Source organism: Citricoccus sp. CH26A, assembly GCF_000224415.1.
GTDB lineage: Bacteria > Actinomycetota > Actinomycetes > Actinomycetales > Micrococcaceae > Citricoccus.
Map to the genome: position 1 here is coordinate 1 of NZ_AFXQ01000001.1, position 56,597 is coordinate 56,597.

The 56,597-nt window shown below is 71.7% G+C and carries 50 protein-coding genes, 4 tRNA genes, 2 pseudogenes and 1 riboswitch (1 of these 57 running past the window's edge); of the genes and pseudogenes, 42 read left to right on the forward strand and 14 right to left on the reverse strand.

The features are described 5' to 3' along the window. The first annotated feature begins 66 nt into the window (after positions 1–66). Together CITRI_RS0100005 and CITRI_RS0100010 are read left to right on the forward strand one after the other, a co-directional pair. The gene (locus tag CITRI_RS0100005) at positions 67–933 is read left to right on the forward strand and encodes a thioesterase family protein (protein ID WP_010142462.1); all 867 of its coding nucleotides are present in this window, start codon (positions 67–69) and stop codon (positions 931–933) included. Beyond that, on the forward strand, positions 926–1,729 hold the full coding sequence (locus CITRI_RS0100010) for a hypothetical protein (RefSeq protein ID WP_010142463.1): 804 nt from the start codon (positions 926–928) through the stop codon (positions 1,727–1,729). Before CITRI_RS0100005 ends, CITRI_RS0100010 begins: the two co-directional genes overlap by 8 nt. Positions 1,730–1,745: 16 nt before the next feature. On the opposite strand, the gene CITRI_RS0100015 is transcribed toward CITRI_RS0100010, so the two are convergent. Genes CITRI_RS0100015 through CITRI_RS0100025 form a run of 3 tightly spaced genes read right to left on the reverse strand, consistent with a single transcriptional unit; the run spans position 1,746 to position 4,139 of the window. Next, positions 1,746–2,396 carry a uridine kinase gene (locus tag CITRI_RS0100015; RefSeq protein WP_010142464.1) on the reverse strand — a complete coding sequence of 217 codons (651 nt, stop codon included), beginning with the start codon at positions 2,394–2,396 and terminating at the stop codon, positions 1,746–1,748. 4 nt (positions 2,397–2,400) lie between these two features. Then, positions 2,401–3,048: an MBL fold metallo-hydrolase gene (locus CITRI_RS0100020; protein WP_010142466.1), complete on the reverse strand. Its 648-nt coding sequence runs from the start codon at positions 3,046–3,048 to the stop codon at positions 2,401–2,403. Beyond that, the gene (locus CITRI_RS0100025; RefSeq protein WP_010142467.1) at positions 3,048–4,139 is read right to left on the reverse strand and encodes an S-(hydroxymethyl)mycothiol dehydrogenase; all 1,092 of its coding nucleotides are present in this window, start codon (positions 4,137–4,139) and stop codon (positions 3,048–3,050) included. Before CITRI_RS0100025 ends, CITRI_RS0100020 begins: the two co-directional genes overlap by 1 nt. Positions 4,140–4,258: 119 nt before the next feature. Between CITRI_RS0100025 and CITRI_RS0100030 the strand changes: the two genes are divergently transcribed. Next, the gene (locus CITRI_RS0100030) at positions 4,259–5,077 is read left to right on the forward strand and encodes an SOS response-associated peptidase (RefSeq protein ID WP_029138890.1); all 819 of its coding nucleotides are present in this window, start codon (positions 4,259–4,261) and stop codon (positions 5,075–5,077) included. 169 nt (positions 5,078–5,246) lie between these two features. Continuing rightward, positions 5,247–6,458 (forward strand): metallophosphoesterase family protein, encoded by a 1,212-nt coding sequence (locus CITRI_RS0100035; RefSeq protein ID WP_010142469.1) that lies wholly within the window; start codon positions 5,247–5,249, stop codon positions 6,456–6,458. Here the strand turns inward: CITRI_RS0100035 and CITRI_RS0100040 are convergent. Next, positions 6,443–7,357 carry a helix-turn-helix transcriptional regulator gene (locus tag CITRI_RS0100040; RefSeq protein ID WP_010142470.1) on the reverse strand — a complete coding sequence of 305 codons (915 nt, stop codon included), beginning with the start codon at positions 7,355–7,357 and terminating at the stop codon, positions 6,443–6,445. The two genes, CITRI_RS0100035 and CITRI_RS0100040, sit on opposite strands and share 16 nt — an antisense overlap. A gap of 241 nt (positions 7,358–7,598) precedes the next feature. Here CITRI_RS0100040 and CITRI_RS0100045 point away from each other — a divergent pair, with 241 nt between their 5' ends. From CITRI_RS0100045 to CITRI_RS0100070, 6 genes are all read left to right on the forward strand, one after another. Continuing rightward, on the forward strand, positions 7,599–8,867 hold the full coding sequence (locus CITRI_RS0100045) for a benzoate/H(+) symporter BenE family transporter (protein WP_010142471.1): 1,269 nt from the start codon (positions 7,599–7,601) through the stop codon (positions 8,865–8,867). Between the two features lie 394 nt (positions 8,868–9,261). Then, positions 9,262–10,635, forward strand: coding sequence for a benzoate 1,2-dioxygenase large subunit (gene benA, locus CITRI_RS0100050; protein WP_010142472.1), 1,374 nt, complete (start codon positions 9,262–9,264; stop codon positions 10,633–10,635). A 34-nt stretch (positions 10,636–10,669) separates the two neighbouring features. Further along, the gene (benB, locus tag CITRI_RS0100055) at positions 10,670–11,206 is read left to right on the forward strand and encodes a benzoate 1,2-dioxygenase small subunit (RefSeq protein WP_010142473.1); all 537 of its coding nucleotides are present in this window, start codon (positions 10,670–10,672) and stop codon (positions 11,204–11,206) included. 94 nt (positions 11,207–11,300) lie between these two features. Then, positions 11,301–12,875 carry a benzoate 1,2-dioxygenase electron transfer component BenC gene (gene benC / locus CITRI_RS0100060; RefSeq protein WP_010142474.1) on the forward strand — a complete coding sequence of 525 codons (1,575 nt, stop codon included), beginning with the start codon at positions 11,301–11,303 and terminating at the stop codon, positions 12,873–12,875. Further along, the gene (locus CITRI_RS0100065) at positions 12,875–13,702 is read left to right on the forward strand and encodes a 1,6-dihydroxycyclohexa-2,4-diene-1-carboxylate dehydrogenase (RefSeq protein WP_010142476.1); all 828 of its coding nucleotides are present in this window, start codon (positions 12,875–12,877) and stop codon (positions 13,700–13,702) included. Before benC ends, CITRI_RS0100065 begins: the two co-directional genes overlap by 1 nt. A 65-nt stretch (positions 13,703–13,767) precedes the next feature. Beyond that, positions 13,768–16,608, forward strand: coding sequence for a LuxR family transcriptional regulator (locus tag CITRI_RS0100070; protein ID WP_010142477.1), 2,841 nt, complete (start codon positions 13,768–13,770; stop codon positions 16,606–16,608). 28 nt (positions 16,609–16,636) lie between these two features. On the opposite strand, the gene CITRI_RS0100075 is transcribed toward CITRI_RS0100070, so the two are convergent. Continuing rightward, positions 16,637–18,061: an aromatic acid/H+ symport family MFS transporter gene (locus CITRI_RS0100075; RefSeq protein ID WP_010142478.1), complete on the reverse strand. Its 1,425-nt coding sequence runs from the start codon at positions 18,059–18,061 to the stop codon at positions 16,637–16,639. Positions 18,062–18,301: 240 nt separating this feature from the next. On the opposite strand from CITRI_RS0100075, the gene CITRI_RS0100080 reads away from it, so the two are divergent. The 3 genes from CITRI_RS0100080 (at position 18,302) to CITRI_RS0100090 (ending at position 23,479) form a co-directional block, all read left to right on the forward strand. Then, entirely contained in the window at positions 18,302–19,000 is a 699-nt protein-coding gene (locus CITRI_RS0100080; RefSeq protein WP_029138893.1) for a maleylpyruvate isomerase family mycothiol-dependent enzyme, read from the forward strand. A 358-nt stretch (positions 19,001–19,358) separates the two neighbouring features. Continuing rightward, on the forward strand, positions 19,359–19,688 hold the full coding sequence (locus CITRI_RS0100085; RefSeq protein ID WP_010142480.1) for a DUF6504 family protein: 330 nt from the start codon (positions 19,359–19,361) through the stop codon (positions 19,686–19,688). Beyond that, the gene (locus CITRI_RS0100090) at positions 19,688–23,479 is read left to right on the forward strand and encodes a DNA polymerase III subunit alpha (RefSeq protein ID WP_010142481.1); all 3,792 of its coding nucleotides are present in this window, start codon (positions 19,688–19,690) and stop codon (positions 23,477–23,479) included. Before CITRI_RS0100085 ends, CITRI_RS0100090 begins: the two co-directional genes overlap by 1 nt. 11 nt (positions 23,480–23,490) lie before the next feature. Here the strand turns inward: CITRI_RS0100090 and CITRI_RS0100095 are convergent, their stop codons facing one another. Further along, positions 23,491–24,153 carry a dihydrofolate reductase family protein gene (locus tag CITRI_RS0100095; RefSeq protein WP_010142482.1) on the reverse strand — a complete coding sequence of 221 codons (663 nt, stop codon included), beginning with the start codon at positions 24,151–24,153 and terminating at the stop codon, positions 23,491–23,493. Positions 24,154–24,502: 349 nt separating this feature from the next. Between CITRI_RS0100095 and CITRI_RS18210 the strand changes: the two genes are divergently transcribed. The 5 genes from CITRI_RS18210 to CITRI_RS0100120 all read left to right on the forward strand — a co-directional run bounded on the left by CITRI_RS18210 (position 24,503) and on the right by CITRI_RS0100120 (position 31,047). Beyond that, positions 24,503–26,689: an HNH endonuclease gene (locus CITRI_RS18210; protein ID WP_010142483.1), complete on the forward strand. Its 2,187-nt coding sequence runs from the start codon at positions 24,503–24,505 to the stop codon at positions 26,687–26,689. Between the two features lie 291 nt (positions 26,690–26,980). Further along, positions 26,981–29,005 (forward strand): threonine--tRNA ligase, encoded by a 2,025-nt coding sequence (gene thrS, locus CITRI_RS0100105; RefSeq protein ID WP_010142484.1) that lies wholly within the window; start codon positions 26,981–26,983, stop codon positions 29,003–29,005. 29 nt (positions 29,006–29,034) lie between these two features. Continuing rightward, positions 29,035–29,655 carry an HIT domain-containing protein gene (locus tag CITRI_RS0100110; protein ID WP_029138894.1) on the forward strand — a complete coding sequence of 207 codons (621 nt, stop codon included), beginning with the start codon at positions 29,035–29,037 and terminating at the stop codon, positions 29,653–29,655. Next, positions 29,655–30,299: a phosphatidylinositol phosphate synthase gene (gene pgsA / locus CITRI_RS0100115; RefSeq protein WP_010142487.1), complete on the forward strand. Its 645-nt coding sequence runs from the start codon at positions 29,655–29,657 to the stop codon at positions 30,297–30,299. The genes CITRI_RS0100110 and pgsA overlap by 1 nt, the downstream gene beginning before the upstream one ends. Further along, a complete protein-coding gene (locus CITRI_RS0100120) occupies positions 30,292–31,047 on the forward strand; it encodes a GPP34 family phosphoprotein (RefSeq protein ID WP_010142488.1) in 756 nt (251 codons plus the stop codon). Before pgsA ends, CITRI_RS0100120 begins: the two co-directional genes overlap by 8 nt. A 19-nt stretch (positions 31,048–31,066) precedes the next feature. Here the strand turns inward: CITRI_RS0100120 and ybaK are convergent, their stop codons facing one another. Genes ybaK through CITRI_RS0100135 form a run of 3 tightly spaced genes read right to left on the reverse strand, consistent with a single transcriptional unit; the run spans position 31,067 to position 32,966 of the window. Beyond that, positions 31,067–31,570, reverse strand: a complete 504-nt coding sequence (ybaK, locus tag CITRI_RS0100125; RefSeq protein WP_010142489.1) for a Cys-tRNA(Pro) deacylase — start codon at positions 31,568–31,570, stop codon at positions 31,067–31,069. After that, a complete protein-coding gene (locus CITRI_RS0100130) occupies positions 31,567–32,067 on the reverse strand; it encodes a SufE family protein (RefSeq protein ID WP_010142490.1) in 501 nt (166 codons plus the stop codon). Before CITRI_RS0100130 ends, ybaK begins: the two co-directional genes overlap by 4 nt. After that, positions 32,064–32,966 (reverse strand): sulfurtransferase, encoded by a 903-nt coding sequence (locus CITRI_RS0100135; RefSeq protein ID WP_010142491.1) that lies wholly within the window; start codon positions 32,964–32,966, stop codon positions 32,064–32,066. The genes CITRI_RS0100130 and CITRI_RS0100135 overlap by 4 nt, the downstream gene beginning before the upstream one ends. Positions 32,967–33,243: 277 nt before the next feature. Between CITRI_RS0100135 and zapE the strand changes: the two genes are divergently transcribed. After that, on the forward strand, positions 33,244–34,344 hold the full coding sequence (zapE, locus tag CITRI_RS0100140) for a cell division protein ZapE (RefSeq protein ID WP_010142492.1): 1,101 nt from the start codon (positions 33,244–33,246) through the stop codon (positions 34,342–34,344). A gap of 84 nt (positions 34,345–34,428) precedes the next feature. On the opposite strand, the gene CITRI_RS0100145 is transcribed toward zapE, so the two are convergent. The 4 genes from CITRI_RS0100145 to CITRI_RS0100160 form a co-directional block, all read right to left on the reverse strand. Further along, positions 34,429–34,502 (reverse strand) — tRNA-Gly (locus CITRI_RS0100145). 34 nt (positions 34,503–34,536) lie between these two features. After that, positions 34,537–34,608: transfer RNA gene (locus CITRI_RS0100150), tRNA-Val, on the reverse strand. Between the two features lie 68 nt (positions 34,609–34,676). Next, a tRNA-Cys gene (locus CITRI_RS0100155) sits at positions 34,677–34,747 on the reverse strand. A gap of 18 nt (positions 34,748–34,765) precedes the next feature. Further along, positions 34,766–34,839, reverse strand: a tRNA-Gly gene (locus CITRI_RS0100160). 162 nt (positions 34,840–35,001) lie between these two features. Between CITRI_RS0100160 and CITRI_RS0100165 the strand changes: the two genes are divergently transcribed. The 14 genes and pseudogenes from CITRI_RS0100165 to CITRI_RS0100230 all read left to right on the forward strand — a co-directional run bounded on the left by CITRI_RS0100165 (position 35,002) and on the right by CITRI_RS0100230 (position 47,213). Beyond that, positions 35,002–35,904 carry a hypothetical protein gene (locus CITRI_RS0100165; RefSeq protein WP_010142493.1) on the forward strand — a complete coding sequence of 301 codons (903 nt, stop codon included), beginning with the start codon at positions 35,002–35,004 and terminating at the stop codon, positions 35,902–35,904. Continuing rightward, entirely contained in the window at positions 35,901–36,458 is a 558-nt protein-coding gene (gene def, locus CITRI_RS0100170; protein WP_010142494.1) for a peptide deformylase, read from the forward strand. The genes CITRI_RS0100165 and def overlap by 4 nt, the downstream gene beginning before the upstream one ends. Beyond that, a complete protein-coding gene (locus CITRI_RS0100175; RefSeq protein ID WP_010142495.1) occupies positions 36,455–37,468 on the forward strand; it encodes a methionyl-tRNA formyltransferase in 1,014 nt (337 codons plus the stop codon). Before def ends, CITRI_RS0100175 begins: the two co-directional genes overlap by 4 nt. Beyond that, positions 37,465–39,012: an RsmB/NOP family class I SAM-dependent RNA methyltransferase gene (locus CITRI_RS0100180; protein WP_010142496.1), complete on the forward strand. Its 1,548-nt coding sequence runs from the start codon at positions 37,465–37,467 to the stop codon at positions 39,010–39,012. Before CITRI_RS0100175 ends, CITRI_RS0100180 begins: the two co-directional genes overlap by 4 nt. Beyond that, entirely contained in the window at positions 39,012–39,701 is a 690-nt protein-coding gene (gene rpe / locus CITRI_RS0100185) for a ribulose-phosphate 3-epimerase (RefSeq protein ID WP_010142497.1), read from the forward strand. The genes CITRI_RS0100180 and rpe overlap by 1 nt, the downstream gene beginning before the upstream one ends. Before the next feature lie 93 nt (positions 39,702–39,794). After that, a riboswitch (FMN riboswitch) is annotated at positions 39,795–39,938 on the forward strand. Positions 39,939–40,046: 108 nt separating this feature from the next. After that, positions 40,047–40,804: pseudogene (gene pnuC, locus CITRI_RS15600) on the forward strand (nicotinamide riboside transporter PnuC). Beyond that, on the forward strand, positions 40,801–41,841 hold the full coding sequence (gene ribD, locus CITRI_RS0100195) for a bifunctional diaminohydroxyphosphoribosylaminopyrimidine deaminase/5-amino-6-(5-phosphoribosylamino)uracil reductase RibD (RefSeq protein WP_040385258.1): 1,041 nt from the start codon (positions 40,801–40,803) through the stop codon (positions 41,839–41,841). Before pnuC ends, ribD begins: the two are co-directional and overlap by 4 nt. 19 nt (positions 41,842–41,860) lie before the next feature. After that, positions 41,861–42,508 (forward strand): riboflavin synthase, encoded by a 648-nt coding sequence (locus CITRI_RS0100200; RefSeq protein WP_010142499.1) that lies wholly within the window; start codon positions 41,861–41,863, stop codon positions 42,506–42,508. Beyond that, entirely contained in the window at positions 42,505–43,836 is a 1,332-nt protein-coding gene (gene ribB / locus CITRI_RS0100205) for a 3,4-dihydroxy-2-butanone-4-phosphate synthase (protein ID WP_010142500.1), read from the forward strand. Before CITRI_RS0100200 ends, ribB begins: the two co-directional genes overlap by 4 nt. Next, complete coding sequence (gene ribH / locus CITRI_RS0100210; protein WP_010142501.1) at positions 43,833–44,300, forward strand: 6,7-dimethyl-8-ribityllumazine synthase; 468 nt, start codon at positions 43,833–43,835, stop codon at positions 44,298–44,300. Before ribB ends, ribH begins: the two co-directional genes overlap by 4 nt. A gap of 68 nt (positions 44,301–44,368) precedes the next feature. Further along, entirely contained in the window at positions 44,369–44,632 is a 264-nt protein-coding gene (locus CITRI_RS0100215; protein WP_010142503.1) for a phosphoribosyl-ATP diphosphatase, read from the forward strand. 72 nt (positions 44,633–44,704) lie between these two features. Next, positions 44,705–45,556: an ATP phosphoribosyltransferase gene (gene hisG / locus CITRI_RS0100220; protein WP_010142504.1), complete on the forward strand. Its 852-nt coding sequence runs from the start codon at positions 44,705–44,707 to the stop codon at positions 45,554–45,556. A gap of 12 nt (positions 45,557–45,568) precedes the next feature. Then, positions 45,569–46,339 (forward strand): imidazole glycerol phosphate synthase subunit HisF, encoded by a 771-nt coding sequence (gene hisF, locus CITRI_RS0100225; protein WP_010142505.1) that lies wholly within the window; start codon positions 45,569–45,571, stop codon positions 46,337–46,339. A 106-nt stretch (positions 46,340–46,445) separates the two neighbouring features. After that, a complete protein-coding gene (locus CITRI_RS0100230) occupies positions 46,446–47,213 on the forward strand; it encodes a GNAT family N-acetyltransferase (RefSeq protein WP_010142506.1) in 768 nt (255 codons plus the stop codon). 7 nt (positions 47,214–47,220) lie between these two features. Here CITRI_RS0100230 and CITRI_RS15605 read toward each other — a convergent pair whose 3' ends face one another. Beyond that, positions 47,221–47,877, reverse strand: a complete 657-nt coding sequence (locus tag CITRI_RS15605; RefSeq protein ID WP_010142507.1) for a TIGR03085 family metal-binding protein — start codon at positions 47,875–47,877, stop codon at positions 47,221–47,223. A gap of 39 nt (positions 47,878–47,916) precedes the next feature. Between CITRI_RS15605 and hisI the strand changes: the two genes are divergently transcribed. The 9 genes and pseudogenes from hisI to gltB all read left to right on the forward strand — a co-directional run. Further along, on the forward strand, positions 47,917–48,324 hold the full coding sequence (gene hisI, locus CITRI_RS0100240) for a phosphoribosyl-AMP cyclohydrolase (RefSeq protein WP_010142508.1): 408 nt from the start codon (positions 47,917–47,919) through the stop codon (positions 48,322–48,324). Further along, a complete protein-coding gene (locus CITRI_RS15610; RefSeq protein ID WP_010142509.1) occupies positions 48,317–49,933 on the forward strand; it encodes an anthranilate synthase component I in 1,617 nt (538 codons plus the stop codon). Before hisI ends, CITRI_RS15610 begins: the two co-directional genes overlap by 8 nt. Beyond that, positions 49,930–50,547, forward strand: a complete 618-nt coding sequence (locus CITRI_RS0100250) for a Trp biosynthesis-associated membrane protein (RefSeq protein ID WP_010142510.1) — start codon at positions 49,930–49,932, stop codon at positions 50,545–50,547. The genes CITRI_RS15610 and CITRI_RS0100250 overlap by 4 nt, the downstream gene beginning before the upstream one ends. Positions 50,548–50,653: 106 nt before the next feature. Next, positions 50,654–50,926, forward strand: coding sequence for an HGxxPAAW family protein (locus tag CITRI_RS15615; protein ID WP_010142511.1), 273 nt, complete (start codon positions 50,654–50,656; stop codon positions 50,924–50,926). Then, complete coding sequence (gene trpC / locus CITRI_RS0100260) at positions 50,926–51,750, forward strand: indole-3-glycerol phosphate synthase TrpC (protein ID WP_010142512.1); 825 nt, start codon at positions 50,926–50,928, stop codon at positions 51,748–51,750. Before CITRI_RS15615 ends, trpC begins: the two co-directional genes overlap by 1 nt. 44 nt (positions 51,751–51,794) lie before the next feature. Further along, positions 51,795–53,105 (forward strand): tryptophan synthase subunit beta, encoded by a 1,311-nt coding sequence (trpB, locus tag CITRI_RS0100265; RefSeq protein WP_010142513.1) that lies wholly within the window; start codon positions 51,795–51,797, stop codon positions 53,103–53,105. After that, positions 53,105–53,926 carry a tryptophan synthase subunit alpha gene (gene trpA, locus CITRI_RS0100270; RefSeq protein ID WP_010142514.1) on the forward strand — a complete coding sequence of 274 codons (822 nt, stop codon included), beginning with the start codon at positions 53,105–53,107 and terminating at the stop codon, positions 53,924–53,926. The genes trpB and trpA overlap by 1 nt, the downstream gene beginning before the upstream one ends. Further along, on the forward strand, positions 53,923–54,957 hold the full coding sequence (gene lgt, locus CITRI_RS0100275; protein ID WP_010142515.1) for a prolipoprotein diacylglyceryl transferase: 1,035 nt from the start codon (positions 53,923–53,925) through the stop codon (positions 54,955–54,957). Before trpA ends, lgt begins: the two co-directional genes overlap by 4 nt. Before the next feature lie 220 nt (positions 54,958–55,177). Next, positions 55,178–56,597: pseudogene (gltB, locus tag CITRI_RS15620) on the forward strand (glutamate synthase large subunit); it runs 3,169 nt beyond the window's last position.

Sequence of the window (56,597 nt, forward strand, 5' to 3'; positions counted from 1 at the left end):
CGTCGCCACCCATACTCGGTTGGCACGCTGAGCGGCTGGCCGCCCGGCGGTGGCAGGATGGAGCCCATGACTTCCACCACTGCCGCCGGGCAGCCCGGCACCGAGGAGCACGACGTCGACGCGAACTTCCAGCGCACCTCGCCCCCGCGCGTCGAGGGTGGTGTCCGCGTCTCGGACTTCGATTCGGTCATCCACGCCCAAGGTGCGTGGCGCGACGACGAACTGCACATGGCCCCGGTCTCCGGACTGCTCACCGCGGAGATCCTGGCGCACGAGCCTCGGGAGGGACTGCGGCTGGCGCGGTTGTCCTTCGAGATCCTGGGGACGTTGCATTACGGCCCGCTCACCGTCACCACGCGGACGGTCCGCCCGGGCCGGACGATCGAGCTCGTGGAGTCGACCCTCGAGGCCCAGGGGCGGACCGCCCTCGTGGCCCGCGCCTGGCGGCTGGTCACCTCGGACACGTCCCCGGTCGGCGTCGTGAACGATGCCGGCCTCACCCCGCGCCAGGACTGCAGCCCGTTCCGGACCATGGCGGAGCGCTGGCCCGGCGGGTACATCCGGTCCCTGCAGATCCTCGCCGCCGACGACCACGCCGACGGCCGCGGCCGGTGCTGGCTCACCTCCTCCGTGGAGATGATCGCGGGGGAGCCGACCTCCGACCTCGTGCGGCTCATGGGCATGGTGGACACCGCCAACGGGGTCGCGCCGGTGGTCCCGAACGGGCCGGGTGGTTACGGCTACCCGAACGTCGACCTGCAGGTGCACCTGTACCGCGAGCCCGTCGGCCCGTGGCTCGGACTGGCGACCACGTCCAACCTCGGCACGGACGGGATCGGCCTGACCTCGGCCGTGTTGCACGACGAGCTGGGGCCGTTCGGACACTCCGAACAGATCCAGACGGTGCGCCGGGTCCCCGCCGCAGATGACTGATCCCGCGTCGGACGGTTCCCTGCACCAGGCCCTGGACTGGGTCCGGCAGGAGAGCTCACTGGGCGCCGCCGAGGACCTCGACTACGCGGTCACGCTGTTGCGGGCCGCCCAGGCCGGCCGGCTGACGGACCCGGTGGTGCGGCTCTACCGGCCCGAGCCCACCGTGGCCTTCGGCCAGCGCGACGCGCGGCTGCCCGGCTTCGACCGGGCCCGGCAGGCCTGCCGGGACCACGGCTTCGCCCCGGTCGTCCGACGCGCAGGCGGGCGCGCGGCCGCCTACCACGGGGGAAGCCTGGTGGTGGACCACGTCCAGCGGGACACCGACGCGATGCAGGGCTTCCGGGACCGCTTCTCCGGTTTCGGCGAGCTGTTCGTCGACGTGTTCCGCGCCCGGGGCGTGCCGGCCGCCGTCGGGGAGGTCCCGGGGGAGTACTGCGCCGGGGAGTTCTCGGTGCACACCTCCCTGCCCCCGGGCCCGGACGGTGCCGCGCGCGGTCCGGTGAAGCTCGCCGGGACCGCCCAGAGGGTGGTCAAGGGCGCGTGGCTGTTCTCCTCGTCGCTCGTCGTCGAGGACCCCGCGCCGGTGCGGGCCGTGCTGACGGACGTCTACGCGGCACTGGGGCTGGACTGGGACCCCGCGACGGCCGGCGCCGCCAGTGACGCCGACCCCGGGATCACCGTGGAGGCCGTCGCCGCGTCCCTGCGCGAGGCCTATGCCGGGACGCGGGCCGGCGTGCGGACCAGGATCACCGACCGGTCGTGGGCGGGCCTGCTGGCACGCGTCCCGGCCGGCTGACCGGTCGTGGGCGGGCCTACTCCCCGGTGGCCAGCCGGCGGTGCAGCTCGGCCTTGGGCACGGGGGTGAATCCGGCCTCGAGGTAGCGGGCGCGCAGTGCGGCCTCGGTGCGCAGCAGGGACCAGCCTCGCTGGACGAGGAAGGGCACCGGCTTCCGACGCTCGGCGAGGTCGCGGGCCAGCCGACGCGCCGCCGTCGGGAGCCGGTGCTGGTCGATGTACCACGCGTGGAAGTCGGTCCCCGGTCTGAGGCCGAGCCGGGTCAGCACGCGGGGGAGTTCCGCGGCGAAGATGCCCTCGGCGACGACGGGACCGCCGGCCAGTTCGAGCGTGGCGTGGCCGACGACGGCCGACTCCGTGATCGAGTACTCGGGCACGCGCGTCCGGCCGGTCTCCAGCAGCTCGACCATGGCATCCACCGCGGCCCGGCCGTTCCAGGTGACCGGATCGTCCCAGTCGACCTGGCCGTACTCGGTGCGCGGGAACAGCGGTCCCGCGCCCCCGGCGGCGGCATCCTCGGCGGCCTCCCGGTAGAAGGCGTCCAGTTGCAGGTGCGGCCGTCCGTAGGTGCGGGCCAGGTAGGACTTGCCGGCGCCGGAGGCCCCGCCCAGCAGGACGAGGTTCCCGGTGCCGGCCGATCCGGTGTCGTTCGGTGTGGATGCGTCCACCGGATCAGTGCCCGCGGTCGATCCATTCCTGTAGGTGCGGGGCCTCGGCGCCGATGGTGGTGGAGTCGCCGTGGCCGGTGTGCACGGTGGTCTGCTCCGGCAGGGTGAGCAGGCGGGACTTGATGGAGGCGATGATGGTGTCGAAGTCCGAGTAGGACCGGCCGGTCGCGCCCGGCCCGCCCTGGAACAGGGTGTCGCCGGTGAAGACCACGCCCCGGGCACCGTCCGGGCCGGTCAGTTCCGGGGCGTGGAAGCAGACCGAGCCGGGGGAGTGGCCCGGGGTGTGCAGTGCCGTCAGGGTGGTCCCTCCCACCGTGAAGGTGTCCCCGTCGGTGATGGTCCCGTCCGGGGCCTGGTCCGGGTAGACGGCGTCCCAGAGCATCCGGTCCTGGGGGTGCAGCAGCACCGGGGCGTCCACGAGGGAGCGGAACGCCTGGACCGCGCGGATGTGGTCGTCGTGGCCGTGGGTGAGCAGGATGGCCAGCACCCGGCGCCCGTTCACGGCCCGGGCGACGGCCTGGGCGTCGTGGGCCGGGTCGATCACGACGCAGCTCTCGTCGTCGCCGACGATCCACACGTTGTTGTCCACCTCCCAGGTGCCCCCGTCCAGGGAGAACGTCCCGGAGGTGACCAGCTTGTTGACACGTGCCATCAGAGCACCACCACCGAGCGCAGCACGTCCCCGCGGTGCATCTTGGCGAAGGCGGCGTCGACGTCCTCCAGGGTGATGGTCTCGGTGACGAAGGCGTCCAGGTCCAGCCGGCCCAGGTGGTACTGGTCGATGAGCATCTGGAAGTCCCGGCTGGGCAGGGTGTCCCCGTACCAGGAGGACTTCAGCGACCCGCCGCGGCCGAACACGTCGGCCAGCGGCAGCTGAAGGGTCATCTCCGGGGTCGGCACGCCCACCAGCACCACGCGGCCGGCCAGGTCGCGGGCGTAGAAGGCCTGGGTGTAGGTCTCCGGGCGCCCGACCGCGTCGATCACCACGTCCGCGCCGAAGCCGCCGGTGAGCTCCTGGATGGCCTCCACCGCGTCGCGCTCGGTGGAGTTCACGGTGTGGGTGGCGCCGAGCTCCCGGGCCTTGGCGAGCTTGCGGTCGTCGAGGTCGACCGCGATGATCGTGGTCGCCCCGGCCAGGGCGGCCCCGGCGATCGCCGCGGTGCCCACGCCGCCGCAGCCGATGACGGCCACGGACTCCCCGCGGGCGACCGCGCCGGTGTTGATGGCCGCGCCGATGCCGGCCATGATGCCGCAGCCCAGCAGGCCGGCGGCGGCGTTCTGCTCATCGGTGACGCCGGAGACCTTGGTGCACTGTCCGGCGGCCACCAGGGTCTTCTCGGCGAACGCGCCGATGCCCAGCGCGGGGTCCAGCTCGGTGCCGTCCTCCAATGTCATCTTCTGGGTGGCGTTGTGGGTGTTGAAGCAGTACTGGGCCTGGCCCTTCTTGCAGGCCCGGCACTCACCGCAGACCGCACGCCAGTTCAGGATGACCTTGTCCCCGACCGCCACGTCGGTGACCCCGGCGCCGACCGCGGAGACGGTCCCGGTGGCCTCGTGGCCGAGCAGGTACGGGTAGTTGTCCCCGATCCCGCCCTGGACGTAGTGCAGGTCGGTGTGGCACACCCCGCAGGTGAGGATGTCCACCACGGCCTCGCCCGGGCCCGGATCCGGGATGACGATCGTCTCGATACTGACCGGGGCGTCCTTGGCCATCGCGACGACGGCCTTGACCTTCTGCGGCATGATGCTCCTTCTCTGGCGACAGGGTTCGGCACCATCCCACCACAAACGCCGGGACAGTTCACCTGGCGTCCCCTCCGGTGACCCATTGCGTCGTCCTGCCCGTGCGGCAGACTTATCCCATGTGCGGACGGTATGTGATGGCCCGGGCCATCGGTGACCTGGTGGCCGAATCCGGTGCGGTCGAGCCCGAGGAGGACCTCGAGCTGCGCCCGAACTGGAACGTCGCGCCCACCACGGACGTGGCCGTGGTGCTGGAACGCGCGGTGCCGGCATCGGGTGAGGCGGAGACGGACGGGACGCGCCGGGAGGTCCACGTGGCCCGCTGGGGCCTCGTCCCGCCCTGGGCGAAGGACGTCTCGGTGGGCGCGCGGGCGTTCAACGCGCGGTCCGAGACCGTGACGGAGAAACCCACGTTCCGTGCCGCGGTGCGCGCCCGGCGCTGCGCCGTCCCGGCGGAGGGGTACTACGAGTGGCTCAAGCCCGCCGCGGGGACCGCGAAGGGGGCCGGCAAGAGACCGTTCTACGTGCACCCCGCCGACGGTTCGCTGATCTACTTCGCCGGTCTCTACGAGTGGTGGAAGGACGAGGCGCTGCCAGAGGACGACCCGCACCGGTGGCTGCTCAGCTGCACCATCCTCACCGGGCCCTCGCCGGAGGCCGGGACCGGGGACGAGACCCTCGAGCGGTTGCACGGCCTGCACGACCGGCTCCCGCTGCCGATGGATGCAGAGACGATGGACGCGTGGCTCGAGCCGGACAAGCTGCCCAGCGCCGAGGCCGCCGGCCAGTTGGTGGACCGGGTGCGCGAGCAGGCCTACCGGACCGCCGCGGCCTGGACGCTCGACGAGGTCGGCCCGGCCGTGGGCAACGTGCGCAACAACGGTCCCGAGCTGATCGAGCCGCTCGGCCGGGCCGGGCAGCAGGACACGCTGGTCTGACCGGCCCCGGCGATGGGTGCCCGCCGCCGTGGGGACGGGGTGTTTCCCCTGGCGTCACCCGCAGGACACCTGACGGCCGGTTGACGGTCTCCGGTCCGTCCCGTGGGTCTCCTACGGTCGCTGGGCCCGCCCGCCGGGGCGGACACCATCGACCCTGAGGAGCCCATCCATGACCGCACAGACCCCGTCCTTCCACCGCCGCGGCCTGCTCGCCGGCGGTGGCGCCCTGGCCGCCGCCGGGCTGCTGTCCGCGCTGCCCTCCGCGGCCCACGCCGCACCCGGCCGCCGCTCCACCGCGGCCGGGCGGATGCCGCTGTCCTTCGGCCGGGACGGGACGTTCACGGTGGTGCAGTTCAACGACACCCAGGACGGCCCCCTCACCGACCGCCGCACCATCGAGCTCATGGAGGGCGTGCTCGAGCGGGAGAAGCCGGGTTTCGTGGTGATCAACGGGGATGTCATCAACGGCTCGCCGCGCACGGACCGCGAGGTCAAGCAGGCCTACAACAACGTCGTCATGCCGATGGAGTCGCGGGGCATCCCGTGGGCCATCACCTTCGGCAACCACGACGAGGACTCGGTCGAGGAGAACGGCACCTCCATGGTCGAGGCGAAGATCGTCGACTTCCTGCGCCAGTACGAGCACAACCTCAACCCGGCCGTGGACGAGGGCGGGAGGGGCGTCCCCGGTGAGTCGAACGCACACCTGCTCATCCGCTCCTCGAAGGGCAACCGCGCGGCCTTCGGCCTGTGGCTGCTGGACTCCGGCCGCTACGCGCCGGATACCGTCGGCGGCCAGGGGCACGACGGGCTGATGGCCTACGACTGGATCCGACCGGAGCAGATCGACTGGTACCAGCGGCTCTCGCGGGACACCGAGAAGCGGTATGGCAAGGTCCCGTCGTTGATGTTCTTCCACATCCCCGTCTGGGAGTTCCACCACATGTGGCACGGCCAGCAGTTCACCTCGGACGACGCCGGCCACGCGGCGGCCGTGGAACGCCACGGCATCGAGGGGGTCAAGAACGAGGGCATCTACACCGGCCTGGTGAACTCGGGCATGTACGCGGCCGCGCTGGAACGCGGGGACGTGCTGGGCATGTACTGCGGGCACGACCACATCAACACGTTCATCGGTGACTACTTCGGCATCGAGCTCGGCTACGGCCCGGGCACCGGATTCGGCACCTACGGCCTGAACGACGGGACCGCGGACACGCACACCCTGCGCGGGGCCCGGGTGTTCACCCTCGACGAGAACGCGGAGAAGGTCTACACCGGCAGCCACACCGTGTTCGCCCGGGACCTGGGCATCGACATGGCCCCGGCGAAGAAGCCGCTGGCGGAGCCCGCCGCCTTCCCGGACTACGTCTCCGCCTGACCGGCGCGCGGTGACACCACGGGGGCCCGGTCTGCGGCGACCAGCCCGGCCAGCCGGTGCAGGGCGGCGCGGGAGTCGCTGCCGGGGTCCGTGGTGTAGACGAACATCGTCTGGTCCTCCACGCCCGTGACCTCCAGGGCCTCGTAGCGCACGTCCACCCGGCCCACCACCGGGTGGTTCAGTCGCTTGGTCCCGTCGCGCCGCTCCGCGATGCGGTGGTCCGCCCACCAGTCGCGGAACTCGGCGCTGCCGGCGGTGAGCTCCGCCACGAGGCGGTCCAGGAGGGGATCGCCCGGGTGACGACCGGCGTCGAGCCTCAGGGTGCCGACCATGGAGGAGGCAACCGCCTCCCAGTCCACGTACCGTTGCCGGGCCTGCGGGTCCAGGAAGGCCCAGCGGACCAGGGCGCGCTCCCGCGCGGGACGGGCGGGCAGGTCCGCGAGCAGCGCGGCGGCGAGCCGGTTCATGGCGAGCACCTCCGTGCGGCGGCCGCGGATGAAGGCGGGGTGCTCCGTGAACGACTCGAGCAGCAGGTGCAGGGAGGGCCGGACCCGTTGGACCGGTTCCGGCACCGCCCCCCTGGCGGACACGGGCACGGACCGGGCCAGGTCGAAGAGGTGCCGGGTGGCCAGGTCGTCGAGCTCGAGCGCCCCGGCGAGCGCGGCCAGCACTGAATCCGAGGGGCGGCGGTGCCGGCCCTGCTCCAGACGGGTGTAGTAGTCCGTACTGACCCGGGCCAGTGCCGCGACCTCCTCCCGGCGCAGTCCCGGGACCCGACGCCGGCCCCCGCCGTGCCGGGGCGGGTCCACCAGCGCGCGGCGCGCCCGGAGGAAGTCCCCGAGCCGGGCCCCCGGTTCCACGTCCTCCGCGTCCGCTCGCCTGTCCGATCCTGCCGTCATCCCTGCCTCCCGTCCCTGCCGCCTCGCGGTCCCACTGTCGTCATCCCGTGGTCGTCCTGTCGTCCAGTCCTCGTGTGGTCCCGTCGTGGACGGGTGGCCCGGGGTCGTCGCCGCCGGGGCCGACGCCACCCCGGCCCAGCCTGGGCATGCCATACCCAGGTTGGGCTGGGCACCCCTGGTGGCGTCCCCTGAGGTCCCGGTCATGATGGACTGGCACGGCCGACGACGAGGAGGAGCGGAGATGACGACCACGGAGAACCCACCGCAGGCGGCGGCACCGGGGCGCGAACCGTTGTTCGAACGCCCCGGTGGACGTCCGGCGGGGCCGCGCCGGGCGTGGCGCGACCTCGGCCCCGAGTATGCGGCCAACGGACTGGTCGGCGTGGTGTTCTCCGCCTCCGGGCCGATCGCCGTCACGCTCGCGGTGGGCCTGGCCGGGGGACTGACCCAGGCCGAACTGGCCTCGTGGGTCTTCGGCATCTTCCTCTCCGCGGGGCTGGCCACGATCGTCATGTCCCTCGTGTACCGCCAGCCGCTGGGCTTCGCCTGGTCGATCCCCGGCACCGTGCTGCTGGGGCCCTCGCTGCAGCACCTGTCCTTCGCGGAGGTGGTGGGGGCGTTCTTCGGCTGCGGGGTGCTCGTGCTCGCCCTCGGCATGACCGGACTCGTGCGCCGCGTCATGACGGCCATCCCCATGCCGATCATCATGGCCATGGTCGCGGCGGTCTTCCTGCGCTTCGGCACGGACATCGTGGACGCCACGCGGGGCAACGCGGCCGTGGCCGCGCCCATGGTCATCGCGTACCTCGTCCTGTCCGCGGTGCCGGTGCTCGGGCGGGTCCTGCCACCGGTCCTGGGCACGCTCCTCGTGGGTGTCGCGGCCGTGGTGCTCAGCGGCCAGTTCGACCTGCGGGGTGACGGCCCCGTGCTGGCCGCCCCGGTGATCACCGTCCCGGAGTTCACGTGGGCCGCCCAGCTCGAGCTCGTGGTGCCGCTGGCCATCACGGTGCTGTTCGTGCAGAACGGCCAGGGCATCGCCGTCCTGCGCGCCGCCGGGCACCGTCCGCCGATCACCTCGTTCGCGGTCGCCTCGGGGGTGTTCTCGCTCGTCAATGCGGTCTTCGGGGCGGTGTCCGCCTGCGTCACCGGTCCCACGAACGCCCTGCTGACCGCCTCCGGGCAGCGGCACCGCCAGTACACCGCCGCCCTCGTCTACGCGGTGCTCTCCCTGGCCTGCGCCCTGCTCGCCCCCGGGCTGGTGCGGTTCATGCTGGCCACGCCGGAGGCGTTCGTGCTCGCCCTCGGCGGGATCGCCATGCTGCGGGCGCTGCTCCAGGCGTTCGTCACCGCCTTCTCGACCACGTTCACGATGGGTGCCCTCGTGACCTTCGTGGTGACCATCTCCGGACTCGACCTGTTCAACCTCCACTCGGCGTTCTGGGGCATCGTGACCGGCTTCGCGGTCTCCCGGCTGCTCGAACGCGGGGACCACGCCGCGTTGCGGGCGTGAGCCGGGCCGGGGGCCGGCAGGGCACGACGGCGCGGTGCGGCGCTGCTCGGGCATCGGCGCCTCCGTCCTGGGGGTGCGCGCCAGGCGCTGGACTGTCGTGACGGGCCGGGACGGACCCTGGGCGAACGCCCGGGCCCGGGCCACGGCGTGACGAGGGCAACAACCCCTGGTCCCGCGGGCCAGCATAGGCCCCGTGGCGGGCGGAGATCCAAGAGCCTGCCGCCACGGATTGAGTAGCAGCAGCATATGGATCACCCCCTTGGTCAGCCCTAGGGGTTCCCCTGATGTGAGCGCAGTCACCGTTCGGCAGACTGGCAGGCGTACTTTCCGCCATCGCGCCGGAAACGGGCCTGTCGGCCTGGGAGCGCGGTGTCACTGCCAGAAGGAGAACGCCATGACCGAGAACCTGTCCCATGTCCGGGAAGTCCTCACCGACGCCGTGGTCGACGACCGTGAGAAGGGCATCATCCGGGCCAAGCGCGAGATCTTCACCGACGAGGAGATCTTCGAACTCGAGATGAAGCACATCTTCGAGGGCAACTGGGTCTACCTGGCGCACGAGTCCCAGATCCCCAACGTCGGGGACTACTTCACCACCCACATCGGCCGCACCCCGGTGGTCATCACCCGGGACAAGGAGGAGAAGCTCAACTGCATCGTCAACGCGTGCTCCCACCGCGGCGCGATGCTGTGCCGTCGCAAGACCGACAACCGCACGACCTTCACCTGCCCGTTCCACGGCTGGACGTTCAAGAACTCCGGTGAGCTGCTCAAGGTCAAGGACGGCCGCAACGGCGGCTACCCGGAGGGCTTCAACACCAACGGCTCCCACGACCTGACCAAGGTCGCCCGCTTCGACTCCTACCGCGGTTTCCTCTTCGGCTCCCTCAACGCGGACGTGCTGCCGCTCAAGGAGCACCTGGGGGACGCCACCAAGGTCATCGACTCGATCGTGGACCAGTCCCCGGAGGGCCTCGAGGTCCTGCGCGGCGCCTCCACCTACACGTACGACGGCAACTGGAAGGTCCAGGCCGAGAACGGCGCCGACGGCTACCACGTCACCTCGGTGCACTGGAACTACGCCGCCACCACCGCCCGCCGGACCGCCGGCGACTCCGCCAACACCACCAAGGCCATGGACGCCGGCAAGTGGGGCAAGGTCAAGGGCGGGTTCTACTCGTACCCGCACGGCCACCTGCTGCTGTGGCAGGAGTGGACCAACCCCCAGGACCGCCCGCTGTGGGACCGCCGCGACGAACTGGTGGAGAAGTACGGGGAGGAGATGGCCAACTTCATGATCAACATCTCGCGCAACCTGTGCCTCTACCCGAACGTCTACATCATGGACCAGTTCTCCTCGCAGATCCGCCACTTCCGGCCGATCTCCGCGGACCAGACTGAGGTGACCATCTACTGCATCGCTCCCAAGGGTGAGTCGGCCGAGAACCGCGCCAAGCGCATCCGCCAGTACGAGGACTTCTTCAACGCCACCGGCATGGCCACCCCGGACGACCTGGAGGAGTTCCGCTCCTGCAACAAGACCTACTGGGCCAAGACCGCCCAGTGGAACGACATGTCCCGCGGTTCCACCCACCAGGTCGACGGCCCGGACGAGCAGGCCGCCGCCCTGGGCATGAACGACGTCATCGCCTCCGGCGTGCGCACCGAGGACGAGGGCCTGTACCCGATCCAGCACATGTACTGGCACGAGGTCATGGAACAGGCGGTCGCCGCGGAGGAATCCGCAGCCGAGCCGGCCCTGGCCTGACCGAGACCGACACGAACTGCGAGGAGCTGCTCCCATGACCACCACTGCCACCGCGGTGCCCACCGTCAAGACCACCGAGGACATCGTGACCCTCGAGACCGTCCGCGCCTTCCTGTACAAGGAGGCCCGACTGCTCGACGACCGCAACTTCGACGAGTGGCTCGAGTGCTACCACCCGGACTCCGAGTTCTGGATGCCGGCGTGGGACGACAACGACGAGCTGACCGAGGACCCGCAGTCCGAGATCTCCCTGATCTACTACGACAACCGGGGCGGGATCGAGGACCGCGTCTTCCGCATCAAGACCGACCGGTCCTCCGCGACCTCCCTGCCGGATCCGCGCACCGGTCACAACATCACCGACGTCGAGGTGCTCGAGCGCGACGGCGACCAGGTCAAGGTCCGATTCAACTGGTTCACCCTGTACTACCGGTACCAGTCCACGGACACGTACTTCGGCACCAGCTTCTACACCATCGACCTCTCGGGGGCCGAGCCGGTCATCCGCAGCAAGAAGGTCGTGCTGAAGAACGACTACATCCACCACGTGGTGGACATCTACATGATCTGAGGTCCCCCGGGACCTTCCGGCCGCCGACGCGCGCGGCCGGCCACCACCCACGATTCAGCGGGCCGCGGGATGCGGCCCGGACCAAGGAGGACCCATGGGACACAAGGTAGCCCTGAGCTTCGAGGACGGCGTGACGAAGGTCGTCAAGGTCGGCGACTTCGAGACCATCATGGACGCCGCCTACAAGGCGCGCATCAACATCCCGGCCGACTGCCGCGACGGTGCCTGCGGCACGTGCAAGTCGTTCTGCGACTCCGGTTCGTTCGACCCGGGCGACTTCATCGACGACGCGCTGACCGAGGAGGAGCTGGAGAAGGGCTACCTGCTCACCTGCCAGGCCGTGCCCGAGTCGGACATGAGCATCCAGGTACCGGCCACCGCCGAGTCGGCCAAGACCTCGGCGGCCGCGTTCACCTCCACGCTGACCCAGCTGGACAAGCACTCCGAGTCCACCATCTCCTTCACGCTGACCCCGGAGAACCGCGGGGACCTCGCCTTCCTGCCGGGCCAGTACGTCAACATCAAGGTGCCGGGCACCGACGCCGAGCGGTCCTACTCCTTCAGCACCGGTCCCGAGGTGGACGAGACCTCCTTCATGGTGCGCATCTCCCCGCAGGGGGCCATGTCCGAGTACCTGCGCGACCGCGCCCAGGTCGGGGACACCGTGGAGTTCACCGGGCCCTACGGCTCGTTCTTCCTGCGCGAGCCCAAGCGGCCGCTGCTGCTGCTGGCCGGCGGCACCGGCCTGGCCCCGCTGCTGTCCATCCTGGAGAAGCTGTGCGAGGGCCCCACGCAGTACCCCGTCCACCTCGTCTACGGCGTCACCCGCGAGGCGGACATCGTGGGCCTGGACTGGCTGCGCGCCTACGAGGAGCGACTGCCGAACTTCACGTGGGACTACATCGCCTCCGAGCCGGGCACCTCCGCCCCGCACACCGGCTACGTCACCCAGGTCATCGAGCCCACCCATGTCAACGAGGGCGACGTGGACATCTACCTGTGCGGTCCGCCGCCCATGGTCAATGCCGTCTCGAAGTGGCTGGACTCCGAGGGCATCGAGCCCGCCAACCTCTACTTCGAGCGCTTCGCCCCGAAGGAGACCACGGGTGGGGACGCCGAGACCGGCGCGCCCGTCCCGCCCGAGCAGGTGGCCGCCGAGGGTGACACCCTCACCGCCGCCGAGGCGATCTCCTCGCTGGAGACCGGCCGGCTGGACTTCCGCAAGGAGGACAGCTTCGCCCACCTGGACGCCCGGATGGGCCTGGAACTGGCGATCACCGAGCTCATGATGGGCCGGCTCAGCGACGAGCAGATGGCCCAGTTCCGCCGACTGGCGGAGGCCACGGTCGACTTCGTCGACGGCGACCGTGTCGGTGACCCGGAGGAGTACGTGCGGACCAACGAGGAGTTCCACGAGTACCTCTTCACCATCTCCGGCAACCCCACCCTGCTGGAGTCCTACCGGCGCCTGGACATCCACGCCCAGATGGCCGCGACCTTCGAGAAGGGCACGGAGATCTTCTCGCGCGTGGCCCAGGACCACCTCGACGTCGTCTCGGCCTTCGAGGCGCAGGACCGGGACCGGGCACGGGAGGTCATCATGAACCACGCCCGTGATGCCAAGGGCACCATGGACACCGCGATCGACGCGAAGGTGGCCGGGGCCTGATGGTGCAGACCTACGCCGGTCAGTTCCTGACCCCGGGACGATTCGCGGACCAGGTCGCCGTCGTGACCGGCTCCGCCCAGGGGATCGGGCAGAAGGTGGCCGAGCGCATCGCGGCCGAGGGCGGCGCCGTCGTGCTCGTGGACCGCGCCGACCTCGTCCACGAGGTGGCCCGGGGGATCAACGACGACGCCGGCCGCACCGGTTCGGGCGGTTCGGCCACCTCGGTCACCGCGGACCTGGAGACGTTCGCGGGTGCCGCCGAGGCCGTGGAGGCCGCGGTGGCCGCCCACGGCCGCGTGGACGTGCTGGTGAACAACGTCGGCGGCACCATCTGGGCCCGGCCCTACGAGGAGTACGACGAGGAACGGATCGAACGCGAGATCCGCCGGTCCCTGTTCCCCACGCTGTGGAGCTGCCGCGCCGTGCTGCCCACGATGCTGTCGCAGGGTTCGGGCGTGATCGTCAACGTCTCCTCGGTCGCCACGCGCGGCATGAACCGGGTGCCCTACGCGGCGGCCAAGGGCGGCGTCAACGCGCTCACCCAGTCCCTGGCCATGGAGGTCGCCGGACGGGGGATCAGGGTCGTCGCCACCGCTCCCGGTGGCACGGAGGCGCCGCCGCGGAAGGTGAAGCGGGGCCCCGAGGCGGAGTCCGAGCAGGAGAGGCAGTGGTACCAGGCCATCGTCGACCAGACGGTGGAGTCCTCGTTCATGAAGCGCTACGGGACGCTGGACGAGCAGGCGGCGCCCATCGTGTTCCTCGCCTCCGCCGAGGCCTCGTACCTGACCGGGAGCGTGCTGCCGGTCGCCGGGGGGGACCTGGGCTGAGCGCGGCTGCCGGTGGCGTCCGCCCCGTGACGGGCGCCACCCACACGTCGGCTAGTCTCGTCCGCATGCAGTACACGGTGCCCGACGGCGAGACAGCACCGGACCGGGTGCTGGTCGGCCGCGCGGGGGTCCTGGCCGAGCTGGACGAGGCCCTGCGCCAGGCCCGCCGCGGGACGGTGGGCACCGTGGTGCTCAGCGGCCCCTCGGGATCGGGCCGGACGGCGGTGCTCGAGTCCTTCCTCGAGCACTGCCGTTCTGCCGGCCGCGGCATCCGGGTCCTCAAGGCCGTGGGGGACGCCTGGGAGTCCCAGCTGGCCCTGGCCGGGTACTCCCAGCTCATGGACACCGCACCGTTGCGGTCGGCCAAGGGCTACGACGCCACGCCCATGCCGCCCGCCATGCCGGTGCCCGAACTGAGCGTCGCCCAGGCGGCGAACTACGCCGCCACCCTCACCACCCACCTGGAGACACTGCAGCTGCGGGGGCCCGTGGTGGTCGCCGTGGACGACGTCCACCATCTCGACGAGGCCAGCGTGCGCATCCTGGTGTTCGTGATGCGGCGGCTGAAGTCCTCGAAGGTGCTCTTCCTGTTCACCCTCGACCCGTCATACTCCCACGCCCTGCCCCCCGGCCTGCGCGACCTCCTGGGCCAGTACCGGGTCCGCCAGTTGCGCCTGGACCCCCTGGACGCCGAGGACGTCCGCCGGCTCGCTCGGTCCCGGTTCGGGCTGGACCTGGGGGACACGGCGGCGCAGGGCCTCGTCCGGCACACCCGGGGACTGCCGCGACCGATCCTGGAACTGCTGCAGGAGATGCCGCCGGAGACCTGGCAGAGCTGGTTCCCGTCGCTGCCGGCGAGTGCCCGGATGCAGTCCCGGGTGCGGGGACTGATGGCCGATGCCACGCCGGGACTGGTCGAGGTCGCCGAGGCCCTGGCCGTGCTGGGCTCTCCGGCCGGGCTCGCCGAGATCCAGGCGGTCAGCGGTCTCAGCGGGCCGGAGGCCGTGATCGAGGCCCTGGACGAGGGCCATCGCGCCGGACTGCTGCGGTGGACCGTGGACCACGACGGCTCGGCGGTCTCCTTCGTCGAGCCGGGGGCCGCCGAGGCGATCTACGAACAGGCCCTGCCGAGCAGGCGACTGGCCCGGCACCGGCGCGCGGCCGCCGTCGTGCCCCTGGAGGCCGATCGGCTGGCCCACCGGGTGGCCGCCGCGGCCGGACCGGACGCGGACCTGGCCGCCGAGCTCGAGGACTTCGCCGCCCGGCAGGGCGAACGGGGCGCGTGGCAGGACGTCTCGTCCGCCCTGTTCTCCGCGGCCCGTCTCACCACGGACCCGCAACGGCACGACCACCGGTTGCTGCGGGCGGTGGACGCCTCGGTCGGCGCCGGGGACATCGCCCGGGCCCAGACCTGGACCTCGGCCGTGGAGGCCATGCCGTCCTCCTCCCTGCGCTCCTCGGTCCTGGGCTACCTCTCGACCGTCTCGGGCCAGAGCCGCAGCGCCCGTCACCATCTCGAGGAGGCGTGGCGGACCAGTGACGCCGACCGGGACCCGGCGGCGGCCGCCCAGGCGGCCCAGCGTTTCGTCCTGCACGGCCTGGCGTCGTGGGACGGGCCGCTGATGACCGAGTGGGGCGAGACGGCGATGTCCCTGACCGAGGCAGGCAGCCCGGCACACATCGAGTCGGAGGCCATCTACGGGCTCGGCCTGTATGCCCGCGGGCGCCTGCAGGAGGCCGAGGCCGCCTACGAGCGGGCCACCGCCCGCGCCGGGGAGAACGCCCAGAAGCAGCGGATCCAGATGGGTGCCGCCTGGCTGGCCCTGCGGGCCGACCAGGTCGAGTCGGCGCTGGTGGGCTTCGAGGCGGCCACCCCCACGGAACATCGCGGCGGTTCGCTGCGCATCTCCCTGTGGGCGGAGGCCTGGCTGGCGCGGACCCAACTGGTGCTGGGGGACTGGGACGCCGCAGCGGCCACGGTGTCCCGGGCCTCGGTCCGGCTGGAATCGGCCCGGATGCCCCTGATCGGACCCCTGCTGTACTGGACGGCCGCCGAGCTGTGGTCCATGCGGGGGGACTGGGAACGGGCGCGTCACTACGTCTCCAGGGCCGCCGTCCACCCGGGCACCTACCGGGCCATGCTCGTGCCCGCCCACCTGGCCAGGGCACGGTTCCACGAGGCCCGGTCCGACTACGAGAGCGCCCTGGAGGCGCTCGAGCCATTGACGGAGATCGACCCCTGGACGGCCGGTCGCGTCTCCTTCTGGCCGTGGCAGGACACCTATGTCAACGCCCTGGTGATGACGAACCGGCTGGAGCGCGCCGAGGAGTTCCTCACCGCGTTCGAGGGACTGTGCCGGGAGCGGGCGATTCCCTCCGACCAGGCCCGGATGTCCTGGTCCCGGGGCCGGTTGCTCGCCGCGCAGGGCGACCCGGACGCCGCGCGCGACCACTTCGAGTCCGCACTGGGGCAACTGCGGGGACTGCACCGGCCCTACCTGCAGGCCAGGATCAGCTTCGCCTTCGGCCAGAGCATGCGCCGGGCGGGGAAGCGCCGGCTGGCCTCCTCGGTGCTCCAGGTGGCGAAGGACCTCTACGACTCCCTGGGAGCGGTGACCTACGTCGAGCGCTGTGACCGCGAGCTCAAGGCCACCGGGATGGACGTCGGCCCCGTCGACGCCCCCGCGGACCCCGTGCTCGTGGCCGCGGGCCGGGCCGACGTCGACCTCACGGCGCAGGAACAGGCCGTGGTGGAGCTCGTGGCGCACGGGGCCACCAACAAGGAGACGGCGCGCTCGCTGTTCCTGGCGGAGAAGACGGTCCAGTACCACCTGACGCGCATCTACCGGAAGCTCGGCGTCCGGTCCCGCAGCGAGCTGGCGGCCCGCTACCGTCCCGAGGACTGAGGGACGGCGGCGGGCCGCACGGAGGCGTTCAGGCTCGCGACGCCGGGACCGCGCTCGCCGGCTCGCCGGCCTCGACGCCATGGTGCCCGGTGGCGCCGGCGATGCCGGGGACGTCCGCCGTGGCCGCGGTGTCCGTGGCCCGTTCCAGCCGGGACTGCCGCGGCACGGCCAGGGTGACCAGAGCCCCGAAGAGGGCCACGCCGCCGAAGATGTAGAAGGCGGTGCTGCCGCCCACGCCGGCCGCGGTCAGCCAGCCCCCGATGAGGGGCCCGAGCACGCCACCGATGCGCCCGAAGCCGGCGACCCAGGAGACCCCGGCGGCGCGGGCGTTGGTCGTGTAGTAGTTCGAGCTGAACCCGTAGATCAGCACCTGGGTGCCCAGGGTGCCGACCCCGGCCACGGCGATGTAGAGGAACAGGACCGGCGCCGGGAACTGGAAGGTCATCAGCGCCAGGGTGATCCCGGCCAGGACGAAGGTGGTGGCCACGATCCGTTGCGCACCGAGCCGGTCGGCGGCCAGCGAGGCGACGATCCCGCCCAGCACGGCCCCGCTGTTGAGGATCAGCAGGAAGGACAGGGAGTAACCCTTGTCGAAGCCGTAGCCCTCCATGATGCGCGGCAGCCAGGTGTTCAGGCCGTAGGTGAGCAACAGGCCGGAGAAGGACATGAAGCCCAGCAGGACGGTCGGCAGGAAGAACTGGCGGGAGAAGGCCGCTGCGAATCCCCGCTTGGCCGGCGCCGCGCCGGCCTGCTGGACCACGATCTCCTCCAGGAGGGGCACCCCGGTCCGCGCGGAGGCGGCACGGGCCTCCTCGATGCGGCCGCGGGCGTGCAGCCAGCGGGGTGACTCGGGGAGCTTGAACCAGGCCAGCGGCAGCAGGAACAGGATCGGCGTGGCGCCGATCATGAACAGTCCGCGCCAGCCCAGCGGTTCGAGCAGGACGATGCCCAGCAGCGCGGCCAGGACGCCGCCGGCGGGGATCCCGGAGTACACGAGGGCGTTGTAGAAGTTGCGCTGGCCCGCCGGGGCGAACTCGGCGATCGTGGCCCCGGCCGTGGCCAGGATCACCCCGAGCCCCAGTCCGGTGAGCAGGCGCATCACGCCGAACGCCGCCACCGAGGTGGTCAGCGCGGTGATGAACATCCCGATGGAGAACCAGGCGATGCCGCCGAGGATGAGCCGGCGGCGGCCGAAGTGGTCGCCCAGGAATCCGCAGGTGAGGGAGCCGACGAGGACCCCGATCAGGGCGTAGGAGCCCAGGGCGCCGGCCGCGGCGCCGTCCAGCGGCCCGATCTGGCTCGGATCATCGAGCAGGGTGGACAGCACGGTGCCGTAGATGGTCAGGTCGAAGCCGTCGAAGACGAGTGCGCAGCAGACGATCGCCGCGACCCAGTTGGCCGTGCGTGCCTCCTGGCGCGGATCGTGGGCGAGGGGGGTGGGAGGGTGTGACATGGACTGTCGGTCCTCTCGGATCGGTTCGTGGTGGGCCGGCCGGCTGCCGGTCCCCGGGCTGCGTTCCAGAGTCCCAGAGGAGTGACCTGCATCATATGAGGGGTTTACCCAGTCCTCCGCCGGGGGGTGCGGCACCGGCGGGCCGTTGAGATCCGCAACCTCCTGATGCCGTCCGGACCCGTCTGGATGGACCCGTCCGGACGGTGGAACGCCCCCCGGCGCGTGGATAGGGTGGCCTTCATGATCAATCCAGCGCGACTGCACTCCGACCTGTCCCGCCTCGGCCGGGAGACCGCCATGTTCGAGGCCACCGCCGCCTCCCTGTCCGAGGAGGAGTTGCGTGCCCCGTCGCTGTGCGAGGGATGGACCAGGGCCCACGTGCTGGCCCACCTCGCCTCCAACGGCCGGGCACTCGTGCGGCTCATCGACTGGGCCACCACCGGTGAGGAGCAGCAGCTCTACCCCTCCCGTGAGGCGCGGGACCGGGAGATCGACGAACTGGCCGCCCTGCCCCGCGAGGAGCTGCTCCGCCGCCTTCGCGAGTCGTCCGCGTTCTTCGCGGAGCAGTGCGAGCGGCTCAGCGGCGAACTGGCCGTCGAGTCCGTGGACCTGCACGGCAAGGAGATCCCGGTGACCTCGATCGTCGCGCTGCGCATCTCCGAGGTCGTCGTGCACCACCACGACCTGGACACGGCGTGGACCATCGAGGAGGCCGACCCGGACTCGCTGCTCAACGCCGTCGAGGCCGCGGTGCGGACCATGCGCGCGAAGGGCGCCCCCGGCATGACCCTGGTGACCGAGGAGCGCGACGAGTGGGTCGTGGGCGACGGCGCCCTGAGGGTCGAGTCCGACCGCGAGGGCCTGCTGGCCTGGCTGGCCCGTGGTGACGGCGAGAACGTCGAGGCCGACGGCCCGCTTCCGGCGCTGCCGTCCTGGTGACCCCGACGCCGCGGTGACCCTGCCTCGGCGGTGAGCCCGTTGTCCGTCTGGCTCCGCTTTCTCGTCCCACCCCCGGGTCTGCCCCGTGCCTGAGGGGTGACGTATGCGCCCGTGACCTGCGCGCTTATCGTGTCCGGCGTCCTCCCTAGCCTGACGTGTGGTGTTCGAACATGCGTTCGAATACCATGGTGGGAGTACGGCCGGACCTTCCCCTCGGACCGCTACCTCCCACCGCCAGGCCGGGTCATCCCCGGTTCCGGTTCGCCGTTCCTTCCCAGACGGCCGGACCGGAGCCACCGTGGACCCCGGCACCGACGGCACTGAGAAGGCACGACGAGAAGGACGGGTATCAGGTCCCATGGGAATCTTCACGCAATCGGTCACGGTCGCATGCACGACCGCGGGGGTGCCGCTGCACCTGGGGTGGAACGGCCGCGACTACGTACTGGCCGCCGAACCGGTGCGCTGGTACGAACGACGGCGCTGGTGGACCGAGGAACACCGGGCCGAGCGAGGCCGCGGCGCGGGGCTGGTGGACCACGAGGTCTGGCGGGTGCAGGTGCGCCTGGAACGGGCCCGCAACTCACCGCTGCTCACCCTGGACATCTCCCACCACCTGGACTCGGGCCGGTGGCGGCTGGTCCGCATCCATGACGGCGCTGCCGTGCGCCTGAGGGAGAGCGCCTGATGGGCGGTGCCCCCGGGTTCCCCCATCTGCACGTCGCCAGCGCCTTCAGCGCCCACTATGGGGTGTCCTGGCCCGGTGAACTGGCCGCGGCGGCCGCCGCGGACGGCGCCGATCTCCTGGCCTGCACCGACCGGGACGGCCTGTACGGCACCGCCAAGCACGTCGGGGCCTGCCTGGAGCACGGCCTGGACCCGGTGGTCGGTGTGGACCTGACCGTGCACTGGGGGCCCGACCACACCGGCACGGGGGTGCTGGACAGCGCCGGCCGGGTGGTCGTGCTGGCCCGCGGGGGGACCGGGGGCAGCGGTTACCGTGCCCTCGTCCGGCTGGTCTCGGCGGCCCACGCCCACACCACGGGCGGGTCCGCCGGGGGGACGCCGTACGTGACGATGGCCGAGCTGGCCGGCTGGGCCGCCGGCCCCCACCACGGTGCTCCCCCGGAACTGTTCGTGCTGCTGGGACCGGGATCCGACGTCGGGCAGCTGATGGCCGCGCGCCGGTACACCGCCGGCCGGACGCTGCTGCGCCGCTGGAAGGCCGCCCTGCCGGCCGGGTCACTGCGGGTGGAGGTGGTCTGCCACCTGTCTCCGCCCGGGGAGAAGCTCTCGGCCGCGCACGCCGTGAAGATGCTCCGCGCGGCCCGGGACACCCGGGTGCCGGCGGTGCTGACCAACGCGGTGCGGTATGCCACCCCGGACGGTGCCGCCACCGCCGACGTCCTCGATGCCGCCCGGGCGCTGAGCTCCCTGGAGGCCCTGGCCGACCTCCAGCCCAACGGGCAGGGTTGGCTGAAGCAGGCCGGGCCCATGCACCAGGTGGCCCGCGAGGTCTGCCACGCCGCAGGGGCAGGGGGCGCCGGCGCGTTGCTGGAGGCCACCCACGCCCTGGCCGACGCCTGCCGGATGGACCCCGGCCCGGACCTGGGCTGGGGGCGGCCCACGGTACCGGAGGCCTCGGTGATCGGGATCGACGGCGACCCGGTCACCGCCCTGCGCCAGCGCACCCTGACCGGGGCCCACGCCCGCTTCCCGCAGCTGTACAGCGGCAGCCGGTTCTCGTCGTCGCGGGCCGGCCGGGACCTGGAGGACCGGTTGGAACACGAACTGGGGATCATCACCCGGCTCGGCTTCGCCAGCTACTTCCTCACCGTGGCCGAGGTGGTCCGGATGATCGAGGAGATGGGGGTCCGGGTCTCGGCGCGGGGCTCCGGGGCGTCCTCGCTGGTCAACCACCTGTTGCGGATCTCGAACGTGGACCCGATGCGGCACGAGCTGATCTTCGAGCGCTTCCTGTCCAACGACCGCTCCACGCTGCCGGACATCGACGTGGACGTGGAGTCCGCCCGCCGGCATGACGTCTACGCGGCCATCTTCGCCCGGTTCGGGGCCGAGCGAACCACGCTGATGAGCATGCAGAACGGCTACCGGGCCCGCGGGGCGGTCCGGGATGCAGGCTTGGCGCTCGGGATGGACGCCGAACAGGTGGACACGATCGCCAAGCAACTGTGGCGGTTCTCCGCCTCGAGCTTCCGGGAGGCGATGGGCCGGATGCCCGAGCTGCGCGGGTTCGCCGAGCAGGTCGAGTCCGGCCGGGCCGCGGGACAGCAGCAACTGGACCTGCTGGTGGACCTCACCGAGCGGTTGGACCGGTTGCCGCGGCACATCGCCATGCACCCGTGCGGGGTGATCCTGGGGGACCGGACACTGCTGGACCGGACCCCGGTGCAGCCCTCGGGCATCGAGCTGCCCATGAGCCAGTTCGACAAGCACGACATGGATCCCATGGGCATGCTCAAGCTGGATGTGCTCGGGGTGCGCATGCAGTCCACGATCGCCTACACGCTGGAGGAGATCGAGCGGACCACGGGGGAGCGGGTCGACCTGGAACGGGTGCCCCTGGACGACGAGGCCACGTTCGGGATGATCCGCACCACCCACACCCTGGGGATCTTCCAGATCGAGTCACCGGGCCAGCGGGAGTTGATCGGGAAGCTGGCCCCGGTCGAGTTCAACGACCTGATCATCGACATCTCCCTGTTCCGCCCCGGTCCCATGCAGTCGGACATGGTGCGCCCGTTCCTCGAGCAGCGCCACGGCTTCGCCGCGGCGAGGTACCCGCATCCGGACCTGGAACCGGTGCTGGCCGAGACCCACGGGGTGACCGTGTTCCACGAGCAGGTGCTGCGGACCCTGGACACCATGACCGGTTGCGGACTGGCGAAGGCCGACGAGTTCCGCCGCCAGATCGGCGGGCCGCAGGAGGAGGTCGTGGAGGCCTACTTCCGCGCCGCGGCGCTGGAGAAGGGATATCCCCTGGACGTCATCGACGAGGTCTGGGGCACCCTGCACGCCTTCGGCTCCTTCGGGTTCTGCAAGGCCCACGGGGCGGCCTTCGCCGTGCCCACCTACCACTCGGCCTGGCTCAAGACCCACCACCCCGAGGCGTTCCTGGCCGGGATCTTCGAGCACGACCCGGGCATGTACCCGCGCCGCCTGATGATCGCCGAGGCCCGCCGGATGGGCATCCCCGTGCTCCCGGTGGACATCAACGCCTCCACGGAGAGGTTCCGGCTGGAGTGGGTGCCGGCCCACCCGGAACTGCCCGGTGGTCCTGCACGTCCCGGACGTTCCCGGCATCCCGACGGCGGCCGGTGGGGCATCCGCCTGGCGCTCACCTCAATGTCCGGGCTGAGCGAGCGCGAGGTCCGGCGGATCGTGGCCGGACAGCCGTACGCCTCGCTGGCCGATGTGCGCGACCGTGCCCGGCCCACCCGGCGCAACCTCGAGCGACTGGCCCAGCTGGGAGCGCTGGACTGCCTGCTGCCTCCCGGCGGGGCCTCGCGCACCGACCTGGTGCACCACCTGGAGCTGCAGCACGCCGGGGGTGCCGCCGGGATGCTCGGCGAGGCCCCCACCGGGCGGAAGCGGACGGCGGGACCCCGCCAGGTGGACGGGCAGTTATCCCTGGACCTGCCGGACACCGAGGCGGCGGCGATCGTGCCGATGTTCCCCGCCCCGAGCCGCGACCAGATGGTGCGCACCGAACTCGACCTGACCGCCATGGACACCACCGCGCACCTGATGGACTCGCACCGGCCCTACCTGGACGCCCTCGGGGTCACGGCGGCGGAGGACCTGCTGAGCCTGCGCTCGCAGTCCCGAGTGCTGGTGGCCGGGGTGCGCGTGGCCACCCAGACCCCGCCGATGCGCAGCGGCAAGCGCGTGGTCTTCATCTCCGTGGACGACGGGACCGGCTGCGTGGACGCCTCGTTCTTCACGGAGGCCCAGCACGAGACCGGGGAGATGCTGTTCTCGGCCCGGTTGTTGCTCATCGAGGGCACCACCCGGCGGACCGGGCCCAAGGCGATCAGCCTGCAGGCCATCCGCGCCTGGGACCTGCACCGGCCCGAGGCGCTGCCGGACCCGGACTACCTGGACATCACGCGCGAGCAGTGGCGGGCCTGGTTGCGCCGGGACCGGTCCGCCGCCCGGTCCGGGGGTGTCCGGGAACCGGTGCCCTGGGGTCCCGGGGCCCGGCGCCGGCTCGTCGAGGCCGGTGCCGGGTCCGCTCCGGACGCCGGTGCGCCCCGGGACATCCCCCACCACGACACCGGTGACTGGCCGGTCAGGGTGCGCGGCGCCGTCGGGCTCCCGCCGGAGAGCTCGGCGACCGGTGGTGATCGCCGGGGGAGGGGCCTCCAGGGTGCCGGGGTGCGCGAGCTGGACATCCACCGGCCCGTGCCGGTCCCGCACCCGGAGACCTGGGAGCTGTTGCCGACGCCGGAGGAGTGAACCGTCCTCCATCAGCGCCAGAAGAAGTGGTGCTCCACGCCGCTGGGGCTCGGGACGCTCTCGTGGTGGAACCGGTCCTCCAGGTCCGCGGGGCTGGACCACAGGCGCAGTCCGTCGCCGAACTCGACGGGAGCGACGGCGACGTGCAGGTCGTCGATGAGGCCCGCTTCCAGGAACTCCAGGACGGTGGTGACGCCACCCCCGATCCGGATGTCTTGACCCTCGGCCGCCTGCAGGGCGACCTTCACTGCCTCGTCAGGGCTCGCATCGAGGAAGTGGAACGTCGTGTCGCTGAGCGAGAACGACGGCCGGGCATGGTGGGTCAGGACGAAGACCGGGGTGCGGAACGGCGGGTCGTCACCCCACCAGCCCCGCCACTCCTCGTCCGGCCATGGGCCCCGGACCGGGCCGAACTTGTTGCGCCCCATGATCTCCGCGCCGATGTTGTGCGTGAAGTCCCGGACGATGTGGTCGTCCAGGCCGCGGCTGCCGCCGGGGTCCGTGCGGTTGGGCCAGCTGTCGGTCGCCCCGGCCCAGCTCATGAGCGGAGCCGGGTCAAGGTCACCGAAAGGGCGCTCCAGGGTCTGGTGGAACCCGGCCGCGATGCCCTCGCGGGAGACCGCGAAGTTCTGCACGCGGACGCGGGGCGGCCGTGGATGGCGGGTGCTGGACATGACGGTGTCCTCCGGAATCGGGCTGGGAAGGGGAGGTGGGCTCGGTACCGCGGTCTACCGGGCGGTTGCGACAGTGGCCCCCAGCGTAGGGAAGGCGCTACCGTGCGGCTAGGCACCGGGCGCGGCGCCTCAGGAGCATGTTGCCCGTACTCCACATCCGACGCGTCCGCCCCGCTCATCCACACATCCCCGACAGGTTCTTACCGCGTCCACGCTGCATGTTCGAATATATGTACTAGAGAAAGCCGGACGGGCCGGAGTCAGGCTGCCTGCCGACCAAGGATCATCGGCTGGCCACGGAGCAACGGCCGTGAAGGGGAGCAACGGCCGTGAAGGACCAGCGGTAGCGATGAACGGGAAGGAGAAGGCCATGGGCGGGCGGATTCCGGACGAATTGATGGACTGGAGCCTTCCCGATCTCCTCGATGCTGGCCGGGCCTTGGTCGGCGAGTTGGCCGGCAGGCTCAGTGACCCGATGCTGATGGATCACTTACCGCACTTCCCCTCCAACGACCGACTGCATCCGGCCGATGAGTGGGGACTGTACGCGGATGTCGTGGAGGACATCAGCTTCGAGGACGCCATGGCGCAGACTCCGGTCGAGGTTCCGCCGCCCCGTGGAACGTTTCCCGAGTTGCACACCTCGGTGGAAGAGCTGGGCCGGGTCGTCGATTCGGCGCGGACCGCTCTGGCCGGTCACACCGACAGGCTGTTCGACGAGCATGCGAGCCGGAAGGAGATCCTCGGCATTCCCGAAGGCAAGTCCGCCTATCGCGATGCCGTGGACTACCTGAGGGAGCACCTGCGCATCTCCCGTCGGCACGCCAGGTCCCGGATCGAGCGATCCCGGCACGTCCTGTCCACCCCGAACCTCGATCGCACCCAGGCGATGCCTCCCCGGTTGCCGATCCTGTCGCGAGCCGCCTCGGAAGCAGACCTGGACCCGGCCGCCGTGGACGTCATCGCGTCTACCCTGGCTGGCGCTCGGGTGGAGTCGACGGACGCGAGGGTGGCCCCTGCGGACGTGGAGAAGCTGCTGGGCGAGGGCGAACGGTCTCTGGTGAGTTCTGCACGGGTCCTCGACCCGGACGCACTGGGCAAGGTCTGCGCGCACTGGCGGATCCGTTTCGACGCGCTGGTGAACCCGGACGGTGCCGAGCCCACCGACGGCCGACGGCGGACTGAACAGGGGCTGTTCTACCGGGGCCGGCGGACGGGGCTGCATCGTTGGTCCTTGGTGGCCACCGATGGCCAGCACGAAGTCCTCAAGACCCTCGTCTCAGCCGCCTCGAACACCCGAGCGCAGAGTTCCGCGCCGTCCAACCCCGCCGGTGCCGCTTCCACTCCGACTGGCTCCATACCAACCGCCGCTTCCACTCCCACCGGCGACTCCATTCCAACGGCGGAGTCCGCGAGTCCGGCTCGGCAGGCCTGTACCACGGGACCCACGAACACCTCTCGTGCAGGCAAGAGTGCCAGTGCGAACAGCGGAGCCGATACGGCCGTCGACGTCGAGGCCGACCTGGAGGCAACGCTCGATGGTGACCGTGGAACCGGCGGTGTCCGTGATCCTGATGGCATGGACGGGGCCGACGTGTTCTCGGACCCCGGCATCCTGTGGGCGCAGCAGCTACGGGCGGCAGGGAAGCTCGAGGCCCAGGCAGAGACAGAGCGCGCCGCACGGTACGCCGCCGCGGCGGCCGGCGCGGCCGTGGGCTGGAACACTCCGGTCAGCGACCCCGATGACCTGGACGAACGGACCCGGAACCAACAAGAACTGGACGGAATGATCAGCGCCCTGACGGGTGCCCTCGCCCTCACCGCCGGAACCGACGCTCCCGACGGTGGTGGGGGAGCCCGGCCACAAGTACTCGTAACGATCGACTACCAGACGTTGTTGGACCGCACCGTCCGGCCGTCGTCGGAGCTCCCGGTTCGACGATCATCGAGCGGGTCCGCTCCAGAGGCCTGCCCGGAGCCCTGCTGTGACTCCAGTCTGGAAGCGGAGCCCCGGAGTGGCAAGAGTCCGGAAAGCGCCGGTACCTCGGCGAGGGACGATGGATCAGGAGAGCGCGGGAGCCGGTTCAGTTCGGCGTCATATGCCGGGGAGATCAGCCCCACCACCATTCGCGCCTGGGCGTGCGACGCTGAACTGATCCCCGTCGTCCTGGGAGGCGAGGGTGAGGTCCTCGACCTCGGCCGGTCCCGGAGACTGTTCACGAGGACGCTTCGCCGCGCGATCACGGCCCGGGACGGTGGCTGCACCGCGCCGGGCTGCACCATTCCGGCGCCGTGGTGCGAGGCCCACCACATCGAGCACTGGGAACACGGTGGACCCACCTCCGTCGACAACGGCGTACTGCTGTGCTCGCACCATCATCACGCGGTGCACGCGGGGGGATGGACGATCTCGATGCGCCATGGCGTTCCCTGGTTCATTCCCGCCGCATACCGGGACCCTTGCCAGCGCCCCCGCCGCAACACCTACTGGCGCCCCGAGACGGCTGCTGAGGGTCCGCTCGGGATCCGCCCCTGACGTCGAGGCCCGTCACGCTGAACGGCACTCCGCCCTCAAGGGATCCACGAGGCGTCTGGACTGTCCGAGGACAACCCTTGAGGGGATCACTCCCGGCGGCGGGCTCCGTGGTGATTGTCCCGGGGGCCGGACGAGGGTGAGGCGAGAGCAGGGGATCAGGCGCTCGCGGACGATCAGGTGGGTGCCGCGGACTGGCCGTCCGACCTGCGGCCCTGCCCTAGAATGGCCCGTGGCTGGCGGTGGCCCCCGTATGCCACCAGCCGTGAAGCCCCAACCAAGGAGGAATGGCCCGTGTCCGAGGCGCCGCAGAGCGAGCAGATCACCATCACCGTCAACGCGGAACAGCGGGAGGTGGCCCTGGGATCCACCGGCACGGAGCTGTTCGCCGACGAGAAGACCACCGTCGTGATGCGGGTGAACGGCGAGCTGCAGGACCTGAGCCGCCAGATCCCGGCCGGGGCCGAGGTCGTCGGTGTCGACATCTCCGAACAGGACGGCCTGAACGTCCTGCGCCACTCCGCCGCCCACGTGATGGCCCAGGCCGTGCAGCAGCTGCGTCCGGGTGCCAAGCTGGGCATCGGCCCGTACATCACGGACGGCTTCTACTTCGACTTCGACGTCGAGGACCCGTTCACCCCCGAGGACCTCAAGGCCATCGAGAAGCTGATGCAGAAGATCATCAACTCGAACCAGTCCTTCGCCCGTCGCGTCGTGAACGAGGACGAGGCCCGCGAGGCCATGTCCGCGGAACCCTACAAGCTGGAACTGCTGGGCAAGCAGGACCAGGCGGACGCCGTCGGCGAGGGGGCCAACATCGAGGTCGGCGCCGGTGAGATCACCATCTACGACAACGTGGACCGCAAGTCCGGCGAGACCGTGTGGTGCGACCTCTGCCGTGGCCCGCACCTGCCCAACACCAAGCTGATCTCCAATGCCTTCGCGCTGACCCGTTCTGCCGCGGCCTACTGGCTCGGCAACGAGAAGAACAAGCAGCTGCAGCGGATCTACGGCACCGCCTGGCCCACCAAGGACGACCTCAAGGCCTACCAGGAACGCCTCGCGGAGGCCGAGCGGCGTGACCACCGCAAGCTGGGCGCCGAGATGGACCTGTTCTCGTTCCCGGACGAGCTCGGCTCAGGCCTGCCCGTCTTCCACCCCCGCGGCGGCATCATCCGCAAGGAGATGGAGGACTACTCCCGCCGCCGGCACACGGAGGCCGGCTACGAGTTCGTCTACACCCCGCACATCACCAAGCAGCACCTCTACGAGGTCTCCGGGCACCTGGACTGGTACGCGGACGGCATGTTCCCGCCCATGCACATCGACGAACAGCGTGACCCGGTCACCGGCGAGATCAGCAAGCAGGGGCAGAACTACTACCTCAAGCCGATGAACTGCCCGATGCACAACCTGATCTTCGCCTCGCGCGGACGGTCCTACCGTGAACTGCCCCTGCGGATGTTCGAGTTCGGCGCCGTCTACCGGTACGAGAAGTCCGGCGTGGTGCACGGCCTGACCCGCGTGCGCGGCATGACCCAGGACGACGCCCACATCTACTGCACCCGGGAGCAGATGAAGGAGGAGCTGGCCACCACGCTCACCTTCGTGCTGGACCTGCTCAAGGACTACGGCCTGAACGACTTCTACCTGGAACTGTCCACCAAGGACCCGGAGAAGTTCGTCGGAGACGACGAGGCCTGGGAGGAGGCCACCCGCACCCTCGAGGAGGTCGCCACCGCTTCCGGGCTGGACCTCGTCCCGGATCCGGGTGGCGCCGCCTTCTACGGCCCGAAGATCTCGGTCCAGGCCAAGGACGCGATCGGGCGCACCTGGCAGATGTCCACGATCCAGCTCGACTTCAACCTGCCCGAGCGGTTCGACCTCGAGTACCAGGCGGCCGACGGCACCCGCCAGCGCCCGGTGATGATCCACCGCGCGCTGTTCGGCTCCATCGAGCGCTTCCTCGGCGTGCTCACCGAGCACTACGCCGGTGCCTTCCCGGCCTGGCTGGCCCCGGAGCAGGTCGTGGCCATCCCCGTGGCCGAGGCCTTCAACGACTACCTCGCGGAGGTCGTCGCGACGCTCAGGGCCCAGGGCATCCGGGCCCGCCTCGACGACGGCTCGGACCGGTTCCCGAAGAAGATCCGCACCGCCTCCAAGGAGAAGGTGCCCTTCGTGCTCATCGCCGGTGGCGAGGACGCGGAGGCCGGTGCCGTGTCCTTCCGCTTCCGGGACGGCAGCCAGGACAACGGTGTGCCCGTGGCCGAGGCCGTCGAGCGCATCGTGAGCGCCGTGAGGAACCGGGAGATCCAGTGACGTCCCAGCCGGGGCAGCAGGGAGAGCCGGTGCCGGAGCGGGAGTCCGGGACCGACGGCGGCCCGCTCACCGACGACTTCCAGCTCGCCGGGACGCCGGACGGCTTCGAGCGACTGTGGAACCCCCACCGCCTGGCCTACGTCCGCGGGGGACAGGACCAGGTCCGCGACGAGTCGACGTGCCCGTTCTGCGCCGCGCCGACGCGGTCGGACAAGGAGTCCCTCATCGTCGCGCGCGGGACCACGGCCTACGTGTTGTGCAACCTGTACCCGTACAACGCCGGGCACCTGCTGATCTGCCCCTACCGCCACGTGCCGGACTACACCGACCTGACGGTGGAGGAGACGGCGGAGCTGGCCCGGCTGGCGCAGATCGCCATGACCGCCCTGCGGGAGACCTCGGGTGCCACCGGGTTCAACCTGGGCATGAACCAGGGCAAGGCCGGCGGTGCGGGCATCGCCGCGCACCTGCACCAGCACGTGGTGCCCCGGTGGGGCGGAGACGGGAACTTCCTGCCGATCATCGCCCAGACGAAGAACATCACCATCACCCTGGACACCGTGCGGACCGTCGTGGCGGAGGCCTGGGCGGAGGCCGAGGCCGCCTTCGACGCGCGGCAGGCGGCAACAGCCGGCGGGTCCGGTACCTGATGCTGAACCGCCACGCCAGGACGCTGTTCACGCGGATCCTCACGCCGCTGGCCAGGTTCCTGCTGGACCGCGGCGTGACGGCGGACGCCGTCACGATCGCCGGCACCCTGGGCGTGGTCCTCGGTGCGCTGGTGCTGTTCCCCGTCGGCGAGCTGTTCTGGGGCACGATCGTCATCACCCTGTTCATCTTCTCGGACGTCCTGGACGGCGTGATGGCCCGACTGGCCGGAAGCCCGGGTGCCTGGGGGAGCTTCCTCGACTCCACGCTGGACCGCATGCAGGACGCCGCGGTGTTCCTGGGCCTGATGCTCTGGTTCTTCGGCCCGGGCGACCTCGCGCCGGCCGGCATCGCCGCGGCGGCGTGCCTGGTCCTCGGCCAGCTGGTCTCCTACGTCCGGGCCAAGGCCGAATCGCTGGGGTTCGACGCGAACACGGGGATCGCCGAACGCGCCGAGCGCCTCGTCGTCACCCTGGTCTTCGCGGGGCTGACGGGCCTCGGGCTGGACCCCTGGGTCCTGACCGGGGCGCTCATCCTGCTCGCCGTGGCCTCGGCCGTCACGGTCGGACAGCGGGTGGCCACGGTCTACCGCCAGGCAGGGGGGCGTGGCGCCTCGGACCGTGCGGCACAATGGGGGCATGAATGAGGCCATCAAGGACACCAACGAACCTCTCATCGAGCGTCCCCTGAACCTCCCCGAGTACTTCTTGCTGCTGTGCCTCGATGATGAGAAGGGCCGCCTGCTGCTGGACGGCCCGACCGTCGGCCTCGGACTGGCCGGCGCCGCGCTGGCCGACCTGGCCCGCCGGGGTCGCCTGAAGGTCACCCAGACGACCGTGCAGAGCATCGACCGTCCGGAACAGGTCTTCACCGGTGACCCCAACCCTCCGGCCTGGGCGCACACCACGGACCTGGAGTGGCCCCTCGAGCAGGTCTGGGACATCATCCGGGCCTTCACCCGGCACCGCGATGCCGAGCAGTGGATCAACCGCTTCTCCCGCCAGTCCCTGCGGGACGCCGTGGCCGCCTCGCTGGTCAAGCGCGGGATCCTGGAGGAGGACGAGAGCATCGTGCTGTGGGTGTTCCACCGCACGCGCTACGTGGAGAAGGACCACCACTTCGAGAAGGAGCTCAAGAACACCCTGCGCTCCGTCCTGCGCGGGACACAGCCCGCCGACGAGATCACCTGGCCGCTGATCTCCCTGATGCGCAGCACGCGGCTGCTGCACCGGCTGTTCCCCGACTCGGACAAGGAACACATCCGGGCCGCCGCCCTCACGCCGGTGGGCAGCCCCGGAACCACGAATTCCGTGTCCGAGGTGCTCCAGGCCACCGAGAACGCGATCGCCGAGGCACTGACGGCGACCACCGGCGGTGCCTCCGCCCTGGACTGACGGTCCTGCGCGCGCGGCCTCAGCGCGGCGCCGCGATCCTCGCCACCACCGCTGACGTCACCTGCACCAGGTCCCGTGGCGCGAGGCCCACCTCCAGGCCCCGCTGCCCGGCGGAGACGTGCATCCGGGGCAGGTCGAGGGCGGAGGAGTCGACGACGGTCGGGACCGGGTTTCTCTGGCCCACCGGGGAGATGCCGCCCACCACGTAGCCGGTGCGACGCTCCGCGACGGCCGGATCGGCCAGGGCCACCTTCTTCACCCCCAGCGCGACGGCGACGGCGCGCAGGTCCAGGGAGCCGGAGACGGGAACGACGGCGGCGGCGAGCGAGCCGTCCGGGAGCCGGACCATCAGGGTCTTGAACACCTCCGCGGGCTCGAGCCCCAGCACCGCGGCGGCCTCGGCCCCGTATCCCGGCCGTGGCGACGCCGCGGACTCGAAGCCGATCACCTCGTGCTCGACGCCGGCCCGCTCCAGGACGCGCAGGGCCGGCGTCGCCGCCGACCGGGACGGCCGTCCGCTCACCCCGCCGGCTGGCCGGCGAGCTGGTCGGCGATGTTGCGCTTGATCCGGCCCAGCATGGCGGACATGCCGCGCAACCGCAGCGGGGTCAGGGCCTTCTGCAGGCCCAGCCGGGAGGAGAGGTCCTCCGGGACGGCCAGGACGGTCGCGGCGCTCAGGCCGTCGAGTCCCTGGGCGAGCACCGAGGCGAAGCCGCGCGAGGTCGGCGCCTCCGGTGGTGCGGAGATGAACAGGCGGACGATCGAGTCCGGCGACGCCGGGCCGGAACCGGGGGACTGCGCCTCCCGGTCCTGCGCGTCCTGGAGCTCGACGGCGAGGAAGAGGGGGGACTGGCACTCGATGACCTGTTCCATCTCGTCCTCGTGCCCGGCATAGCGCTCCGGCAGCGCGGGGAGCTCATCGGAGAACTCGAGCAGCAGCTCCAGCTTCTCCGGGTCCGGCACCGACTGGAAGTCCTCGATGATCCCCCGGAGCGTCTCGGGGAGTGCCGTGGTGGTCATCGCGGCAGCTCGCCGCGGTCCTCGCCGACCGCGATGGGCAGGCGCACGGAGTTGCCCCACTCGGTCCACGAGCCATCGTAGTTGCGGACCTTCTGGTAGCCGAGCAGGTGGCGCAGCACGAACCAGGTGTGCGAGGACCGCTCGCCGATACGGCAGTACGCCACCACGTCGTCGGACTCGCCGAGGCCGGCGTCCTGCGCGTAGATCTGCTCCAGCTCCTCGCGGGACTTGAAGGTCCCGTCCTCGTTGGCGGCCCTCGCCCACGGCACGGAGGCCGCGGTGGGGATGTGCCCGCCGCGCAGGGTCCCCTCCTGCGGGTAGCCGTCCATGTGGGTGGTCTCGCCGGTGTACTCCAGCGGGGAGCGGACGTCGATGAGGGGCTTGCCGAAGTGGCCCAGGACGTCCTCGCGCGAGGCCCGCTCGGTGGTGTCGTCGCGCTCGGTGACCGGGTACTCGGCCGGGGAGACCTGCGGGACGTCCCGGGTGGTCTCGCGGCCCTCGGCGATCCACTTGTCCCGGCCACCGTTCATCAGGCGGGTGTCCGGGTGGCCGTAGAGGGTGAACACCCACAGGGCGTAGGCCGCCCACCAGTTGGACTTGTCCCCGTAGAAGACCACGGTGGTGTCCCGGGTGATCCCCTTGGACCCGACCACGCGGGCGAACTCCTCCGGGCCGATGAAGTCGCGCGTCACCGGGTCGTTGAGCTCGGTGTGCCAGTCGATCTTCAGGGCCCCGGGGATGTGTCCCGTGCTGTAGAGCAGCGTGTCCTCGTTGGACTCCAGGACCACGACGTTCTCGTCCTGGAGGTGCTCGGCGACCCACTGGGTGGACACGAGCTTGTCCGGGTGCGCGTATCCGCTGAACTCGTCAACGCCTGCGGTGTCTGCGGTGGTCGTCATCCTCGGCAGTGCCTTTCGCTTCGCGGGTCCCCGCGGGAAGGTGCTGCGGGGCGGTGACCGTCACGGGCCGTGTCCACCCTATCGGTGGGGGACGCCGGCTGCCGGTGGACGGCCATCGGTGTTCACATTACGCCACAATATCGCGTGGTAATTGGACACGGGGTCGGCAGGTGCTCCGGGCCCGCGCTCGTGGCCCGGGGCAGCGGGCGCGCACCGGTAGAGTTGCCCTGTCCTCACCCCCCTCACGCCTCTCTACACCGCCAGGACGGAGCCGCTCGTGGCCGAGATCGTTCACCTCGCCGACCGCACCCCGCAGGTGTCCGCAGAGGACCTACTGGCCGGATTCCACCCGTCCTACCGCTTCGGCGAGGTCTCCTTCGACACCTACATCCCCGACCCGACGCACCCCTCGCAGGCCGAGGCCGTGCATCGGCTGCGGGACTTCGCGGCCTCCATCAACGGCCGGGGCGGAGGCGCCGAGTCCGGGGGAGGTGGTTTCCTGGGCCTGTTCAAGGGACGGGACAAGCGCTCGGGGAACGGCCGCGGCGGGCGCGGGGGCAACGGCGCGTCGGCCACCGGCATCTACCTCGACGGCGGCTTCGGGGTCGGCAAGACCCACCTGCTGGCCTCGCTGTGGCACGCGGCCCCGGGTCGGAAGGCGTTCGGCACGTTCGTCGAGTACACCAACCTGGTGGGCGCTCTGTCCTTCCGCAAGACCGTGGACGTGCTCAAGGAGTACACCCTGGTCTGCATCGACGAGTTCGAGCTCGACGACCCGGGTGACACCGTCCTGATGTCACGGCTGATGCGGGAACTCGCCGACGCGGGCGTGCGGCTCGTGGCGACCTCCAACACGCTGCCCGGGTCGCTGGGGGAGGGCCGCTTCGCCGCGCAGGACTTCAAGCGCGAGATCCAGGTGCTGGCCGAGCAATTCGACGTGATCCGCATCGACGGCGAGGACTACCGCCATCGCGGGCTGGCCGCGGCGCCCGAGCCGCTGGCCGACGACGCACTCATGGAGATCGTCCGGGAGCAGTTCCCCCAGGCCAGGGTCGTGTCCCAGGACGACTTCTCCGCCCTCACCGCGAACCTGTCCCGGGTGCACCCGAGCCGGTATCGCACGCTGGTGGAGGACATCGACGTGATGGTGCTGCACGGGGTGGAGACCATCACGGAACAGGCGATGGCCCTGCGCTTCGTCGTGCTGGCCGACCGCCTCTACGACAAGGACGTGCCCGTCATCGCCTCCGGGGTGCCGTTCGACCGGTTGTTCACCGAGGAGATGATGAACGGCGGTTACCTGAAGAAGTACTTCCGCACGGTGTCCCGCATGACCGCACTGGTCCGTGAGGGGCAGATGGGGGAGACGGGCCTGTAGCGCCACCGGGCCCGGCCGGTCCGCCGGCTGGGCCCGCGGGGACAGCAGAAAGGCCCTCCCGATCGGGAGGGCCTTTCTCGAGGGAGCGGATGACGAGATTCGAACTCGCGACCTCCACCTTGGCAAGGTGGCGCTCTAGCCAACTGAGCTACATCCGCGTGGCCGGTCGGTCCCCGGGGGGCGTTCCGTCCGTGCGCGATACTGGGATCGAACCAGTGACCTCTTCCGTGTCAGGGAAGCGCGCTACCGCTGCGCTAATCGCGCTGGGGGTTTCCGGTGACCCGGAATCCTTCAGCTGCAGGTCCCCATCCTAGCGGATGGCGACCGATGCGAGGTGGGGACGGGATTCGAACCCGCGTACACGGCTTTGCAGGCCGTTGCCTCGCCTCTCGGCCACCCCACCAGGGTTGGGAGACTTGCGAGCGGATGACGAGATTCGAACTCGCGACCTCCACCTTGGCAAGGTGGCGCTCTAGCCAACTGAGCTACATCCGCACAGAAAACTGGTGACCGGAAGAACCAGTCACCGTGATTTCCAACGAGAGATGACTCTACTGCACGTTCGGGCCGATCGTCCAATCGGCCCCACGACCCGCGTGTCCACCCCTGTCCGGACGCGCCCTTACGGTGTCCGGACGGATGGGAGAATGGATGACCATGACGCAGCCCCGACTCGCCCACCAGACCGAATACGGCCGCATGTACGCCCGCAGCCTGGACGGCGTGCCGGAGGTCCCCTCCATCACCACGGTGATCGGTCAGCAGGCGGCAGACCTGAGCGGCTGGGCGGGTCACATGGCCGCCACCGCCGTCATCGAGGACCCGCGCCTGCCCCAGGTCGTCGGTTCCCGGCCGCAGCTGAAGTCGGTGGCGCGGCAGGCGTCCAGCGCCGCCGAGCGGTACCGGGACGAGGCGGCCGCCCGCGGGGACCGCGTCCACGACTACGCCGAACAGGTCGGGCTGCGGGCGCTGGGCCGGCCCCACCGCACGGCCGAGGTACGAGCCGTGCTGGCCGACCACGGGGAGGGCGCCTACGCGGACCGCTTCGACGAGTGGTGGGACCTCTACGACGTCCGCCCCCTGGCCACCGAGCTGACCGTCTGGAACGCGACCGTGGGCTACGCCGGGACCCTGGACCTCGTCGCCACCATCGGCGGACGGACCTGCATCATCGACTACAAGACCAAGGGCACCACGCGCGACGGCCGGGTGAAGCCGCTGGACGCCAAGGTCGTCATGCAGCTGGTGGCCGGGCTGCGCGCCGAGGAGTCCCTCGTCGATCCGGCGACCGGCACGTGGGAGCCCTGGCGCTACGGGGACGCACCGGTCCTGCTCGGCGTCGCCCTGGGCCAGACCGAGGTCGTCGCCCACCAGGCCAACCCCCAGGTGCTCCCGGCCCACTGGCGGAAGTTCTGGGCCCTGCGCCAGGTCTGGGGCTACTCCCAGGTCGCCGACAGCGCCGGCCCGGCACTGCGGCCCATCGGACCCCCTCCGGCCCCGGCCGCCGGACAGGCCCCTGCCGCCGGCCAGGGGACGGGCGCGACTAAGGTGGGCGCGTGAGCGTCCTTCCCATCCGCACCTTCCCCGACCCTGTCCTGCGCACGCCTGCGGCCGCTGCCGGGCCGGACCGGACCGACCTGCACCGACTGGTGCAGGACATGTTCGAGACCATGGACGACGTCGGCGGCGTCGGCCTCGCCGCCCCGCAGGTCGGCGTGGAGCTGCGCGTCTTCACCTTCGACGTGGAGGGGCGGCGCGGACACGTCATCGACCCGGTCCTGCAGACCTCCGGAGAGCTGGTCACCGAACCCGGCGAGGGCTGCCTGTCCGTCCCGGGACTGCACTACAACCCGGAGCGGTACTCCGAGGCCGTCGTGACCGGCGTCGATGCGGACGGCCGGCCCGTGGAGTACCGGGGTCAGGGCCTGCTCGCCCGGTGCTTCCAGCACGAGGTCGACCACCTGGAGGGCCGGCTCTACATCGACCGGCTGACGGGGGAGGACCGGAAGGACTCACGGCGCAGACTGCGCGACCGCGCCTACGGCCAGGTGTCGGGGACCACGCAGGCTGACCGCGCCAAGTCCGTGAACTCAAGCTTCGGGGGTGCCCGGTGAGCGCCGCCCGCGCGGACTTCCGCGTCCTGTTCGCGGGGACCCCGCAGACGGCCGTGCCGTCCCTGGAGGCCCTGGTCGAGGCCGGGTTCTCGGTGGTTGCCGTGCTCACCCGCCCGGACGCCCCCGTGGGCCGCAAGCGGACGCTGACGCCGTCGCCGGTCGCGGCGCGGGCCGCGGAGCTCGGGATCCCGGTCCTGCACGCCTCCCGGCTCACCGGGGAGCCCGGCCGGGACACGCTCGACCGGATCGCCGCACTGGACCTGGACGCGGCCGCCGTCGTGGCCTACGGGGCCCTCGTGCCGGCGGCGGGACTGTCCCTGCCGCGTCACGGCTGGGTGAACCTGCACTTCTCGCTGTTGCCCGCCTACCGGGGCGCGGCCCCGGTGCAGCACGCCATCCTCGCCCAGGAGGCCGTCACCGGAGCCTGCGTGTTCCAGCTCGAGGAGGGCCTGGACACCGGTCCGGTGTTCTCGCGACTGACCCGGGAGCTCGAGCCGGGGGAGACCGCCGGCGAGGTGCTGGCCGACCTCGCCGTCAGCGGCGCCGCGCTGCTGGCCCAGACCCTCGCCGGGCTCCAGGACGGAACCGCCCGGGCCGAGCCCCAGTCCGGGGAGCCGACCCTGGCGCCGAAACTCGGGCAGCAGGACGGTCACGTCGACGCCGGCCAGGCCGCCGCTGCGGTGGCGGCCCGCATCAACGGCACCACGCCGGAACCGGGCGCGTGGGCCCTCCTGGCCGGCCCGGCGCCGGCCGACGGCCCGGTGCGGATCAAGCTCGTCGGTGCACGGCCCGAGGCGGTGCCCACCACGGACGGGAACGCCCCGGCATGCCCGCGCCGGCCCGGGGATCTCGTGGTGGGCCGGAGGTCCGTCCACCTCCAGTGCGCCGATGGCACCATCCGCCTGGAGGGTGTCCAGCCGGCCGGGAAGAAGGTCATGGCCGCGGCCGACTGGGCCCGCGGACTACCCGAGGGTGCCCGGTTCCTGACCGGGTCGGAGGAGGCACGGTGAGTGAGCGGAACAACCGGGGACGGCCCGGCCGGGGTGGCGGCGAGCGGGGCGATGAACGCCGCGACGACCGCGGCCGGACGCGCAACCGTGGCACCTCGGGTGGCCCACGGAAGTACTCCGCCACGGCACCCTCCCAACGTCGGCGCTCGGCGGACCCGTCCCGGCTGGCGGCCTTCGAGACCCTGACCGCGGTCAGCCGCGACGACGCCTACGCCAACCTCGTTCTGCCGTCCCGGATCGCGGCACACCGCCTCGACCGCCGGGATGCCGGGTTCGCCACCGAGCTGGCCTACGGGACCCTGCGGGGCCAGGGGTTCTACGACGCCGTCCTGGCCACCTGCGTCGACCGGTCCCTGGACCAGCTCGACCGCCCCGTGCTCGACGCGCTGCGGCTCGGGGCCCACCAGTTGCTCGGCATGCGGGTACCCGCACATGCCGCCCTGGACGCCACCGTGGCCCTCGTCCGGGACCAGGTCGGCGCCGGACCCTCGGGCCTGGTCAACGCCGTGCTGCGCAAGGTCAGCGCCCAGGACCGCGAGGCCTGGCTGGAGCAGCTGGCACCGGCCTCCGGTGACGACGACGCCCTGGCGATCCGCCACTCGCACCCGCGGTGGATCGTCCGGGCCCTGCGCCAGTCGCTGGCCAACCACGGCCGTCCCACGAACGAGCTGGACGCCCTCCTCGAGGCGGACAACGCCGCCCCCGTCGTGAACCTGGTGGCGCTTCCCGGGCTCGGCGACCTGGCCCCGGTCCTCGAGGCCGGTGCCGAACCCGGCCCCCTCGCCCCGGACTCGGCGCTCTACCGGGGTGGCGACGCCGGCCGGTTGCCCGGGGTGCGGGAGGGCACGGTCCGCGTGCAGGACGTCGGCTCGCAACTGACCGCTCGCGCCCTGGCCGGGGTGGAGCCGGGGGAGACCACGGGCGAACGCTGGCTCGACCTGTGCGCGGGCCCCGGGGGCAAGGCGGCCCTGCTGGCGGCCCTGGCCCATCAGCGCGGGGCCACCCTGCTGGCCAACGAGGTCGCCGAACACCGCGCGGCGCTCGTCGAGCAGTCCCTGGCCGCGGTGCCGCAGACGGCGTGGACGGTCCGCTGCGGCGACGGACGGGACGTGGGCGATGAGGTGGGGTCCGGTCAGCGTCAGCCGTTCGACCGCGTCCTGGTCGACGCGCCCTGCACCGGCCTGGGGTCCCTGCGCCGCCGGCCGGAGTCGCGATGGCGACGCCAGCCCTCCGACCTGGGACCGCTCACCGAGCTCCAGCGCCAGCTGCTCGACTCCGCCGTCACCGCGCTGGCCCCCGGCGGCGTCCTCGGCTACGTGACCTGTTCCCCGCACCCGGCCGAGACCGTCTTCCAGGTCCAGGACGTGCTCAAGCGGCACCCGGAGCTGGAACTGCTGGACACCGTGGGCGCCCTCGACGCGGTGGCCACCGGGGACGTCTCCGGTGCGGGGACCGCCGGCGCACCGGGCACCGCCCAGCTCTGGCCCCACCTGCACTCCACCGACGCCATGTTCATGGCCCTGTTCCGCAAGGGAGCCTCGTGATGACCCACGCCATGCCGCACCGCGCCGAGCACACCCGGGGGATCCACATCCACCCGTCGATCCTGTCCGCCGACTTCGCCCGGCTCGCCGAGGAACTGCAGCGAATCGGTGGAGCGGACGCGGTGCACGTGGACGTCATGGACAACCACTTCGTGCCGAACCTGACCTTCGGACTGCCGGTGGTGCAGGCCATCCGCTCCGCGACCGACCTGCCCCTGGACGTCCACCTCATGATCGAGGACGCCGACCGGTGGGCTCCGGGCTACGCGGAGGCCGGGGCGGAGTCCGTGACCTTCCACGCCGAGGCCTCCGTGGCACCGATCCACCTGGCCCGCGAACTGCGCCGGCACGGCGCCCGGGCGGGGATGGCGATCAAGCCCCAGACCGCCGTCGAGCCCTACCTGGACATGCTCGCGGACCTGGACATGCTCCTGCTGATGACCGTGGAACCGGGTTTCGGCGGTCAGTCCTTCCTCGACGAGGTCCTGCCGAAGATCCGGCGCGCTCGTGAGGCCCTGGACGGTTCCGGCGTCCCGGTGGCGCTCCAGGTCGACGGGGGCATCACCGAGGACACCATCCTGCGCGCCGCCGAGGCGGGGGCCGACGTCTTCGTGGCCGGTTCGGCCGTGTACGGCGCCGAGGACCCGGCGGGCGCCATCGAGGCGTTGCGGCGCGCGGCCCTGGGCTGACCACCGCGGTGCCGGAGGGCCCCCATGACGCAGTGAGACATGGAACACGTCACCTGCACGGGATGCGCGCCCAGACGTGGCACAATGAGGTCCAACGTGCTCCGGGGTCGGTGAGAATCCGAACCGGCGGTCAAAGTCCGCGACCCGCGAGTCGGCCTGCAACCGCAGTGCCGATGGACGGTTGAACCGGTGGAATTCCGGTACCGACAGTTAAAGTCTGGATGGGAGAAGCACGTGCAGCCCCGCCGTTCGGCGTGGAGTCGGAACCGTCATGGTCCGCACCCACTCCGAAGGGCGGACTCGCAGCATGATTCCCCGGAGCCGCCGCGTTCCGAAGGGAGAATCATGGACATCATGCGGTGGCTCGTCGACCTGTTCACCTGGTACATCCCCGTCGCCGGCGGGGGTCTGCTGGTGCGGGAAGTGGTCGGCAACATCTTCGGACTGGCCTCGGCCCTGGGCGGCATGCGCCGCAAGGTCTGGGCGTGGCCGGTCGGCATCATCGGCAACCTGATCCTGCTCACCGTGTTCCTCTCCGGCCTGTTCGGCGGGGCGGACACCGCGAGCCTGCTGGGCCAGGCCGGTCGACAGCTCATGTTCATCGCCGTGTCCGTCTACGGCTGGCGGCAGTGGCGCCGGGCCAGGGCCGAGCGGCACGGCCGGCGGGGCATCGCCGACAACACGGCCATCTCGCCGCAGTGGGCCGGCTGGAGGGCCCGCATCGGGATCGTGGCCGCCATGGTCATCGGCACCGTGGCCCTCACCCCGCTGTTCAGCGCCCTGGGATCCTACGAGCCCGTGTGGGCGGACGCCTGGACCTTCGTCGGCTCGCTGATCGCGACCTACGGGATGGCCCGGGGCTGGGTGGAGTTCTGGCTGGTCTGGGTGGCCGTCGACGTCGTGGGCGTCCCGCTGCTGTTCAGCGCCGGTTACTACGCCAGTGCCTTCATGTACCTGTTCTACGGCGTGTTCACCCTGGTCGGGTTCTTCGTCTGGGTCCACGCCAAGGCACACAGAAGCCGGAGGTCGAGACCCTCATCCCGGACCCGACGGTCCGGCCGGCCGCGCAGGACCCCGTCCCGACCCCGGTCCACACGCCATGAGCGGGTCCGGCACCGTGGCCGTGGAGGCCACCCTCGACCTGGCCGTGCGGGCGGCGCTGCGCGGACCCCGGGGCGCGAACCCGCTGGTCGGCGCCGTGATCACCGTCGGGGACGAGGTGGTGGCCACCGGCCATCACCGCGGCCGGGGCACGGACCACGCCGAGGTGGACGCGCTGAGGCGGTTCCGTGCCGGAGGCCACGATGAGACCGGGGCCACCCTGTGGGTCACGCTCGAGCCCTGCGACCACACCGGTTCCACGGGTCCGTGCACCGAGGCCATCCTGGCCTCCGGCATCCGGTCGGTGCGCTACGCCGTCGCCGATCCCACGGGGACCGGTGGCGGCGGGGCGGCCCGCCTGCGCGCGGCCGGCGTGGACATCGTCCGGATCCCCGACGCCGCCGCGGGGACGGCGCTCTCGCTGAACCGTCGCTGGCTCGCCGCCCGGGACGCCGGACGGCCCTTCGTCACCGGGCACCTGGCGCAGTCCCTCGACGGACGGGTGGCCGCCGCGGACGGGACGAGCCAGTGGATCACCGGAGAGGCCTCGCGCCGCCACGCCCACGAGGTCCGCTCACGGGTCGACGCGATCGTGGTCGGCACGGGCACCGTCCTGGCGGACGACCCCCGGCTGACCGCCCGCCGCGACGACGGCACGGAGCATCCCGTCCAGCCCGTGCCGGTGGTGCAGGGCCTGCGCGACGTCCCCCGTGACTGGCTGCACGTGCGCAGCCACGACCCCGCCGAGGTGCTGGCCGCACTCGAGGGGCGGGGCGGTCCCTGGCCCCACGGCGGCGCCACCCCCGGCCACCTGCTCATCGAGGGCGGACCCACCGTGCTCTCGGCGTGGCTCGCGGCGGACCTGGTGGACGAGCTGTTCGTCTACCAGGCACCGCTGGTCATCGGGCACGGCCCCTCCGGCCTGCACTGGCCGCAGAACACCACCCTGGGCCAGTCCCGCACCCTCACCCTGGACGACGCCGAGACCGGCGGGCTCAGCCGCCTCGGCCAGGACGTCCTGATCCATCTCTCCGCCTGATCACCCCGAAGGAAGAAACATGTTCACCGGAATCATCACCGAACTGGGCACGGTCTCCGCGCTGGAGTCCCTGCCGGAGCAGGACGCCGCCCGGCTGACCCTGCATGCCCCGCAGTCCCTCGTGGGCCTGGAGGACGGCGGCTCGATCGCCGTCAACGGGACCTGCCTCACGGCCACGGACATCCGGGCCGCCGCGGGCACCGTCACCGTCGACGTCATGGGCGAGACCCTGCGCCGCACCACCGTGGGCACCCTGGCCCCCGGGGACCGCGTGAACCTCGAACGCTGTGTCCCGGCCAACGGGCGCCTGGACGGCCACGTCGTGCAGGGCCACGTCGACGGCACCGGCACCGTCGCCCGGATCGAAGTGCACGGCGACTGGCGGCAGGTGCGCATCGCCCTGCCCGCCGGCCTGGGCCGCTACGTGGCGGAGAAGGGCTCCATCGCCGTCGACGGCGTCTCCCTGACCGTGAGCGCGGTCAGCGCCCCGGCCCCGGGGCAGGACTGGTTCGAGGTCGGCGTCATCCCGGCCACCCTGGCCGCCACGACCCTCGGCACCCGCGTGGTGGGGGACCGGGTGAACCTCGAGGTCGACGTCCTGGCGAAGTACGCCGCCCGCCTCCACGACTACGACCGGGCCCTCGAGACCGAGGAGGTCACGGCATGAGCGCGATCCACCTGGACCCCATCGGCGCCGCCGTGGCCGCCATCGCGGCGGGACGGGCCGTCGTCGTGGTCGACGACGAGGACCGGGAGAACGAGGGGGACATCGTCTTCGCCGCCGATGCCGCGACCCCCGAGCTCGTCGCCCTGACCGTGCGGTACACCTCCGGTGTCCTGTGCGCGCCGATGCCCCCGGACGTCGCCCGCCGCCTGGAGCTGCCGCCCATGACGGACCGCAACGAGGACCCCAAGGGCACGGCCTACACCGTCAGCTGCGACGCCATCGCCGGCACCACCACGGGGATCTCCGCCGCCGACCGCGCCATCACGCTCAAGGTCCTGGCCGACCCGTCGTCCACGGCGGACCTGGTCAGCCGGCCCGGCCACCTCTTCCCGCTGGTCTCCGCCCAGGGCGGGGTCCTGCAGCGCCGCGGCCACACCGAGGCCGCGGTGGAACTGTCCCGCCTGGCCGGGCGCGCCCCGGTGGGCGCCATCGCCGAACTGGTCAACGACGACGGCACCATGATGCGCCTGCCCGAGCTGCGCCGGTTCGCCGATCGCCACGGCATGCCGCTCGTGTCGATCGAGGACCTCGTGGCCTACCTGGAGACCGGGGTGGACCCCGCCCTCGAGGGTCCCGGGTCCATGGCCGTGCCCACGGTCAGCCTGCCGACCCGGTACGGCACCTTCCAGGTCTCCGTGCACCCGGACCACGAGACGGGCGCCGAGCACATGGTGCTGCGCGCCCCGGTGCCGGACACGATGGACGCCTCCGGCCGGCCCCCGCTGGTCCGCCTGCACTCCGAGTGCCTCACGGGGGACGTCTTCGGCTCCGAGCGCTGCGACTGCGGCGCCCAGCTGGAGCATGCGCTGCGCCAGAGCGCCGCCGAGGGCGGGACGGTCATCTACCTGCGCGGCCATGAGGGCCGGGGGATCGGCCTGGCCAACAAGATCATGACCTACGCCCTGCAGGACGCGGGCATGGACACCGTGGCCGCCAATGAGCACCTGGGCCTGCCGGCGGACGCGCGCAGCTACCGCTCGGCCGCGGCCATCCTGCGGCGGATGGGGCTGTTCCGCATCCGGCTGGTCACGAACAACCCGGACAAGGCGGAGCAACTGACGCGCGCGGGCATCCACGTCGAGCAGATCGTGCCGAGCCCGGCACCGGTGACCGAGCACAACCGCGACTACCTCGCGACCAAGCGGGACCGGATGGCCCACCGACTGTCCGGGGACCTGGTGCCGGAGCACAGCAGCACGACGTCCCCGAGGGCGACCCCCACGATGACACCCCTCACGACACCCACGACCACAGGAGGACAGGCATGAGCGGACACGGAGCACCGCAGGGACTGGACATGACCGGTGCGCGCGCGGAGTCCCTGCGCGTCGCCGTCATCGCCGCGCAATGGCACGACGAGGTGATGGACGGGCTGCTGGCCGGTGCCCGCCGCGCGGCCGCCGAGGCCGGGATCGAGGCGGTCGAGGTGCGGGTCCCGGGAACGTTCGAGCTGCCGGTCGCCGCCGCCCGGCTGGCACCGCGGTTCGACGTCCTGGTGGCCCTGGGCGTCGTGATCCGCGGCGGCACCCCGCACTTCGAGTACGTCTGCTCCGGGGCGACCACCGGGCTGGTGGACGTCTCCGTGCGTACCGGGACCCCGGTCGGCTTCGGCGTGCTCACGTGTGACACCGAAGAGCAGGCGCTGGACCGGGCCGGGCTGCCCGGTTCCCGCGAGGACAAGGGCTACGAGGTCTTCCAGGCCGCCGTCCTGACGGAGCTGGCCCTGCGCTGACGCCCCACCTTCTTCACATACGACGGCGACGGTCCGGGGCGGGGTCGCGCGGTCGGTACGCTAAAGGGGTGAAAACCTTCGATGAACTCTTCGCCGAGCTGCGCCACAAGGCCGAGACACGGCCGGAGGGCTCCGGCACCGTCGCCGAACTCGACTCCGGGGTCCATGGGATCGGCAAGAAGATCGTCGAGGAGGCGGCCGAGGTCTGGTTGGCCGCCGAGTACGAATCCGACGACGAGGCCGCGGAGGAGATCTCCCAGCTCCTGTACCACCTCCAGGTCCTGATGATCGCCAAGGGCCTGACCCTGCAGGACGTCTACCGGCACCTCTGAACCGTGCCGGTTCCTGCACCCGGGATCGCCCCCGTCCACCCACTCGTCACCACCCCAGGAGAACCAGCACCCATGCTGCGCATCGCCGTCCCCAACAAGGGCGCCCTGTCCGAGGCCGCCCGCGACATGCTCCAGGAAGCCGGCTACCTCCAGCGCCGTGACTCCAAGGAACTGGTCATGATGGATCCGGAGAACCAGGTGGAGTTCTTCTACCTGCGCCCCCGGGACATCGCCGTCTACGTCGGCCAGGGCACCCTGGACATCGGCCTGACCGGCCGGGACCTGTTCCAGGACGCCCAGGTGAACGGGTCCGCCGAGGAGATCATGGCCCTGGGCTTCGGCAAGTCCACGTTCCGCTTCGCCGCGCCGGTGGGCCGGTTCTCGTCCCTGGCGGACCTCGAGGGCAAGCGCATCGCCACCAGCTACGACGGGCTGCTGGAGGACTACCTGTCCACCCAGTCGGTCAAGCCGGAGATGATCGTGCACCTGGACGGTGCCGTGGAGTCCTCCGTGAACCTGGGCGTCGCCGACGCCATCGCGGACGTCGTGGAGACCGGTTCCACGTTGCGGGCCGCCGGCATGGAGACCTTCGGCGAGCCCATCATGCGCTCCGAGGCCATCATCATCGGCCAGTCCGGCAAGCGTCCCGAGGGCCTGGACGTGCTGCTGCGCCGCCTCCAGGGCGTGCTGGTGGCCCGCCGCTACGTGATGATCGACTACGACGTCAGCCGGGAGAACCTGGAGCGGGCCTCCGCCGTCACCCCCGGGCTGGAATCCCCGACGATCTCGCCGCTGCAGGACGAGGGCTGGGTGGCCGTGCGCTCGATGGTGCGCAAGGAGGACACCAACAAGGTGATGGACGAGCTCTACGACATGGGGGCCCGCGCCATCCTGGTCTCCGCCATCCACGCGATCCGGATCTGAGAGGAGCCCCCCGTGACCGTTGCCGTACGTGTCATCCCCTGCCTGGACGTCGACGCCGGCCGGGTCGTCAAGGGCGTGAGGTTCGAGGACCTGCGGGACGCCGGTGACCCGGTCGAGCTGGCCCGCCGGTACAACGAGGCCGGCGCCGACGAACTGACGTTCCTGGACGTGACCGCGTCCACGGCCGATCGCTCCACCACCTATGACGTGGTCGCCCAGACCGCCGAGGAGGTCTTCATCCCGTTGACCGTCGGGGGCGGGGTGCGGTCCGTGGAGGACGTGGACAAGCTGCTGCGCTCCGGTGCGGACAAGGTCTCCATCAACACCGCCGCAGTCGCCCGGCCCGAGGTCATCGACGAGATCACCCGGCGCTTCGGTTCCCAGGTGCTCACCCTGTCCCTGGACGCCCGCCGCACCGACGACCCCTCCGTGGCCTCCGGATTCGAGGTCACCACCCACGGCGGCCGGCAGGGCACCGGCATCGACGCGGTGGCGTGGTGCCGGGAGGCCGCCGAGCGGGGGGTCGGGGAGATCCTGCTGAACTCCATCGACGCGGACGGCACCCAGGAGGGCTTCGACCTCGAGATGATCCGCGCCGTCCGCGCGGTCACCACCGTCCCACTCATCGCCTCCGGCGGTGCCGGGTCCCCGGAGGACTTCCCACCGGCCATCGACGCCGGCGCGGACGCCGTGCTGGCCGCCTCCATCTTCCACTTCGGTCCCGTGGACATGATCGCGCGGGTGAAGCAGGCCATCCGGGAGGCTGGTCACCCTGTCCGCTGAGGATCCCCGGACCGGCCGGGCCACCCAGGTCACCCCGCTCGCCCTGCAGCGGCTGACGGCACTGGGCTGGCCCGCGATCGAGGTCCAGCAGGTCGAGGGCTGGTCGGTGCGGTTCTCCTCCGGCATCACCCGGCGTGCGAACAGCGTGCTGTCCACCTCGATGCCGCGGGACCACGCCGAGATCTCCGCGGCCGTCGACGAGGTGGAGCGGCGCTCCGCCGAGCGCTGGCTGGCCCCGACCTTCCAGGTCTGGCAGCCGGCGTCGGGGACGTGGCTCAGTTCCGCGGCCGTGCCCGGCCCGGACGGCACGGCCGGCGAGAACGACGACTTCCTCGAGGGGCAGCAGCGACTGGCCGACCTGCTCGAGCGGCGCGGTTACGAGAGCGTCGCCCCGACCCGGGTGCTGTGGCTGGGCCGTGAGGACATCCCGCAGCACACGGCCTGGGACCCGCGCGTGGGGATCTCCGAGACCCTCTCCGACGCCTGGCTGGACGCCCACATGGGCACCTCGGCCGACGCGATCGACCCCGCCAGCCGCATGGTCTACCGCCGCCTCCTGGCCGGCGGCAGCAGCCGGTTCTTCGACTACCCGGACCAGGACGGGGCGATGGCCGCGATCGCCAAGCTCTCCATCGTGCACGAGAGGCCGGAACGGTCCTTCGGGGGCGTGTACGCGATGAAGGTGCGCAAGGACCTGCGCGGCCGGGGCATGGTCGGCCCGATCATCGACGCGATCTTCCACCACGCCGTCCGGATGGGCCTGGAGGGGATCTGGATGCAGGTGGAGGAACGCTCGGAGAAGGCGCTGGCGCTGGCCGCAGACCTGGGATTCACGACGGCGGCCCGGTACCGGTACCTGACCCGCCCCGCCTGAGCGCAGGTCAGTCGACGACGACCAGGGCGTTGTCCCGCCGCCCGAAGGCGTGCATGACGAGCTCGCCGGCCGGCCCCGAGATGGTCCGGGAGGGCTCTCCCGGACCGGGCTTGCGCGCGACGACCCGCTGGCCGGTGCTGCGGGCCAGCACGATCCCGGTGTCCTCGGAGCGATAGCGCAGCCGGGCCGAGCGGGCCAGCTCGGTGAACAGGGCGTCGGCGTACTCCTCGGCGAGGTGCCGCGGGGCCCAGCGGTGCTGGGCGCGCCGCACGTCCTCGGTATGGACGTAGAACTCCAGCAGGTTGGTCGCCTGCGCGGCCCGGCGCACGGCCGGCAGGTGCTGCAGCCGCCCGGCGAGCCGGCGCCCCGCCGAGGGGCCCGCGCTGATCCGCGCCACGAGGTCCTGGTAGGCCTCGGGGGTCGCCGCCGAATCCCCGAGGTCCATGGTCCGGCGCTCCAGCCGGGACTGGAGGGGCTTCACCACGAGCCCGGCCACCAGCGGCGATCCCTCACGCAGGACCACGTGCGCGGCCAGGTGCTGGGTCTGCCAGCCCTCACAGAGCGTCGGCTGGCCGGGACCGGCCGACAGCAACGCCTCCGCGAGTGCGTCGCGGGACGCGGCGGTGAAGTCCCTCGACGGGGCCCTGTCAGTGTCGTTCGGCATAACACGCCCCACGCTACACGGCGCATAGACTGGACCACCATGGAACAACCCGCCACGCTCGATCCCGCCATCTCACGCCTGCTCAAGAAGAACCCCGACGGACTCGTGGCGGCCATCGCCCAGCAGCACGACACCGGTGAGGTCCTGATGCTCGGCTGGATGGACGAGGAGGCGCTGCGCCGGACGCTGACCTCCGGCCGGGCGACGTACTACTCCCGGTCCCGCCAGGAGTACTGGCGCAAGGGGGACACCTCCGGGAACACGCAGGCCGTCGTCTCGGTGTCCCTGGACTGCGACGGCGACGCGCTGCTGGTGCACGTGGACCAGACCGGCCCGGCGTGCCACACCGGGACCCGGACCTGCTTCGACGGCCGGCGCCTGCCGACGCCGACCGCCCCGGCGCCGGGACCCACGACCTTCCCGATCGCGGGGCACCCCCATGCGTGAACTCGGCGGCATCACCCCCTCGGTCGGGGAGTTCGCCGACCTGGCCCGCCAGCACCGGGTCGTCCCGGTGACCATGACCCTGCTGGCGGACGGCCTGACCCCGGTCGGGATCTACCGCCGGCTGGCTGCCGACGAGCCCGGCACGTTCCTCATGGAGTCCGCGGCGCAGGGCGGGGTGTGGTCCCGGTACTCCTTCATCGGGGCCGGCAGTTCCGCGACGCTGACCACGCGCCGCGTCGAGGGCGGGGACGGACAGGACGGTGTCAGGGCGCAGTGGCTCGGCACCCCGCCGGCCGGGGTGCCGACCGAGGGCGACCCGCTGGAGGTGCTCCGCGCCACCCTGGACCACCTGGCCACCGATGCCTGGGACGGCTCGGGCTCGGACCGGCCGAACCTGCTGTCCGGGATGGCCGGTTTCCTCGGCTGGCCCACGGTGCGGCGCTGGGAGAGGCTGCCCTCCCCGCCGCCGGACGACCTCGGCCTGCCCGAGCTGGCCCTGAACCTGATCACCGACCTGGCCGTGCACGACAACGTCGACGGCACCGTGACCCTGGTGGCCAACGCCATCAACCGCGACGGGCTGGACTCGGGGGTGGAGGCGGCCCACGCCGACGCCGTCGCCCGCCTCGGGTCGATGGTCCGCCGGCTCACGGCACCCACCCACGACCCGGTCTCCACGGCCCCGCCGGGCTGGCCCGACCTCGCCCCCGGTGAGCTGGCGGCCCACGTGCGGGACTCCTGGACGCAGGAGGGCTTCCTCGACGCCGTGGCCAAGGCCCAGCAGGCGATCACCGACGGCGAGGTGTTCCAGATCGTGGTGTCGCGGCGCTTCTCCGCGGCGACCGACGCCGGCGGGCTGGACGTCTACCGGGTGCTTCGGGCCATGAACCCGAGCCCCTACATGTACCTGTTCACCTTCGAACGGCCCGACGGCGGCCGCTACCAGATCGTCGGGTCCTCGCCCGAGGCCCTGGTCACGGTGAACGACGGCTCCGTGATCACGCACCCGATCGCCGGGTCCCGGCCCCGCGGGGCGACGGTGGCCGAGGACCACCTGCACGAGAAGGACCTCGTCAACGACCAGAAGGAGCGTGCCGAGCACCTGATGCTGGTCGACCTGTCCCGCAACGACCTGTCCAAGGTCTGCGTCCCGGGGTCCGTGTCGGTCACCCAGTTCATGGAGGTCGAGCGCTTCAGCCACATCATGCACCTGGTCTCCCACGTGGAGGGGCGGCTGGCCCCGGGCAGCCGGGCGCTGGACGTGCTGGCCGCCGCCTTCCCGGCCGGCACCTTGTCCGGCGCCCCGAAGCCCCGGGCCCTGCAGCTGCTGGACGAGTGGGAGCCCCAGGAACGCGGACCGTACGGGGGAGTGGTGGGCTACTTCGACCTCGCCGGGAACATGGACATGGCGATCAACATCCGCTCGGCCCTGCTGGTGGACGGCACCGCGTACGTCCAGGCCGGTGCCGGGATCGTCGCGGACTCCGTCCCCGAGGCGGAGGCGGCCGAGACGGTCACCAAGTCCAGCGCGCCGATGCGCGCCGTGCTGGCCGCCGGCCGGTTGCGGACCCTGCAGGTGCCGGACGCCGGGGACGAGGACGCGCAGTGAACCTGACGCGACGCACCGCCGTGCTGTGGGCCATCGCCGCCGGGGCCGTGATCCTCGGGTCGGGCGCCCAGACGTGGATCCAGGCCAGCGGGCTGGCCGGGGTCCCGGATGCCACGGTGACGACGACCGGGAACCAGGCCGCCGCCGTCGTGCCCGCGATGGCGCTGGTGGGCATGGCCTCGGGCGTGGCCCTCTCGATGGCCCGGCGCATTGGCCGGGTGGTGACCTCGGTGCTCCTGGTCCTGGCCGGGGTGGCCACCGGATGGTCCGCGGTGAACGCCACGCTCCGGCCGGCGGACGCCGCGCGGGCCCAGGTCTCCGCGGCCACCGGCACCACGGCCGACGCCGCCGCCTACGCCCTGACCTTCTGGCCCTGGGTCACCCTGGCGGCGGGCGTGCTGCTGGCGGCCTGCGGGATCGCCGTGCTGGTGGCCGGCCGCGGCTGGCGCGAGAACCGCCGCTACGACACCCGGGCCACCGGTGCCGGGGCACCGGCCACCGCCGCGACGGCCGCCAGGACCGGTGCCGGCGACGGCACGGGGCCGGGGGCCGCCGGGCCGGTCGACGAGATCGATGCCTGGGACGAGCTGACCCGTGGTGAGGACCCGACCTGACCGCGGCGCCCCCGCCGTGATCTGCCGTGATCTACGCGGGGCAGCGACGGTTCCGTGGCAGAATGAACGGCAGAACCGATCAGCTTCCGCAGGAAAGGTACGGTCCATGACCACCACGCGCCCCACCTCCGACGACGACCTCGTCCTGAACGACCCGACGCACGCCGAGCCGCTGGGCCACGGCAACTCGCCGGCCGCCTGGACCCTCGTCCTGCTGCTCCTGCTCGGTGCGGTCCTGGTGTCCATCGGCATGCTCGCGGACCTGATGTTCCTCACCATCGCCGGCATCGTCGCCGCGGCGGCCGGAGTGATCGCGGGCTTCGTCATGGGCAAGGCCGGCATGGGCACCAAGGGCCACGCCAAGGCCGCGCGCCACTGATGGCGACGGTTCTCGACGAGATCATCGTCGGGGTCCGCCAGGACCTCGAGGCCCGGCGCCGCGAGGTCCCCCTGGCCGCCATGCGGCAGCGGGCCGAGGAGGCCGTGCGGACCCGTCCGGCACTGGACGCCCACGCCGCCCTCGCCGGTGGCCGCGAGGATGCCGGCGGCATCCGGATCATCTCCGAGGTCAAGCGGTCCAGCCCGTCCAAGGGCGCCCTGGCCGAGATCTCCTCGCCGGCCGACCTGGCGCGGCAGTACGAGGCCGGGGGCGCCGCCGCGATCTCCGTGCTCACCGAACAGCACCGCTTCGGCGGGTCGCTGGCCGACCTCGACGCCGTGCGCGCCGCCGTGGGCATCCCGGTGCTGCGCAAGGACTTCACCGTCGACGAGTACATGGTCTACGAGGCCCGCGCCCACGGTGCCGACCTGGTGCTGCTGATCGTCGCGGCCCTGGACGACGCCGAACTGGCCGGACTGCTGCAGCTCACCCACGACCTCGGCATGAACGCCCTCGTGGAGGCGCACACCCCCCAGGAGATCGAGCGGGCCGTCGCCGTGGACGCGCGCATCGTGGGCGTGAACGTGCGCAACCTCAAGACCCTCGACGTCGACCCGCACAACTACCGCAACCTCGCCCCGCACCTTCCCGAGGGCGTGGTCCGGGTGGCGGAGTCCGGGGTGGAGGGACCCGAGCAGGTCGCCGGCTACGCGCAGGACGGTGCCGACGCCGTCCTGGTCGGCGAGGCCCTGGTGAAGCACGGCGACCCGTCCCAGGCGATCCGGGACTTCCGCGCGGCCTCGGTGACGGCCCGGGCCCGCTGACATCCGGCACCACAGCACAGGCACTGAACAGACTGGACCGAGACATGATTGAGCACACCGGCAGCTACCAGAACCAGCCCGGGCCGTACTTCGGCCCGTACGGCGGCCGCTGGATGCCCGAATCCCTGATCGCCGCCCTCGAGGAGGTCGAGCGCACCTTCACCGAGGCCCGTGAGGACCCGGAGTTCATCGCGCGACTGCAGGACCTGTTCACGAACTACGTGAACCGGCCGTCCCTGCTCACCGAGGTGCCGCGATTCGCCGCCGACACCCCGGGCGTACGGGTCTTCCTCAAGCGCGAGGACCTCAACCACACCGGCTCGCACAAGATCAACAACGTCATCGGCCAGGCACTGCTGGCGCAGCGCATGGGCAAGACCCGCCTCATCGCCGAGACCGGGGCCGGCCAGCACGGGGTGGCCACCGCCACGGCGGCCGCCCTGTTCGGCATGGAGTGCACCGTCTACATGGGCGAGGTGGACACCCAGCGCCAGGCCCTCAACGTGGCCCGCATGGAGATGCTCGGTGCCGAGGTCGTGGCGGTCACGACCGGTGCCCGCACCCTCAAGGACGCCATCAACGACGCGTTGCGGGACTGGGTCGCCTCCGTGGACACCACCCACTACCTGCTGGGCACGGTCACCGGCCCGGCACCGTTTCCCGCCATGGTCCGCTACTTCCACTCCGTCATCGGCGAGGAGGCCCGCGAGCAGGTCCTGGCCCAGACCGGACGCCTGCCCGACGCCGTGTGCGCCTGCGTGGGCGGCGGATCCAATGCGATGGGCATCTTCCACGGCTTCCTGGACGACCCGGGCGTCGAGCTCTACGGCCTGGAGGCCGGCGGGGAGGGCATGGACACCGGCCGCCACGCCGCCTCCATCAACCTGGGCCGCACCGGTGTGCTGCACGGCGCGCGCACCTACCTCATGCAGGACGAGGACGGACAGACCGTCGACTCGCACTCCATCTCCGCCGGCCTCGACTACCCGGCCGTCGGTCCCGAGCACGCCTGGCTGCACGACACCGGCCGGGCCACGTACGAGCCGGTCACCGACACCGAGTGCATGGACGCCTTCCAGCGGCTGTGCCGGACCGAGGGCATCGTCCCGGCGATCGAGTCCTCCCACGCCCTGGCCGGCGCCCTGCGACTGGCCCGCCGCTGGACGGACGAGGGCCTCGTCGGCCCGGACACCCCCGAGGACGAGCAGAAGATCATCGTCGTGAACCTCTCCGGACGCGGCGACAAGGACGTGGCCACCGCCGCGAAGTACTTCGGGATGCTGCCGGACGCCGAGACCCCCGCCGGCGGGGACGCCGAGGCCGTCGCGGCCCGGCCGGAAGGAGCCCAGAGCTGATGTCCGAGACCGTCAACACCGTGCACTCGCGCACCGCCGACGCGATCGAGGCCGCCCGCGCGGCCGGGCGCACCGCCCTGATCGGCTACCTGCCCGCCGGGTACCCCACCGTCCAGGACTCCATCGAGGCGGCCGTGGCCCTCGGCAACAACGGGGCGGATGTCATCGAGATCGGCATCCCCTACTCGGACCCGGTCATGGACGGCCCGGTCATCCAGGCGGCCACCAGCCAGGTCCTGGCCGACGGCTTCCGGATCGACTCGGTCTTCGACATCGTCAAGGCCGTCTCGGCACGGACCGATGCGGTCGTGCTCGTGATGACCTACTGGAACATCGTGGACCGGATGGGCGTGCACACCTTCGCCCGCCGGTTGTCCGAGGCCGGGGGAGCGGGCATCATCACCCCGGATCTCGTCCCCGAGGAGGCCGGTGACTGGTTCGAGGCCTCGGACCGGTACGGGCTGGACCGGGTCTTCCTCACCGCCCCCAGCTCCACCGACGAGCGGATCAAGCTCGTCGTCGGGTCAAGCCGCGGCTTCGTCTACGGCGTCTCCGTCATGGGCGTCACCGGCGCCCGCACGGAGGTCTCCTCGGCCGCCGAGCAGGTGGTGGCCCGCGCCCATGCGGCCGGGGCCCCGCGCGTCGCGGTCGGGCTGGGCATCTCCCGGCCCGAGCACATCCGCGAGATCGGGCGGTACGCCGACGGCGCGATCGTGGGCACCGCCCTGGTGAGCGCCCTGCGCGACGGCGGCCCGGCCGCCGTCGGGACGCTGACCGCCGAGCTGGCGACCGGAGCGGTCAGGGACGGGGCCGACGCGTGAACTCGGTGCTCGTCACCGGAGCCATCCCCGCTCCCGGCTGGGACGGCTTCCACCTCGGACCGGTGACGGTCCACGCCTACGCGCTGTGCATCATCGCCGGGATCATCGCCGGCCTGTGGCTCGGTACCGCCCGCTGGAAGGCCCGCGGCGGCCCCGAGGGCGGGATCATCGACGTCTCCATCTGGGCGATCCTGTTCGGGCTCGTCGGCGCCCGGCTCTATCACGTGTTCTCCTCGCCGGACGCCTACTTCGGCCCGGGGTTCGACGGCACCGGTGACCTGACGAGGATCTGGCGGGTCTGGGAGGGCGGCCTGGGGATCTGGGGCGCCGTGGCCCTGGGCGCCGTCGGTGCCCTGATCGCCTGCCGTCGCTACGGGTTCAAGCTCTCCGCCTATGCCGACGTCGTGGCCCCCGGCGTGCTGCTGGCCCAGGCCATCGGCCGGCTGGGCAACTACTTCAACCAGGAACTCTTCGGCGGCCCCACCACCCTGCCGTGGGGCCTGCAGGTCAGCCCCGCGAGCCCCAACTGGCCCGCCGGGACCCTGGAGGGCACGCTGTTCCACCCCACCTTCCTCTACGAGATGCTGTGGAACCTGGCCGGCGTCGGTCTCCTGCTGCTCATCGACCGGCGTCTGCGCCTGCGCCGCGGGATGATGGTCTGGGCCTACGTCGCCTGGTACACGGCCGGGCGCACCTGGATCGAGATGATGCGCATCGACGATGCCGAGATGATCACCCTCTTCGGCGTCACCCAGCGGCTCAACGTGTGGACCTCCCTGCTGCTGTTCCTGGTCGCCGTGGGCTTCCTCATCGGGCTCTGGGCCACCCGGTCCGGGACCGCCGAGGCACGGGCCGCCGCCGACTCCGTCTGGCGGCCGGGTCGCGCACCGGCCGCCGTGGAGGAGGGCACGGACGCCGCCGCCCCCGCCCCGGCCGGAACCACGCCGGAAACGCAGCCGACGCCTGACGGTCACAAAGTTAACGCGGACGAAACACGGAATGAGGGTTTTTCGCGTCGAAACGACGCGTGATCCCCCCACCGGTCGCTAGTATTTACTCCACTGCACCGGCCACGGGTGACGCGGATGATCTCCAGCGTGCCTGAGCCGTCACCGGGGCCAATGACGTCCCCTTCCACCGCCCGAGCTCGCTCGGCACACCGGAAGGACCTCCATGACGTCACGCCCAGCTGCGGAGAACGCCCCCCGAGACGATGACGCGGCCCTGCCCGACGACAGCGCCGCCGAGGCCATGGCGCGGGACCCGAAGAACCCGTTCAACCGCTTCTCCGCCATCCCGCCCGAGCAGGGCCTGTACCGTCCGGACACGGAGACCGAGAACTGCGGCCTGGCCGTGATCGCCACCCTGCGCGGTACGCCCGGCCACGACATCGTCGAGCACGCCCTGGTGGCCCTGCGCAACCTGGAGCACCGCGGCGGCGTCGGCGGCGACGACGGCACCGGCGACGGCGCCGGCCTGCTGATGCAGGTGCCGGACGAGTTCCTGCGCGCCGTCGTCGGCTTCGAGCTGCCCGCCGCCGGGGACTACGCCGTCGGCACCGCCTTCCTGCCCCAGCCCCAGGCCGAGTACGACGAGGCCGTGGCGGGGATCGAGCGACTGGCCGCCGACGAGGGACTGACCGTGCTGGGCTGGCGCCCGGTCCCGGTCGACGAGACCGTCATCGGTGCCTCCGCGCGATCGGTGATGCCGCGTTTCGAGCAGCTGTTCATCACCGCCGACGACTCCCTGGACGTGCGCGCCTGGCGGTTGCGCAAGCGGGCCCAGAACCGGTTCGGCGTGTACTTCCCGTCGCTCTCCCCGCAGACCATCGTCTACAAGGGCATGCTGTCCACGGGGCAGTTGCAGCCGTTCTACCCGGACCTGTCCGATCCCCGGTTCAAGACCTCGCTGGGGATCGTGCACTCCCGATTCTCCACCAACACCTTCCCGTCCTGGCCGCTGGCCCAGCCGTTCCGCACCATCGCCCACAACGGCGAGATCAACACCGTCAAGGGCAACCGCAACTGGATGCGCGCCCGGCAGTCCCTGCTGGACTCTCCCGTGCTCGGCGAGGACCCGGAGAAGCTCTACCCCATCTGCACGCCGGGGGCCTCGGACTCCCAGTCCTTCGACGAGGTGGCCGAGCTGCTGATGCTGGGCGGGCGGCCGCTGAGCCACGCGGTCATGATGATGATCCCGGAGGCCTGGGAGAACCACGGCTCCATGGACCCGGACCGGCGCGCGTTCTACCAGTACCACTCCATGCTCATGGAGCCGTGGGACGGGCCCGCCGCCGTCGCCTTCACGGACGGTCGCCAGGTCGGTGCCGTGCTGGACCGCAACGGTCTGCGCCCGGCCCGCTACTGGGTCACCGACGACGGCCTGGTGGTGCTGGCCTCCGAGGTCGGCGTGCTGCCCCTGGCCCCGGAGCGCGTCGTCCGCAAGGGCCGCGTCGCACCGGGCCGGATGTTCCTCGTGGACGCCGTGGCCGGCCGGATCATCGAGGACGACGAGGTCAAGGCCGAGGTGGCCGCCGCCAACCCGTGGCGCCGCTGGGTGGCGGAGAACCTGGTGGACCTGGCGGACCTGCCCGAGCGCGAGCACGTGCGCTACTCGGCCCAGTCCGTGGCCCACCGCCAGCGGACCTTCGGCTACACCACCGAGGAGCTGC

Bases quoted from the DNA above. Each gene is read 5' to 3' on its own strand.
- CITRI_RS0100005 (WP_010142462.1), top strand. From the start codon at position 67: ATGACTTCCACCACTGCCGCCGGGCAGCCCGGCACCGAGGAGCACGAC.
- CITRI_RS0100010 (WP_010142463.1), top strand. From the start codon at position 926: ATGACTGATCCCGCGTCGGACGGTTCCCTGCACCAGGCCCTGGACTGG.
- CITRI_RS0100020 (WP_010142466.1), bottom strand. From the start codon at position 3,048: ATGGCACGTGTCAACAAGCTGGTCACCTCCGGGACGTTCTCCCTGGAC.
- CITRI_RS0100025 (WP_010142467.1), bottom strand. From the start codon at position 4,139: ATGCCGCAGAAGGTCAAGGCCGTCGTCGCGATGGCCAAGGACGCCCCG.
- CITRI_RS0100030 (WP_029138890.1), top strand. From the start codon at position 4,259: ATGTGCGGACGGTATGTGATGGCCCGGGCCATCGGTGACCTGGTGGCC.
- CITRI_RS0100035 (WP_010142469.1), top strand. From the start codon at position 5,247: ATGACCGCACAGACCCCGTCCTTCCACCGCCGCGGCCTGCTCGCCGGC.
- CITRI_RS0100040 (WP_010142470.1), bottom strand. From the start codon at position 7,357: ATGACGGCAGGATCGGACAGGCGAGCGGACGCGGAGGACGTGGAACCG.
- CITRI_RS0100045 (WP_010142471.1), top strand. From the start codon at position 7,599: ATGACGACCACGGAGAACCCACCGCAGGCGGCGGCACCGGGGCGCGAA.
- benA (WP_010142472.1), top strand. From the start codon at position 9,262: ATGACCGAGAACCTGTCCCATGTCCGGGAAGTCCTCACCGACGCCGTG.
- benB (WP_010142473.1), top strand. From the start codon at position 10,670: ATGACCACCACTGCCACCGCGGTGCCCACCGTCAAGACCACCGAGGAC.
- benC (WP_010142474.1), top strand. From the start codon at position 11,301: ATGGGACACAAGGTAGCCCTGAGCTTCGAGGACGGCGTGACGAAGGTC.
- CITRI_RS0100065 (WP_010142476.1), top strand. From the start codon at position 12,875: ATGGTGCAGACCTACGCCGGTCAGTTCCTGACCCCGGGACGATTCGCG.
- CITRI_RS0100070 (WP_010142477.1), top strand. From the start codon at position 13,768: ATGCAGTACACGGTGCCCGACGGCGAGACAGCACCGGACCGGGTGCTG.
- CITRI_RS0100075 (WP_010142478.1), bottom strand. From the start codon at position 18,061: ATGTCACACCCTCCCACCCCCCTCGCCCACGATCCGCGCCAGGAGGCA.
- CITRI_RS0100080 (WP_029138893.1), top strand. From the start codon at position 18,302: ATGATCAATCCAGCGCGACTGCACTCCGACCTGTCCCGCCTCGGCCGG.
- CITRI_RS0100085 (WP_010142480.1), top strand. From the start codon at position 19,359: ATGGGAATCTTCACGCAATCGGTCACGGTCGCATGCACGACCGCGGGG.
- CITRI_RS0100090 (WP_010142481.1), top strand. From the start codon at position 19,688: ATGGGCGGTGCCCCCGGGTTCCCCCATCTGCACGTCGCCAGCGCCTTC.
- CITRI_RS0100095 (WP_010142482.1), bottom strand. From the start codon at position 24,153: ATGTCCAGCACCCGCCATCCACGGCCGCCCCGCGTCCGCGTGCAGAAC.
- CITRI_RS18210 (WP_010142483.1), top strand. From the start codon at position 24,503: ATGAACGGGAAGGAGAAGGCCATGGGCGGGCGGATTCCGGACGAATTG.
- pgsA (WP_010142487.1), top strand. From the start codon at position 29,655: ATGCTGAACCGCCACGCCAGGACGCTGTTCACGCGGATCCTCACGCCG.
- CITRI_RS0100120 (WP_010142488.1), top strand. From the start codon at position 30,292: ATGAATGAGGCCATCAAGGACACCAACGAACCTCTCATCGAGCGTCCC.
- CITRI_RS0100130 (WP_010142490.1), bottom strand. From the start codon at position 32,067: ATGACCACCACGGCACTCCCCGAGACGCTCCGGGGGATCATCGAGGAC.
- CITRI_RS0100135 (WP_010142491.1), bottom strand. From the start codon at position 32,966: ATGACGACCACCGCAGACACCGCAGGCGTTGACGAGTTCAGCGGATAC.
- CITRI_RS0100165 (WP_010142493.1), top strand. From the start codon at position 35,002: ATGACGCAGCCCCGACTCGCCCACCAGACCGAATACGGCCGCATGTAC.
- rpe (WP_010142497.1), top strand. From the start codon at position 39,012: ATGACCCACGCCATGCCGCACCGCGCCGAGCACACCCGGGGGATCCAC.
- ribD (WP_040385258.1), top strand. From the start codon at position 40,801: ATGAGCGGGTCCGGCACCGTGGCCGTGGAGGCCACCCTCGACCTGGCC.
- CITRI_RS0100200 (WP_010142499.1), top strand. From the start codon at position 41,861: ATGTTCACCGGAATCATCACCGAACTGGGCACGGTCTCCGCGCTGGAG.
- ribB (WP_010142500.1), top strand. From the start codon at position 42,505: ATGAGCGCGATCCACCTGGACCCCATCGGCGCCGCCGTGGCCGCCATC.
- ribH (WP_010142501.1), top strand. From the start codon at position 43,833: ATGAGCGGACACGGAGCACCGCAGGGACTGGACATGACCGGTGCGCGC.
- hisG (WP_010142504.1), top strand. From the start codon at position 44,705: ATGCTGCGCATCGCCGTCCCCAACAAGGGCGCCCTGTCCGAGGCCGCC.
- CITRI_RS15605 (WP_010142507.1), bottom strand. From the start codon at position 47,877: ATGCCGAACGACACTGACAGGGCCCCGTCGAGGGACTTCACCGCCGCG.
- hisI (WP_010142508.1), top strand. From the start codon at position 47,917: ATGGAACAACCCGCCACGCTCGATCCCGCCATCTCACGCCTGCTCAAG.
- CITRI_RS15610 (WP_010142509.1), top strand. From the start codon at position 48,317: ATGCGTGAACTCGGCGGCATCACCCCCTCGGTCGGGGAGTTCGCCGAC.
- CITRI_RS15615 (WP_010142511.1), top strand. From the start codon at position 50,654: ATGACCACCACGCGCCCCACCTCCGACGACGACCTCGTCCTGAACGAC.
- trpC (WP_010142512.1), top strand. From the start codon at position 50,926: ATGGCGACGGTTCTCGACGAGATCATCGTCGGGGTCCGCCAGGACCTC.
- trpB (WP_010142513.1), top strand. From the start codon at position 51,795: ATGATTGAGCACACCGGCAGCTACCAGAACCAGCCCGGGCCGTACTTC.
- trpA (WP_010142514.1), top strand. From the start codon at position 53,105: ATGTCCGAGACCGTCAACACCGTGCACTCGCGCACCGCCGACGCGATC.